51 protein-coding genes (2 of these 51 running past the window's edge) are annotated in these 57,375 nt (G+C 59.6%); 8 read left to right on the top strand and 43 right to left on the bottom strand.

Annotation, left to right across the window (positions count from 1 at the left end; all coding sequences use genetic code 11):
• Window positions 1–647, bottom strand: the 5' portion of a protein-coding gene (locus tag C7H10_RS19040; RefSeq protein WP_106696110.1) for an acyl-CoA dehydrogenase. The gene continues 1,858 nt to the left of window position 1, outside the view; the window shows 647 of its 2,505 coding nt (coding positions 1–647); it begins with the start codon at window positions 645–647; the stop codon falls past the left edge of the window.
• 206 nt (window positions 648–853) lie between these two features.
• On the opposite strand from C7H10_RS19040, the gene C7H10_RS19035 reads away from it, so the two are divergent.
• Window positions 854–2,497, top strand: a complete 1,644-nt coding sequence (locus C7H10_RS19035) for a methyl-accepting chemotaxis protein (RefSeq protein WP_106696109.1) — start codon at window positions 854–856, stop codon at window positions 2,495–2,497.
• Here the strand turns inward: C7H10_RS19035 and C7H10_RS19030 are convergent.
• Window positions 2,487–3,377, bottom strand: coding sequence for a prenyltransferase (locus C7H10_RS19030; RefSeq protein WP_106696108.1), 891 nt, complete (start codon window positions 3,375–3,377; stop codon window positions 2,487–2,489). The genes C7H10_RS19035 and C7H10_RS19030 overlap by 11 nt on opposite strands.
• Window positions 3,378–3,411: 34 nt before the next feature.
• Window positions 3,412–4,299, bottom strand: a complete 888-nt coding sequence (locus C7H10_RS19025) for an AEC family transporter (RefSeq protein WP_106696107.1) — start codon at window positions 4,297–4,299, stop codon at window positions 3,412–3,414.
• Between the two features lie 197 nt (window positions 4,300–4,496).
• Between C7H10_RS19025 and C7H10_RS19020 the strand changes: the two genes are divergently transcribed.
• On the top strand, window positions 4,497–5,678 hold the full coding sequence (locus tag C7H10_RS19020; protein WP_244178347.1) for a MalY/PatB family protein: 1,182 nt from the start codon (window positions 4,497–4,499) through the stop codon (window positions 5,676–5,678).
• Here the strand turns inward: C7H10_RS19020 and C7H10_RS19015 are convergent.
• Genes C7H10_RS19015 through C7H10_RS19005 form a run of 3 tightly spaced genes read right to left on the bottom strand, consistent with a single transcriptional unit; the run spans window position 5,673 to window position 8,630 of the window.
• A complete protein-coding gene (locus C7H10_RS19015; RefSeq protein ID WP_106696105.1) occupies window positions 5,673–6,200 on the bottom strand; it encodes a carbohydrate-binding protein in 528 nt (175 codons plus the stop codon). The two genes, C7H10_RS19020 and C7H10_RS19015, sit on opposite strands and share 6 nt — an antisense overlap.
• Window positions 6,197–7,165 carry a DMT family transporter gene (locus C7H10_RS19010; protein ID WP_106696104.1) on the bottom strand — a complete coding sequence of 323 codons (969 nt, stop codon included), beginning with the start codon at window positions 7,163–7,165 and terminating at the stop codon, window positions 6,197–6,199. Before C7H10_RS19010 ends, C7H10_RS19015 begins: the two co-directional genes overlap by 4 nt.
• A 46-nt stretch (window positions 7,166–7,211) precedes the next feature.
• Window positions 7,212–8,630: a succinylglutamate desuccinylase/aspartoacylase family protein gene (locus C7H10_RS19005; RefSeq protein ID WP_425269136.1), complete on the bottom strand. Its 1,419-nt coding sequence runs from the start codon at window positions 8,628–8,630 to the stop codon at window positions 7,212–7,214.
• A gap of 191 nt (window positions 8,631–8,821) precedes the next feature.
• Here C7H10_RS19005 and C7H10_RS19000 point away from each other — a divergent pair, with 191 nt between their 5' ends.
• Window positions 8,822–8,980, top strand: coding sequence for a YqaE/Pmp3 family membrane protein (locus tag C7H10_RS19000; RefSeq protein ID WP_068351496.1), 159 nt, complete (start codon window positions 8,822–8,824; stop codon window positions 8,978–8,980).
• A 13-nt stretch (window positions 8,981–8,993) separates the two neighbouring features.
• Here C7H10_RS19000 and C7H10_RS18995 read toward each other — a convergent pair whose 3' ends face one another.
• A complete protein-coding gene (locus C7H10_RS18995; protein WP_106696103.1) occupies window positions 8,994–10,622 on the bottom strand; it encodes an MBL fold metallo-hydrolase in 1,629 nt (542 codons plus the stop codon).
• 288 nt (window positions 10,623–10,910) lie between these two features.
• Between C7H10_RS18995 and C7H10_RS18990 the strand changes: the two genes are divergently transcribed.
• Window positions 10,911–11,339 (top strand): thioesterase family protein, encoded by a 429-nt coding sequence (locus tag C7H10_RS18990; RefSeq protein ID WP_106696102.1) that lies wholly within the window; start codon window positions 10,911–10,913, stop codon window positions 11,337–11,339.
• On the opposite strand, the gene C7H10_RS18985 is transcribed toward C7H10_RS18990, so the two are convergent.
• From C7H10_RS18985 to C7H10_RS18940, 10 genes are all read right to left on the bottom strand, one after another.
• Complete coding sequence (locus tag C7H10_RS18985; RefSeq protein WP_106696123.1) at window positions 11,336–11,665, bottom strand: Na+/H+ antiporter subunit G; 330 nt, start codon at window positions 11,663–11,665, stop codon at window positions 11,336–11,338. The genes C7H10_RS18990 and C7H10_RS18985 overlap by 4 nt on opposite strands.
• Before the next feature lie 11 nt (window positions 11,666–11,676).
• Window positions 11,677–11,946, bottom strand: a complete 270-nt coding sequence (locus C7H10_RS18980; RefSeq protein ID WP_058090815.1) for a K+/H+ antiporter subunit F — start codon at window positions 11,944–11,946, stop codon at window positions 11,677–11,679.
• On the bottom strand, window positions 11,939–12,433 hold the full coding sequence (locus C7H10_RS18975) for a Na+/H+ antiporter subunit E (protein ID WP_106696101.1): 495 nt from the start codon (window positions 12,431–12,433) through the stop codon (window positions 11,939–11,941). Before C7H10_RS18975 ends, C7H10_RS18980 begins: the two co-directional genes overlap by 8 nt.
• Entirely contained in the window at window positions 12,430–13,959 is a 1,530-nt protein-coding gene (locus C7H10_RS18970) for a monovalent cation/H+ antiporter subunit D (protein WP_106696100.1), read from the bottom strand. Before C7H10_RS18970 ends, C7H10_RS18975 begins: the two co-directional genes overlap by 4 nt.
• The gene (locus tag C7H10_RS18965) at window positions 13,956–14,294 is read right to left on the bottom strand and encodes a Na+/H+ antiporter subunit C (protein ID WP_106696099.1); all 339 of its coding nucleotides are present in this window, start codon (window positions 14,292–14,294) and stop codon (window positions 13,956–13,958) included. Before C7H10_RS18965 ends, C7H10_RS18970 begins: the two co-directional genes overlap by 4 nt.
• Complete coding sequence (locus C7H10_RS18960; RefSeq protein WP_106696098.1) at window positions 14,294–17,101, bottom strand: monovalent cation/H+ antiporter subunit A; 2,808 nt, start codon at window positions 17,099–17,101, stop codon at window positions 14,294–14,296. The genes C7H10_RS18965 and C7H10_RS18960 overlap by 1 nt, the downstream gene beginning before the upstream one ends.
• 123 nt (window positions 17,102–17,224) lie before the next feature.
• Window positions 17,225–18,508 carry an MATE family efflux transporter gene (locus C7H10_RS18955; protein WP_106696122.1) on the bottom strand — a complete coding sequence of 428 codons (1,284 nt, stop codon included), beginning with the start codon at window positions 18,506–18,508 and terminating at the stop codon, window positions 17,225–17,227.
• Window positions 18,509–18,809: 301 nt separating this feature from the next.
• The gene (gene tpx / locus C7H10_RS18950) at window positions 18,810–19,307 is read right to left on the bottom strand and encodes a thiol peroxidase (RefSeq protein ID WP_061331988.1); all 498 of its coding nucleotides are present in this window, start codon (window positions 19,305–19,307) and stop codon (window positions 18,810–18,812) included.
• Between the two features lie 285 nt (window positions 19,308–19,592).
• On the bottom strand, window positions 19,593–20,813 hold the full coding sequence (locus C7H10_RS18945) for a multidrug effflux MFS transporter (protein ID WP_106696097.1): 1,221 nt from the start codon (window positions 20,811–20,813) through the stop codon (window positions 19,593–19,595).
• A gap of 228 nt (window positions 20,814–21,041) precedes the next feature.
• A complete protein-coding gene (locus tag C7H10_RS18940; protein ID WP_106696121.1) occupies window positions 21,042–21,953 on the bottom strand; it encodes a LysR family transcriptional regulator in 912 nt (303 codons plus the stop codon).
• 140 nt (window positions 21,954–22,093) lie between these two features.
• On the opposite strand from C7H10_RS18940, the gene C7H10_RS18935 reads away from it, so the two are divergent.
• On the top strand, window positions 22,094–22,771 hold the full coding sequence (locus C7H10_RS18935; RefSeq protein ID WP_106696096.1) for a haloacid dehalogenase type II: 678 nt from the start codon (window positions 22,094–22,096) through the stop codon (window positions 22,769–22,771).
• A 136-nt stretch (window positions 22,772–22,907) separates the two neighbouring features.
• On the opposite strand, the gene C7H10_RS18930 is transcribed toward C7H10_RS18935, so the two are convergent.
• A complete protein-coding gene (locus tag C7H10_RS18930) occupies window positions 22,908–24,059 on the bottom strand; it encodes an alpha/beta fold hydrolase (RefSeq protein ID WP_106696095.1) in 1,152 nt (383 codons plus the stop codon).
• Between the two features lie 180 nt (window positions 24,060–24,239).
• Here C7H10_RS18930 and C7H10_RS18925 point away from each other — a divergent pair, with 180 nt between their 5' ends.
• Entirely contained in the window at window positions 24,240–25,139 is a 900-nt protein-coding gene (locus C7H10_RS18925; protein WP_106696094.1) for an acyltransferase, read from the top strand.
• Between the two features lie 10 nt (window positions 25,140–25,149).
• Here the strand turns inward: C7H10_RS18925 and C7H10_RS18920 are convergent, their stop codons facing one another.
• The 17 genes from C7H10_RS18920 to folE form a co-directional block, all read right to left on the bottom strand.
• On the bottom strand, window positions 25,150–25,353 hold the full coding sequence (locus C7H10_RS18920; protein ID WP_106696093.1) for a hypothetical protein: 204 nt from the start codon (window positions 25,351–25,353) through the stop codon (window positions 25,150–25,152).
• A 58-nt stretch (window positions 25,354–25,411) separates the two neighbouring features.
• Window positions 25,412–26,221, bottom strand: a complete 810-nt coding sequence (locus C7H10_RS18915) for a hypothetical protein (RefSeq protein WP_106696092.1) — start codon at window positions 26,219–26,221, stop codon at window positions 25,412–25,414.
• Window positions 26,221–26,667, bottom strand: a complete 447-nt coding sequence (locus C7H10_RS18910; protein ID WP_106696091.1) for a YcfL family putative periplasmic lipoprotein — start codon at window positions 26,665–26,667, stop codon at window positions 26,221–26,223. Before C7H10_RS18910 ends, C7H10_RS18915 begins: the two co-directional genes overlap by 1 nt.
• A 25-nt stretch (window positions 26,668–26,692) precedes the next feature.
• A complete protein-coding gene (locus C7H10_RS18905) occupies window positions 26,693–27,919 on the bottom strand; it encodes a COG3014 family protein (protein WP_106696090.1) in 1,227 nt (408 codons plus the stop codon).
• On the bottom strand, window positions 27,903–28,544 hold the full coding sequence (locus tag C7H10_RS18900; protein WP_106696089.1) for a CsgG/HfaB family protein: 642 nt from the start codon (window positions 28,542–28,544) through the stop codon (window positions 27,903–27,905). Before C7H10_RS18900 ends, C7H10_RS18905 begins: the two co-directional genes overlap by 17 nt.
• Window positions 28,545–28,557: 13 nt before the next feature.
• Window positions 28,558–30,129: a carboxyl-terminal protease-like protein gene (locus C7H10_RS18895; protein WP_106696088.1), complete on the bottom strand. Its 1,572-nt coding sequence runs from the start codon at window positions 30,127–30,129 to the stop codon at window positions 28,558–28,560.
• A gap of 69 nt (window positions 30,130–30,198) precedes the next feature.
• Window positions 30,199–31,758, bottom strand: a complete 1,560-nt coding sequence (locus C7H10_RS18890) for a carboxyl-terminal protease-like protein (protein ID WP_146136837.1) — start codon at window positions 31,756–31,758, stop codon at window positions 30,199–30,201.
• A 345-nt stretch (window positions 31,759–32,103) separates the two neighbouring features.
• Entirely contained in the window at window positions 32,104–34,089 is a 1,986-nt protein-coding gene (locus tag C7H10_RS18885; protein WP_058090798.1) for a ribonuclease R family protein, read from the bottom strand.
• 72 nt (window positions 34,090–34,161) lie between these two features.
• Window positions 34,162–35,880, bottom strand: a complete 1,719-nt coding sequence (locus C7H10_RS18880) for a sensor domain-containing diguanylate cyclase (protein ID WP_106696086.1) — start codon at window positions 35,878–35,880, stop codon at window positions 34,162–34,164.
• Window positions 35,881–36,037: 157 nt separating this feature from the next.
• On the bottom strand, window positions 36,038–36,487 hold the full coding sequence (locus C7H10_RS18875) for a DUF411 domain-containing protein (protein ID WP_106696085.1): 450 nt from the start codon (window positions 36,485–36,487) through the stop codon (window positions 36,038–36,040).
• Between the two features lie 132 nt (window positions 36,488–36,619).
• Window positions 36,620–39,208 carry a heavy metal translocating P-type ATPase gene (locus tag C7H10_RS18870; RefSeq protein WP_106696084.1) on the bottom strand — a complete coding sequence of 863 codons (2,589 nt, stop codon included), beginning with the start codon at window positions 39,206–39,208 and terminating at the stop codon, window positions 36,620–36,622.
• Window positions 39,201–39,644 (bottom strand): MerR family transcriptional regulator, encoded by a 444-nt coding sequence (locus tag C7H10_RS18865; protein ID WP_106696120.1) that lies wholly within the window; start codon window positions 39,642–39,644, stop codon window positions 39,201–39,203. Before C7H10_RS18865 ends, C7H10_RS18870 begins: the two co-directional genes overlap by 8 nt.
• Window positions 39,645–39,887: 243 nt before the next feature.
• A complete protein-coding gene (locus C7H10_RS18860; protein WP_106696083.1) occupies window positions 39,888–40,208 on the bottom strand; it encodes a hypothetical protein in 321 nt (106 codons plus the stop codon).
• A gap of 53 nt (window positions 40,209–40,261) precedes the next feature.
• Entirely contained in the window at window positions 40,262–42,484 is a 2,223-nt protein-coding gene (locus C7H10_RS18855) for a bifunctional diguanylate cyclase/phosphodiesterase (protein ID WP_106696119.1), read from the bottom strand.
• Between the two features lie 196 nt (window positions 42,485–42,680).
• Window positions 42,681–43,118 (bottom strand): CoA-binding protein, encoded by a 438-nt coding sequence (locus C7H10_RS18850; protein WP_106696082.1) that lies wholly within the window; start codon window positions 43,116–43,118, stop codon window positions 42,681–42,683.
• Window positions 43,119–43,137: 19 nt separating this feature from the next.
• Window positions 43,138–43,512, bottom strand: a complete 375-nt coding sequence (folX, locus tag C7H10_RS18845; RefSeq protein WP_072675972.1) for a dihydroneopterin triphosphate 2'-epimerase — start codon at window positions 43,510–43,512, stop codon at window positions 43,138–43,140.
• A gap of 25 nt (window positions 43,513–43,537) precedes the next feature.
• Window positions 43,538–44,107, bottom strand: coding sequence for a GTP cyclohydrolase I FolE (folE, locus tag C7H10_RS18840; RefSeq protein ID WP_058090792.1), 570 nt, complete (start codon window positions 44,105–44,107; stop codon window positions 43,538–43,540).
• A gap of 178 nt (window positions 44,108–44,285) precedes the next feature.
• Here folE and C7H10_RS18835 point away from each other — a divergent pair, with 178 nt between their 5' ends.
• Window positions 44,286–45,206: an alpha/beta fold hydrolase gene (locus tag C7H10_RS18835; RefSeq protein ID WP_106696081.1), complete on the top strand. Its 921-nt coding sequence runs from the start codon at window positions 44,286–44,288 to the stop codon at window positions 45,204–45,206.
• Between the two features lie 6 nt (window positions 45,207–45,212).
• On the opposite strand, the gene C7H10_RS18830 is transcribed toward C7H10_RS18835, so the two are convergent.
• Window positions 45,213–46,292 (bottom strand): GGDEF domain-containing protein, encoded by a 1,080-nt coding sequence (locus C7H10_RS18830; protein ID WP_244178344.1) that lies wholly within the window; start codon window positions 46,290–46,292, stop codon window positions 45,213–45,215.
• 139 nt (window positions 46,293–46,431) lie between these two features.
• Between C7H10_RS18830 and C7H10_RS18825 the strand changes: the two genes are divergently transcribed.
• Window positions 46,432–47,514, top strand: coding sequence for a patatin-like phospholipase family protein (locus C7H10_RS18825; protein ID WP_106696080.1), 1,083 nt, complete (start codon window positions 46,432–46,434; stop codon window positions 47,512–47,514).
• Here C7H10_RS18825 and C7H10_RS18820 read toward each other — a convergent pair.
• The 7 genes from C7H10_RS18820 to C7H10_RS18790 form a co-directional block, all read right to left on the bottom strand.
• Window positions 47,502–48,518 (bottom strand): PAS domain-containing protein, encoded by a 1,017-nt coding sequence (locus tag C7H10_RS18820; RefSeq protein WP_106696079.1) that lies wholly within the window; start codon window positions 48,516–48,518, stop codon window positions 47,502–47,504. The genes C7H10_RS18825 and C7H10_RS18820 overlap by 13 nt on opposite strands.
• Before the next feature lie 82 nt (window positions 48,519–48,600).
• Window positions 48,601–49,413 (bottom strand): iron chelate uptake ABC transporter family permease subunit, encoded by an 813-nt coding sequence (locus C7H10_RS18815; RefSeq protein WP_106696078.1) that lies wholly within the window; start codon window positions 49,411–49,413, stop codon window positions 48,601–48,603.
• Complete coding sequence (gene znuC / locus C7H10_RS18810) at window positions 49,400–50,173, bottom strand: zinc ABC transporter ATP-binding protein ZnuC (RefSeq protein WP_106696077.1); 774 nt, start codon at window positions 50,171–50,173, stop codon at window positions 49,400–49,402. The genes C7H10_RS18815 and znuC overlap by 14 nt, the downstream gene beginning before the upstream one ends.
• The gene (locus C7H10_RS18805) at window positions 50,166–50,657 is read right to left on the bottom strand and encodes a Fur family transcriptional regulator (RefSeq protein ID WP_106696076.1); all 492 of its coding nucleotides are present in this window, start codon (window positions 50,655–50,657) and stop codon (window positions 50,166–50,168) included. The genes znuC and C7H10_RS18805 overlap by 8 nt, the downstream gene beginning before the upstream one ends.
• A gap of 74 nt (window positions 50,658–50,731) precedes the next feature.
• Window positions 50,732–51,193 carry a chemotaxis protein CheW gene (locus tag C7H10_RS18800; RefSeq protein ID WP_061331970.1) on the bottom strand — a complete coding sequence of 154 codons (462 nt, stop codon included), beginning with the start codon at window positions 51,191–51,193 and terminating at the stop codon, window positions 50,732–50,734.
• Between the two features lie 11 nt (window positions 51,194–51,204).
• Window positions 51,205–52,257 (bottom strand): chemotaxis protein CheB, encoded by a 1,053-nt coding sequence (locus C7H10_RS18795; RefSeq protein ID WP_106696075.1) that lies wholly within the window; start codon window positions 52,255–52,257, stop codon window positions 51,205–51,207.
• Window positions 52,257–57,375: the 3' portion of an Hpt domain-containing protein gene (locus C7H10_RS18790; RefSeq protein ID WP_106696074.1), read on the bottom strand. It continues 2,480 nt past the right edge of the window; the window shows 5,119 of its 7,599 coding nt (coding positions 2,481–7,599); the start codon falls outside the window, past its right edge — the gene reads right to left on this strand; it ends in the stop codon at window positions 52,257–52,259. Before C7H10_RS18790 ends, C7H10_RS18795 begins: the two co-directional genes overlap by 1 nt.

The following is a 57,375-nucleotide window of genomic DNA, read 5'->3' as shown; positions in this document are numbered from 1 at the left end:
TGCATCAGCAGCTCACCCGGGCCCAGGGAATTGGGCACCATGACGGTCACCGCTGCCGATACGCTGCGGGTGGAGATTTTCATCACGATTTCGGAGTGGGCAGTGTTGGAGAAACCCAGGCCCCCGTCTTCCTTGGGAATCACCAGCCCGAAGAAGCCCTTGTCACGGATGAACTTCCATACCTTGTCCGGCAGGTCGTAGTGTTCGTGGGTGATCTGCCAGTCATCCAGCATCTTGCACAGTTCTTCCACCGGGCCGTCGAGAAACGCTTGCTCCTCGCTGGTCAGATGCGCCGGAGCGGCGTCCAGCAGCTTGTTCCATTCCGGTTTGCCGGAAAACAGTTCGCCATCCCAGTCTACGGAACCGGAGTTCAGGGCTTCCTGCTCGGTTGGCGAGAGCTTGGGCAGGCGGCTGCGGACCCAGCCCAGCAAGGGCCGGCTGAATTTGTCCAGGCGCAGGTCGCCGGGTAGGGTGATCAGTAACGCCAACGCTAACAGCAGGCCGCCGATGACAAAACTGAGAAGGTGCCAGCCGTCGTTGGCAACGCCGACGAGGGTGGCGACAGACATCACGATCGCAGCGGTTTTGCCGCCGATGCTGAAATAGATCAGCACCAGGGCACTGATAACCAGAAGCAGAACACTCATGGACAGACCTCCATATCATTACCAGATCAGGCAGATTTGCCTCTAACCATCGGCCAAAGTCCAGGCAGTTGCAAGGAAAACGGACGGTTCAATAGGGGGCTGAGTGGCAGACCGTTAAAGAATTTACAAAATCTTGCAAAAGCAATAAATCCATTCCTTTTTTTAATCGTAATTCTCTCCACTTAACCAATATGTGGAGTGCTTATATGACTGGCCAGCTCACGGTAGCAAAACGCCTGGCGTTGGGATTTGGTTTGATGGTAGCGCTGATGGTGCTGGTCAGCGTTGTAGGTAATCACCAGGTGGGATTCATTGACCGGACCCTGACCTCGGTTAATGAGGGCGCCTCACTCAAACAACGCTTCGCCATTAATTTCCGGGGCAGCGTGCACGACCGGGCCATCGCCATTCGGGATGTGGTGCTGGTGAACCGCGATGCTTCCTTGCGTGAGCATCTGCGCACCATTGATGACCTCGCGGCTATGTACCGGAAGAACGCCGAAGCCATGTCCCAGATGTTCCAGCGCCAGGGGGCCACGGATCAGGAGCGCCGTTTGCTGCGGGACATCGAAGCCACCGAGCAGCGAACCCTCGCCCTGACCGATGAGGTGGTGACTCTTCGAACCGCAGGCAATACCGAGCAGGCCCGGCGCCTGTTGCTGGATCAGGTTTCACCGGCTTACAGCGAGTGGCTGGCGCGGGTTAACGCGTTTATTGATTATCAGGAAGACACCGTTGCCGCTGACCTGGAAGAAGTGCGCGACGCCGCCAGTGGCTTCAACATCATGATTCTCTCCATCACCGGTTTTGCTGTGCTGGTCAGTGTACTGGTGGCGACGGTGATCATCCGCAAGCTCAAGCGCATTCTCGGCGCGGAGCCCGAGGAAGTGGCGGCGGCTATCCGGCAGCTGGCGGATGGCCAGTTGGAGCAAAATCTGGAAACCCGTTACCCGGACAGCGTGATGGGCGCTCTGGCGGATACCATTGACCGGCTAACGGGCATCATCCGTGAAGTGCGGTCTGCGGCCGAGGAGTTGTCCAACGCGTCTGGCGAGCTGGAAGATACTTCAGATAACAACAGCAAACAGATCCGTATGCAGGCCACTGAGGCCGAGCAGATGGCCACCGCGGTGAACCAGATGGCGGCCACGGTGAACGAGGTGGCGGGCTTTGCCGCTAACGCCGCGACAGCAACCCGCAAGGCTGACCAGGAAGTGGAAACCGGAAATCAGGTGGTCAAGGAGACGGCCAGCTCGATCACCGAGTTGGCGAACAAGCTGGAGGACGCGGCGGCTTCTGTAAGCCGGGTGTCTGAAGACAGCGGTAATATCGAGAAGATCATCGAAGTGATCAACGCCATCGCCGAGCAAACCAACCTGCTGGCGCTGAATGCGGCGATAGAAGCCGCCCGCGCTGGCGAACATGGCCGGGGCTTTGCGGTGGTGGCTGATGAAGTGCGTTCCCTGGCATCCCGTACCCAGGATTCCACCCGGGAGATTCAGGACATGATTGGCCGGTTGCAGGCCGGTGCTGGTGAGGCCTCCGGTGAAATGGAACGAAGCCGGGATCTGGCTCGGGTGACGGTTGAGAAGACCGCCGAGGCAGAAACCGCGCTTGGGCGCATCCGGGAAGAGGTGGCTTCCATCAACGACATGAATGCCCAGATTGCCAGCGCTGCAGAAGAACAGAGTTCAGTGGCGGAGGAAGTGAACCGCAACATCGCGAGAATTCACGATGCCACCATTGAAACCTCGGCCGGATCGGATCAGGTGGCCGGTGCCAGCCGGGATCTGGCCGTGCTGGCGGGTCAGTTGCGCTCACGGGTCAGCGTGTTCCGGTTCAGAGGCTGAGCCCGGCCATCAGCAATGCCAGGGTCGACAGCAGGGTGACCACATTGGCACCAAGCAACCGGTTAAGTTCGCCTGCTCTGTCCAGGACATGGGGCAGGCGCACGCTGATCCACAGGGCCAGTGGCAACGGCAGCAGGGCGATCAGTGCGGTGGTCGGCAGAATCCCGGCCAGAATGCCGGCTCCGATCAGCAGATAACTGCCGGCAAGCAGGCCTGCCACTACCGTACTGGCGGTTTCCGGCCCAAGGGTGATCACCAGGTGCCGGCGGCCAACCTGCCGGTCGGCATCCGCGTCGGGTATCTGGTTGATCAACAGCAGCTCGCAGACCAGAAGCAGGGCGACGGCTGCGCAGATAAGGGCGGCGGCGTCCAGCCGGGCACCCAGGGCCACCAGGGTGCCCAACACCATCACCGGGCCAAAGCCAATGCCCGGTGCCAGCAGGCATAACAGCGGCGACCGGGTGATCCAGCGGGTATAGGTCAGCACCAGTACCACCCCACCGGCACCCAGAACGAACATGGGCAAACCCCGAAGCCACAAAAAGTACACGCCGATGGCGACCACCAACCCCAGGGTGCCGAGCCCGGCCCACAATACCCGCCGCGCTGCGGAAGGTACTTCGGGTAGCGCGCCGCTGCCGCCGGAGAAAGGGGTGCGCCGGGTGATCAGGTCCAGTCCGGACCGGAAATCCTCATATTCATTGAGCAGGTTAACCGCCGCATGGGCCAGCACGGCACCCACAAACACCAGCAGGGTGTCGATCAGCGCCGGAGGCTGGCCCTGTTGCCAGGCAACGGCCAGGCCCAGTCCCACACACAGTGGCGCAAGCAACAGGAAGTTCGGGCGGGCAGCGCGCACCACCGCAACCGTTTCAGACATCCGCTTTATTCATCCATGTGAAGTGGTGAGCTGGTCAGACGTAGCCAGCGGCGAACACCAGGCCCAGGACAATGGGCATGACCACCAGACTGCCCAGGTTGCTCAATAATACCAACGATGCCACCGCGTGGGGTTCCTGCTGATACTGCTCCGCCACCATGTAGTTGAGCACCGCAGGCGGGAGCGCCGCAAACACCCACAGGCAGGCTACCTGAAGGCCCGGCAGGTCGAGCAGGGCAATCATCGGCCAGGCCAGCAGCAACCCGCTGACCGGGCAGGCAATGGCGCCAATCAGCCCCAGTTTCCAGTCCCGGAAATCCACATCCAGCATCCGCACCCCCAGGGCAAACAGCATCAAGGGGATACACACGCCACCCAGCATGTTCAGGGTTTCCAGCAGCCAGCCAGGCAGGGCAACACCGCTGAAGTTAACCGTTAGCCCGGCGATGCTGGCGAACACGATCGGCAGCCGCAATCGCCGGATGATGGAGGTGTGCGGGTCCAGCATGTACAGGCCAACGGAAAAGTGTAGCAGCATCTCGACGATGAACAGTACGATCGCCGCCGGCAGTGCCGCCTCACCGAACGCCAGTACCAGCAACGGAATGCCCATGTTGCCGGAATTATTGAACATCATCGGCGGCAGGAAGGTTTTCAGGTTCAGGTTCAGAACGCGGGCCACCGGGTACAGAATGATGCCAGAACCGAGCACCACCACTGTTGCCGCCAGGGCCAGCCAGCCATAGTCCTGCAGGGGCGCCTGCTGGTCGGCCAGTACGGCAAACACCAGCATGGGCACGAACAGTTCCATGTTGAGAACGTTCAGGCCTTGAATGTCTGGTGTGCGGTAGCGGCCATACAGGGCACCGCAACCTGCAATCAGGAATACCGGCAGCATGGTAGCTAGGATCTGGCCGATCATGGGGAGAACTCCGACAAACGTTCGGGACGACAACCATCAACAAACGGTTAGGTTCGCAAGTATCGGCTCGTTTCGGCAAGCAAAACTTGCCCATGTTCGACCAAAGCGGGAGGCGCCTGCCACGGTTGGTTGCGGTCGTTGGCCGGGGCTACCACAATAGCCCTCGGCAGCCTTTCAACCAGTTGGGGAGTTCGTTTGTGGCCAGTGCGTTTGATCAGCCTGTTCGACGAGAAAATACCTGCTCGGTCAAATTTGATGCCCGCCAGGCGGTGTTTGGCCGGGAGGATGTCATTCCCGTGTGGGTGGCGGATATGGACTTTGCCGCGCCCGAGGCGGTCACCCGCGCCCTGACTGAACGGGCTCGGCACCCGGTTTACGGCTATACCCTGTTTCCTGACAGCCTCTACCAGGCAATGATCGACTGGTTTGCGCAGCGCCATGGCTGGCACATTCGCCGGGAGTGGATATTGATGGCGCCGGGGGTGGTGCCATCTCTGAATGCCGCCTGTATGGCCTACGCCGAACCCGGCGAGGGCGTGATTATACAGCCGCCGGTGTATCCGCCTTTTTTCAGCTCGGTGCGCCAGAGCGGTCGTGAAGTGATCGAAAACCCCCTGGTTCAGGATCCGCAGACCGGGCAGTACCGGATGGATCTGGAGCATCTCGAGCAATGCGCTGCCCGGCCCGATGCCAGGGTGCTGTTGTTGTGCTCCCCCCACAACCCGGTCGGCCGGGTCTGGACGGACGCGGAGCTGAAAGAGCTGCTGGCCATTGCCCGGCGCCACAATCTGGTGTTGCTCTCAGACGAGATACATTGTGATCTGACTTATCCGGACGCGGCACCGCATACCGTCCTGGGTAGACTCGCCGGAGAAGAGGATGCTCTGGTGACGGCGGTGGCTCCGAGCAAGAGTTTCAACATGCCCGGTCTTGGTCTGTCGGCCCTGGTGATCACGGACCCGGATCGGCGCAAAGCCATGAAAGCGGTGTTTGAGTCCATGCACTTGCCCCAGTGCAACCCGTTCAGCATTGCCGGCTTTGAAGCGGGTTATCGCCACGGCGCCACTTGGCTGGATGAACTGCTCGGCTATCTGCAGGCCAATCGGGATTTTGTGGCCAGCGCGGTGTCCCGGCGATTGCCAGGCATTGACGTCGATGTGCCGGAAGGCACGTATCTGATGTGGCTCGACTGTCGGAGCCTGGAGCTGGATGACGCCGGCCTCAAACGATTTTTCGTGGAGGAGGCCGGCGTGGGCATGAACCCGGGTTTGTCCTTCGGGCAACCTGGCAGTGGCTTCATGCGCCTGAACATCGGCTGCCCGCGATCCGTGCTGGAGGAGGTGATAGCGCGGATCGAGGCAGCGTTGGCTGGCCTATAGTGCCGGTTGCGACTGAATGGCGCAGTGGTTTTCCACCAGTTTCCAGTGCGGTGGCTCCTGGATACCCGGCATGTCGCCCTTGGTATCCCGGATGGCTTCCCAGATCTTGCCACCATGGCTTACCTGGCTGCCGACGGAGTAACTCTCAGCAAACAGCCATTGTTCCGGGCGTTCGCAGAATTCGGTGTCGCTGTCAGTCTGGGTTACGCCTTCTTCCACATCAGACGGATCTATGGGGTCGGGCGGCGCGTTGTCACCACCGCACTCCGGCACGGAGAACAGACGTTTCCAGTCAAACGTAATGCCTGGCTCCTTGCCTTCGTGGATTTCACGGGACTCGTACCAGTTGTCGTTGTGAAACACCACGGACCCCGCCGGGTAATAGCGGCTGGGCACCCATTCATGGTCTTCCGGATCACAGGCCTCGGCAGACGCCAATGCAGGCATGCCAAGTGCCAGGATGATCAACAACAGACCATAAAGGGTGCGAGTTCGCCTGATGCTGGGGGTGGCTTTCATCATGTGTCTCTCCCGTTTTGTTCCTGACTCCGAAGTGAATACGCAGGCTGTTGGCGACCGGTTCGCGTGGCCAACACCAGGCCTGCGAGAATCAACAGGCCGCCAATCATGTGAAACACGCCAAGCGACTCACCCAGAAAAATGCCGGCCAGTATGGATGCGAATACCGGGGTCAGGTACATGAATATGGCGGCCCTGGCCGGGCCGATCGCATGCACGCCGTGATTCCAGAATGCGTAGGCTAGGATACCGGGGAATATGGCGAAATACAGTAGCGACATGGCCGTATTTCGGGTCAGCTCGAAGCCTCCGGCGAAGAAAAACAGGTCGACCAGGTAAAACGGCAGGATCACCAGCGTGCCCAGCAGAATCTGGGTAGTCAGGAAAGTAAGGGCTGGTAACGGCACCGCCTGCCGTCTGAGCAAGACTGAGAACAACCCCCAGCTGAAGACGGCCGCCACCATGATCAGGTCACCGGGTTGTGCCTGAAGGCCAGTCAGAACCGAGAGTTCACCCCGGGCGACCACGGTCAGGATGCCTCCGATAGCCAGGGCGATGCCCAATGCCTGAATTGGCCGGGTGCGGTCGCCCAGAAGCATCCACGCCAGCAGGGCCACGAAAATAGGAATGGTGGCATTGATCAGGGCAATGTTGGTGGCGGTGGTGGTGATGGCGGCGTAGTAGAGCAGTGAATTGAACGCCGCCACACTGAAGGTGGCCAGCGCCAGCATCGAACCCAGGCGGGCGCGGATCACCCCCCGATGATGCCACATGCCGGGGAACCCGAAAGGCAGTAAAATGGCGAGGGCGATTACCCAACGCCAGAAAGACATCGACAGGGGCGGGACATGCTCAACCGTGCCTCGCGCGACCACGGCATTGCCGGCCCAGAACAGCGGTGTAAGCACCAGGCCCACATAGGCCAGGCCGGGAATTCGGGATAATATGCCAGAGTTTGCCGAAGACACATGAACTCCTGTGGATCATAGGCTGTCGGGTAAAACCCCTAGCATACTACTCTCCTGGAACTTCTGCCTCCGTACCAATGTGGTAGGCGGCAAAGCCGGCCATCACCACCTGATCCACCGCCATGCCGATGATCCTGCCGTTGGAGGTGGAGCGTATCGGGTGTTGCTCATTGGTAATCGGATCAGCCACATAGCCCAGCACCTCGCCTTCGGAGACGTGGGCACCCAGGTTAATCTCGCTGAACAGAATGCCGCCGTGTTCGGCGCGCACCCAGGTGGAATCGTAGTAGACCGGTTCCGGATCGCCCCACACAAACATCCTGGAGATCATGCCGTGCTTTTCCAGCAGGCTGTTGAGGCTATTAACCCCCGCTTCAATCTGATGCTCCTGAATTCGCAGCGACTCCCCTGCTTCCATGGTCACGGCGCGGATGCCTGCCTGGACGGCTGCCGTGCGCAGCATGCCAGGGGAGCCGGAGCTGTGCACCACCGCCATGCGGTCAAACCCACGGGTGAATTCCGCCACATCCGGATTGTTCATGTCGGCCCGCAGCTGAGGCAGGTTGGTGCGCTTGAGGGAACCGGTGTGAATGTCCACCAGCATGTCGCAGTGCCGAATGACATTCTCGAACAACGAATAGGCCACCCGGTCGGCAAGGTTGCCGTCCTTGCGGCCCGGGAAAAAGCGGTTCAAATCCCTACGGTCCGGCAGGTACCGACTGCCCTGCTGGAAGCCGGTTAGATTGACAATGGGCACGCCGATCACCCGGCCGCTGAGTTTCTCCGGATTAAGGTCATACATGGTGCGGCGAATAATCTCGATGCCGTTAAGCTCATCGCCGTGCACGGCGCCAGTCAGGCACAGGGTTGGCCCGGCATTCACGCCGTTGACCACCAGTACAGGAGTAATCTGTGACAGGCCTGCAATCTGGATCTGGGGTGACCAGGCCAGCCGCGTGGAGGTGCCGGGCAGCACTTCCTTGCCCAGCAGGGTGAAACTTTCGGCCGGCAGGGGTTCTGCCTGCGCATCAGATTCGTCCTCGGCGGCGGGCGTTTCCCCTTGTGCGGTATCTTGCAGGGCCTGAACCTCCTCTTCAGACAGTTCCGCCCCCGGCAGAGATTCCGGTTCCGGCTCAGGTTCCGGCAGGGGTGCCACTTCTTTCAGGTCGATGTTGGGGGCAATCTTGCGGGTAACGGGTACCACCAAGGGTTTGACCGTTTGTATTTGCTGGCCGGTATCTGGTGCTGAGGATTCCTGCTCGTCGTCGCTGGCGTCGTCATCTTCGCCCGGACTGCGGCGGGGTTCAGAGCGCACCACATCCTCAACGTTTTCATCCTCTGCGAGTTGGGCGACCAGCACAGACGAATCGTTGGAGTCGGCCAAGGTGACCATTGGCAGGGCGGCCGCGAAAAGCCAGATCGGAAAGTGTCGGATTGTGGAGTGTCTGGGCCTTTGAAACAGCATAAGTCCTCGAGTACCTGTCCAGTGGCCCCAAGGATAGGGCCCTGTATGGTTCATGAATACCGCTGTGACAGAGGTTTAATGCCACTTTCATGATCACGGGCCCATCTGTGGTGGCCCAGTGTGGTTGAATGTAATAACACTGCTATCTTTCAGAGATATGACTGTTATACGTGCCACGAGGAGAGAACTAAATGGACCTTTTGCGAATTCTGGTTGCGATTCTGTTACCGCCATTAGGTGTTTTTTTACAGGTGGGCCTGGGCAAGCATTTCTGGATCAATATCCTGCTGACCATCCTGGGCTACATTCCTGGCATCGTGCACGCGGTGTGGATCATCGCCAAGAAGTAGCCCGGTACCCTGGCTAGTGGGCATGCCAGAGGTTGTCTGACTGGTATGCCCGGTGTTCTGCCTCAAGTTTGAGAAGGTGTGCCAGGGCTGATCGTGCTGCCAGGCCATGAATGGCTGCTGGCACATCGTCGTAGGCTTTCGCCGTCAGGTCTTTCAGGGACACCGGCGCCAGTGCTTCCAGTGCCCGGAAGATCTTGTGCTCCCGCGATAACCGGTGGGTGATCAGGTAATCAATCACTGCCTCCGGTTGCCCCATCAGAAAGCCGTGGGCGGGCGCGATAGAGCGCACAGGCTCCTCCAATAGCTCGTACAGGGATTCCACATAGGCCTTCATATCGCCGTCCGGCGGATTGATCACCACCGTGGAGCCCTGCATGATGTGGTCACCGGAGAACAGCAACTCCTGGTCCGTCAGCAGGAAACACAGGTGGTTGGAGGCATGCCCGGGGGTATGGATCACCTTCAGAATGCCCGCCTCGCTGACAATCAGGTCGCCATGCTCCGGCTCGTCGTCCGCCTTAAAGGACTGGTCCTGGCCTGCGCCCTCCGGGGCTGGCCAGCCAAACACCCGGCAACCGGTTCGTTCTTTCAGAACCGACACGGCCGGTGAATGATCCAGATGGGTATGGGTGACCAGCACCTGGTCCACCACCCCGCCGGTCACTTCCAGAATCTTTTCGATGTGGGCCTCGTTTGCGGGCCCGGGGTCAATCACTGTAAACCGCTCAAAACCCAGAATATAGGTATTGGTGCCGGGCCCGGTCATCATCCCCGGGTTCGGTGCCGTCAACCGTACTACACCGGCCGCCACCTCCACCGGCTCACCGGGCACAATCTCCGCCCGGGTGGTGCCTTCCCCCTCCGGGTCCAGCTTGACCGCCTCATCGTAAGCCGGCGCGTTGGGTTCCAGCATCACCGGCTTGCCCTTGCGAAGCGCCGGCCAGGGATCGGTCGGAAACGCCTCCGGTGGATTGGCATGGGCATAGCGCATCAGCTCGGCGGTGGTATTGAAATCACACAACACCCGCAGGGTACGGATCGTCGGCAACCCCAACAAACGCTGCCCCGCCCGATGCTCCTCTAACGCCTGCGCAGGCGACATCCACACATGATCAATCGTCTCCTGACCATCATGCCCGGCCCGTTGCCCTTCCGGCGCCACCGCCACAAAAAACCGCGTATCAAACCGCCGCGGCGGCCCTGGCGGTGTCACCCAATGGCTCAAATACGCCAACCGGTCCAGCGGCACCACCAGCCCATGCTTCTCACACAACTGCGCCAGCGACACCTCATCCCGAAACAATGCGTCACGCTCACCAAGCACCGGATGCTCCGCACCGATAAGCTGACCGCTGCCGTCCTGAGCCAGCAGAATCCCCGCCTCCTCAAAGCACTCCCGTACTGCAGCCAGCATATAGTCGGCACCGCCTTCGTCCAGACTCATGGTCTGACTGATATCCCCGTCTTCAACACCCACAACATGCGGCTGCGCCGCCGACTCCTGCTCGTTCACCGCTCCGCCGGGGAACACATAGTAACCGGGCAGGAAAATAGCCTCCCAGGTGCGTTGCAGCAGAAGCACTTCAATGCCGTTTTCGGTATCGCGGGTAAGAACCAGGGTGGCAGCCGGGCGAATATCCATAAGTAACTCTTATTATGACGTTTTATTGGGCGCTTGCAGGAAGTCTGGGCGGGGCTTGGGGCTGGGCTTACCAGAACTGTGCGGAGCCATGGATGGCGGAGCCCAAGCGTCACATGGATGTGCCGAAGGAGCGTGTTCTGGAAAGCCCAGTCCCAAGCGCCGCTTACTCCGAAACAAAAAGCGCAGGAACAAAAAGCAAGATACCCGATAGCACCATAAGATGAGAAGTCACAACCGGAAGCGTATGATTCAGCCCAATCCAATGTTGAACCAGATCAGGACACCCCCGTGGCAAGAATCAAACTCGAATTCCCCGACAACGCCTTCAGCTTCGAAACCCGAATGCCCGTCAGAATCACCGACATCAACGGCGCCAACCACCTGGGCAACGACGCCCTCATCTCCATGCTCTCCGAAGCCCGCGCCCAGTTCCTGGTCGAACACGGCATCGAAGAAGCCGACCAGAATGGCACTGGCATCATCGTCACCGACCTGGCCACCATGTACCAGGGCGAATCCTTCTACCCGGACATGCTGCGCTTCGAAGTCGGCCTGAGGGATTTCAATAAATACGGCGGGGATTTCGTGTTCCGGGTCACCAAAGCAGACACCGGCCAATCGGTGGCCATGGCCAAATACGGTTTTGTGTTCTTCAACTACAAAACCCGGGAAGTCACCCCCATGCCCGAGAGCTTCCGGGCCAGATTTGCCGGCTAACGGTCCGGGTAATTCCGGCTCGGGCCGCCCTTATCCACACCCCGGAACAGGGCGGCTTTGGCCATCATATGGGCGCTGACTGGCGCCGTCACAAACAGGAAAACGGTCACAATCGCCTCATGCACGGACAGCGCGCCGCGCTGGAAACTGAAAAACAGCAACGAGCCGATCAGCAAACACCCCAGGCCCAGTGTGCTGGCCTTGGTGGGCCCATGCAGACGCATGAAAAAATCCCGCAACCAGGCCAGGCCAATAGAGCCAATCAGCGCAAACAAGGCACCGGCCACCAGGAACAGCGAGATCACCAACTCAAGAACGAACGGCATGGATGACGCAGTCATTCGATCACATCCCCCCGCAACAGGTACTTGGTCATTGCCACGGTTCCGACAAACCCCATCAGCGCAATCAGCATGGCAGCTTCAAACAGGATGCCCAGCGACAACCGGATATCAAACAGCACAATCAACGCAATACTGTTGATCATCAGTGTGTCCAGCGCCAGGATCCGGTCCACGATGTCGGGCCCGATGGCCAGCCGGTAAAGGTTCAGCAGGATGGCAATCGCAAACACAGTGATCGCCAGGTTAACCGCCCATTCAATCATCAAAAATCTCCTGTAACGGTTTCTCGTAGTGCTCACGGATGTCCTGAATCAGCGCAGCCTCATCCTCCAGATGCAGACAGTGAATCAACAGGCACCGGCCCTCGCGATCGTAGTGGGCGCTCACCGTGCCCGGGGTCAGCGAAATGGTGCTGGCCAATATGGTCACGGCAAAATCGTCGGTCAGGGTCAGAGGGTAAGTGAAGAACCCTGGCTCCAGCTGCCGGGAATAGAACAGAATGCGCCGGGCGACAATCAGGTTGGATTTCAGGATGTCCATCAACAACCGGCCAAGGTAGCGCAGCAACCTACCCGGATGCTTGATCTTTGAACGCTCCGGCCAGAACGGCTGGGTGACCCGGGAAATCACCACCGCCAGCACCGCACCCAGCAACAGGTGGGCAAAGCTGAACTCATTCATCAGCAGCCATAACAGCAGCAGAAAGCCGGCGAACAGAGGGTGTGGCACCCAGCGCTGTAACCAGTTCATGGGGTGAGCCCTCCCGTTTTCGTGGCGGGCTCACCAAGCACCGCCTGAACGTAGGCGGACGGATGATAGAGCTGGCCTGCGGTCGCGGTCATATACTCCATCACCGGCGCAGCAAACAGGGCCAGGGTGCCACTGATGCCGATAAGCACTGATACTGTGGCCACCCGCGCCGGGTCCAGCTTGCGGCGCTGGCGGCCGGTGAACGGCTCCGGTTTCCAGAACCAGCCGGAGCCGGCACGGCTGAGTGCGGCAATCATGAATAACCCGGCTAACAGTGTGATACCCCAAAGCCAGAGATAATGCGGATGCCCGGTGGCGTTTTGCAGCAGCCAGGCTTTGCTGATAAACCCGGAGAACGGCGGCAGCCCCGCCATACTGACCGCCGCCACCAGAAACAGCGTACCCAAAATCCAGCGATGGGTCAGAGGCGCGGTCACCGAGAGCAAATCGTAGCCGTCGGACCGCTGCCGGCCGATGAGGTCGGCCAGCAGGAAGAACACCGCCGCCAGGCAGGTGCTGTGCAGCAGGTAGAACAGGCTGGCGGCCAATACGGTGGTTTCGGCCATGGCAAAACTGGCCATCAGCAAGCCGCTGGACATGATAACCAGGTAAGCCGCCATGGTGCGCAGGCTGGCGGCCCCCAGCACGCCAATGGCGCCGAGGCCCAGGGTGGCCAGCGCCAGAGGCCAGAGCCAGAGGAATACCCCGGCATTGAGGGGCTGCGCCGGGTCGAGCCCGAACACAATCAGAAGCACCCGAACCATGGCGTAAAAACCCACCTTGGTCATGATGGCAAACAGCGCGGCTACCGGTGCGCTGGAAGCCGAATAGGCCCTGGGTAGCCAGAACAGCAGTGGCAGGATTGCGGCCTTGATACCGAACACCACCATCAGCAGCAGGGCGGCACCTTTGAGCAGGGTCTGGTCATCGGGGCTGGCGGCGGCAATCCGCACCGCCAGGTCGGCCATGTTCAGGGTGCCGGTCAGGCCGTAAAGAATGCCAAGGGCCAGCAGGAACAGGGCAGAGCCGAGCAGGTTGATGATCACATAGTGCAAGCCCGCCCGGCTTCTGGCCCGGCCGCCGCCGTGCAGCAACAGGGCGTAGGAAGCCAGCAGCAGGATCTCGAAAAAAACGAACAGGTTGAACAGATCACCGGTCAGGAAGGCGCCGTTAATGCCCATCAGCTGGAACTGGAACAGGGCATGAAAGTGGGAACCCTCCCGGTCGCTGCCCCGGCTGGCATAGAGCACACAAAACAGGGCAAGCAGGGCCGCCAGCAACAGCATCATGGCACTCAGCCGGTCCAGCACTAGCACAATGCCGAACGGCGGCTGCCAGTTGCCCAGCCAGTAGGTGTGGTAATCGGTTTGCGCCGCGACAACCGCCCACACGCCCAGTGCCACCAGCACGCTGGTGGAAAAAATGCTCCACACCCGCTGCCGGCCGATACTGGCCCGATGGTTTACCAGCAACCAGGCGGCGGCCAACATGGGAATGACCACCGGCAGAATCATCAGGTGAGTCATAGCCGGTCCTCGTTCGGGTTTTCTCCGTCGACGTGATCGTTGCGCAACTCCACGGCGGCTTTCAGCGACAACACCACCACGAAGGCGGTCATGGCAAAACTGATCACAATGGCGGTCAGCACCAGTGCCTGGGGCAGTGGGTCTGCGCTGGATTCCGTCAGGCCGACAATGGCCGGGGCGCCGGTTGTCAGCCGGCCCATGCTGAACAGGAACAGGTTGACGGCATGGGATAACAAGGTCAGGCCAAGCACCACGGAAAAGGTGCGGGCACGCAGAATAAGAAATACCCCGCAGGTCGTGAGGATGCCCAGAGCGGCAGCGATCATAAGTTCCATCAGCCTACCTCCTTACCTGGGCCGGCAATGGTCATCAGTTTGCCAAGGTTCGCCAGAATCAACAGGGTTGCCCCGACCACGGTGGTGTAAACGCCCAGATCAAACAGCAGGGCACTGGCCAACTCGAACTCGCCGATCAATGGCCAGTGCAGATGAGCAAAGGTGGTGGTCAGGAACGGATACCCGAACAGCCAGCTGGCAACACCAGTCAACAGCGCAATCATTAGCCCGGCACCGATCAGTGAACGGAAGTGTGTGCGCATGCGTGCCTGCGCCCAAACCAGACCGCCGGCCATGTATTGCAGGGTCAGAGCAACGGCCGTGACCAATCCCGCAATGAAACCGCCCCCTGGCATGTTGTGGCCGCGCAGGAAAATATACGCGGACACCAGCAGGGCAATGGGCAAAGCCATGTGCGCCACCATCTGCAGGATGACCGGGTGGGGCTCTGCTACCCAATGGGCGTGGCCGGATTCCGCCACCCGTTTTTTCAGATTCAGGTTGCGGGTAAAGGCGAACACCGCCACGGCGGCAATGCCCAGTACCGTGATCTCACCGAGGGTATCGAAGCCCCGGAAATCCACCAGGATCACATTCACCACGTTGGTGCCGCCGCCTCCGGGCACACTGTTGGCGAGGAAGAAGTCGGAAATGGAGTTTACCGGGCGGGTTAGCACAGCAAAGGTAAACGCAGCCACACCGCCGCCGGCGGCCAGTGCCACGAACAGATCACGGGCAATTCTGGGAAAGCGGGATTCCTTGGGTGAGCTCTGGGGTAAGAACGACAGGGCCAGCATCATGATCACCACCGCCATGACTTCAACCGACAGTTGCGTCAGGGCGAGGTCCGGTGCGGAGAACCAGGCAAAGGTGAGGGTGACAAACAGGCCGGTGACCGACAGCAGCAACAGGGCGGGTAGGCGGTGACGATGAAACAGCACAACGCCGATGGCCGACAGGCACAGGATGCTGATGCCAAACACCACCAGCGGATTGAGACTGCTCAATGGCACCGGCCCGCGCCACCGTTCCAGCCCGAGCAAGCTCCAGGCCACAAGGGCGACGGTGGTTAAGAGGATCAGCGCCAGGTAGCGCTGGAGTGAGCCATTCTCCAGGCGATAAACCAGCGTTTGAGAGAACCGAATGGTGCGCTGCATGGCGGTTTCAAAAATGTCCTTGGCATCCACTTCCGGCAGTCGTGCATGGATAGCGAAAAGCGGCTTGCGGGCCGCGTAGACTGCCAGCCCGCCCAGCATGGCCACCAAACTCATCATGGCTGGGGTGTGGGCGTCGGACAGGGCACTGAAATCATACGCTGGTAAATGAGACACGGTGGTTTGTAGCACCGCCAGATGCACCAGGTGGTCATAAATCCATTGGGGCGCCAAACCAACCAGCAACGACAGGGTCGCCAGAATGGCCAGCGGTGACAACGCGGCTGCTGGTTTGTGCTTTGGCGGCCACACCGGCAGATCCCGAGGCTGGCCGTTAAAGAAAACGTTGTGGAAGATCCGCACTGAATAGGCCACCGAGAACAGCCCCGCCACGGTGACCCAGGCCGGGATCACCACATCCGCCCAGTGGGGTGCCGTCACCAGCAGGCTTTCGGAGAACAGCATCTTCTTGCTCAGGTAGCCGCTCATCAGTGGTAGCCCCGCCATGGCAGCAGCGGGTACCAGGGTGACGATCATCAGGGCAGGCATCCAACGCCACAGGCCATTGATCAGCTGCATGTCGCGACTGCCCGTGGCCTGATCCACATAGCCTGCCATCATGAACAGCGGGGCCTTGAACAGGGCATGGCAGACCAGATGGAACAGGGCCGCCGCCATGGCCATTTCACTGCCCATGCCAATCAGCAGGGTGATCAGGCCCAGATGGGATATGGTGGAATAGGCCAGCAGGCCTTTGATGTCGTGCATGAACATGGCCACAAAGGCGCCCACCATCAAGGTCACCATGCCGGTGACGGTGATCAGGGCAAACCAGAGCTCGGTATCGCCCAGGGCCGGGTGCAAACGCGCCATCAGGAACAGCCCGGCCTTGACCATGGTGGCTGAATGCAGGTACGCGGAGACCGGCGTGGGGGCGGCCATGGCGTGGGGCAACCACAGGTGGAACGGCGCCTGGGCGGATTTGGTGAATGCGCCCAGCAGCACCAGGCTCAGCATCAGCGGGTACAGGCTGTGCTGCTTGAGGGTCTCGCCCTGAGAGAGGATATCGGACAACTGGAAGCTGCCGGCCATGTTGCCCAGCAATAGAATGCCGGCCAGCAGGGCCAGGCCACCGCCACCGGTAATCACCAGCGACATCCGGGCACCCCGGCGGGCGCCCCTGTTGGACCAGTTGAAGCCGATCAGCAGGAACGACACCAGGCTGGTCAGCTCCCAGAACACCAGCATGAACAACAGGTTTTCAGATAGCACAATGCCCAGCATGGCGGTCATGAACAGCTGGATCAGGATAAAGAAGCGGGGCGCGGTGGCTTTGCCGTCAAAGTAATAGCGGGCATACAGGATGATCAGGCAGCCAATGCCGGTGATCAGGGTGGCGAACAGCCAGCTCAGGCCGTCCAGCCGGAACGACAGGTCCAGCCCTAGTTGAGGAATCCACTGCACAGTGGTAATCAGCGCGTTCTGGTCTGAAGCCTGCGGCCAATGGCTTGCCAGCAAAAGGACGCCGGTAAAAGGTGCAACGGCAGCCAGAAGTGCATGAGCACGGATGCTGGTGCCGTCAGAGCGGCGGCTCAGTAACCAGGAAGCAAACGCTCCCAGCACCGGCAGCAAAATGATGAGTCCTGGTACCATAGCAAGGCCGGTAGCCCGGAAGGAGTATTGGGGTTAATTGTTCATCCGCCGGCAGCAATCAGGCTTGGGCGTGATAGTTAAAAGAGATTACCGAAGACTAGCACATAAATTCATTGTTAACCGTCAAGTGGCCGGGTACTTTTGTCGCAAACGGGTCATTCCTTGGCGGTACAGACTGTACGCCATCAGTCCGGCTGCCAGGTTGCCGACCAGGGCCCCAGTCATCAACCCGGTGAGACCGGACACCTGAGCGCCCAGCCAAAGCAGGGGCAGGTAGCAGGCGAATAGCCGCAGGGTTGAGATCAGTAGCGCCCGCATGGGTAATCCCAGGGCGTTGTTGATCGAGACCATCAGCATACAGACCCCCAGGCCGCTATAACTCAGCGGCACCCGCAGCAGATAGCTCAGCAGGATGTCCTGGACATCACCATCACGGCTGAACAGGGTGGAGACCAGCCCGGAGGCCGCCAGCCAAACCAGCCCCAGCACCAGTTGCCAGACCACCACAAAGCGCACGGCAATGCGCACCAGTTTGCGGATGTTGTCCAGCTCGCCGGCCCCGAGCATGCGGCCGATCATTGGCGGCATGGACATGGTCAGTGCCAGTACCACCACGATGGAGAAAAACTCTAGCCGGGTGCCTAGCCCCCAGGCGGCGACGGCGGCGGAGCCAAACCCGGCCACCAGCGAGGTGGCCAGCATGGCGGACAGGGGCGGCATCAGTTGGCTGACCATCGCCGGTGCCATGATGCCGCCGAGCTGCTTGATGGCTTTGGCCAGTTGCAGTTGCAGCAGGTCAAAGCGCAGCCATTGGCGCTTTACCAATGCCGGGAAAACCACCAGGGCACCGATCCCGAAGGCGGTGATGGTGGCCCAGGCGGCCCCGGGCAGGCCCCAGCCGAAGACAAAAATATACAGCGGGTCCAGGGCAATGTTGAGCAGGCTGGTGGCGATCATCATGTAGCCGGGTAACTTGGTGTCGCCGTTGGCACGGCAGACGGCGTAGCCGAAGTAGAGCAAGGCGCCAAGCCAGGCGGACATGAGCCACGGCACCCAGTATTCCCGGATGGCGGGCCGGAGTTGGTCTTCAGCGCCGAGGAAGTTGAGTATGCCGGTTTGTAATAGCCAGACTGAGAGGCACAGGATCAGCGCGAGGCTGGCGCCGATGGTGACGACGAGGCCGCCAAGGCGTTGGGCGCGGAGGTTGTCGCCCTGGCCCAGGGTTCTGGAAATAATGGCGGTGGTGGCGATGCCGAGGCCTACGTACATGCCGCTGACCAGTTGTTGCATGGGGACGGTGAAGCCCAGGGCGGCGAGTGGGTCGCGGCCAAGCTGGCCGACGAAGGCGCTGTCGGTGAGCTGGAAGGTCATCAGGGAGAGCACGCCGAACAGCATGGGCCAGGTCATGTGGTAGAGCTGGCGGGCCAGGCTTGGGCTTTTCGGTTGGTTCTGCACTTGGGGGTCGGTGCCTTGGGTTTTGGATTCTGGGCGTGGATTCTAACAGGTCTGGCTTTTGGTGGGTGCTAAGTGTGCGGGCAGGTCTTTCTCAAACACGCTGTGAATACGTCCCTGTACGCTCTGCTCCGCCATCCATGGCTCCGCAAGGTTTGAGAAAGACCTGCCCGCACACTCAGCCCAAGCTCGGAACGGGTAGTCCAAAACAATATCAACGCTGCGTAAATGCTCTGACCACCCGGTTGGGGATGTTTTACAGAACCTTCAGCGCCGCTTCGTAATCCGGCTCGTTTTTGATTTCGTTGACCAGTTCGCTGTGCAGGACTTTGTTGTTCTCGTCGAGGACCACAACCGCACGGGCGCACAGGCCGGCCAGGGGGCCGTCCTGGATGGCGACGCCGTAGTCTTGTTGGAAGCTGTAGTTGCGGAAGGTGGAGAGGGTTTCAACGTTGTTCAGGCCTTCGGCTCCGCAGAAGCGGGCGGCGGCGAAGGGGAGGTCGGCGGAGATGACGAGGACGACGGTGTTGTCCAGGCTGCCGGCTTTTTCGTTGAATTTGCGGGTGCTGGCGGCGCAGACGCCGGTATCGATGCTGGGGATGATGTTGAGGATTTTGCGTTTGCCGGGCCAGCTGTCGAGTTTTACTTCTTCGAGGCCGCTGTTGGTTAGGGTGAATGGGGCAGCGTTTTCGCCGGGCTGGGGGAATTTGCCGCTGACGTCGATGGGGTTGCCGTCCAGGGTGACGTTGCTCATGGTGTGCTCCTTGTCTTGTGGTTTTGGATCTCTGCAATCTACTCTGTGTAGTCTACTTTGGATGACTTTTCATCCTTCTGCACGTAAACCAATGCTTTAACACCGGTGCAGGTCCGGGTAGGGGACTGCTTTCCAAAACACGCTGTGAATACATCCATGTACGCTCTGCTCCGCCATCCATGGCTCCGCAAGGTTTTGGAAAGCAGTCCCCTACCCGAACCCTCGGCTCTTCTGCTGGTTTTCACCAAATTGAAGTTACGGGATTACCTTGTCCAAAAGACGGTATCAGTTTGAACCAGCTCCCTGCGCCTCAAATCCCGGTGCAGGGTATCGCTGCACTAGAAACAGGTAACCAATCAGGCCGAGCCCTGCGCAGATAGCAATAATCGTGGCCATGACCAGTGGGGTGCCGTCGTGGAGGAAGCCTACCAGGGCTCCGGCGGCGGCAGCCGCGGCCATTTGGACAAAGCCGAGGAGGGCGGAGGCGGAGCCGGCCATGGCGGGGTGGTTGGCTAATGCGCCGGCCATGGTTTGGGGCAGGACCATGCCTGTGCCGGCCATGAACAGGGCTTGCGGTAGGACCACGGCCCAGGGGCTGTAGATGTTGTGGTAGGCAAGCAATGTCATGGTGGCGCCGGCGGTGAGGGTGGTGGCCAGGCCGTAGAGTAGGATTTGGTCTGGGAGGTAGCGCCCGGCGAGGCGGATGGAGGCCATGTTGCCGAGCAGGTAGCCGCCGGCGGTGATGGCGGTGTACAGGCCGAAGTGTTCCGGTGCAACGCCCAGGACGTCGATCAGTACGAAGGCGGAGCCAGACAGGAAGGCGAACAGGCCGCCGTAGATGGCGGCGCTGGTAAAGGTGTAGCCGATGAAGGTCATGTCGGTGCTGATTCGGCGGTAGTTGCTCATGAGCTGGCAAAATCGGAACGGTTGGCGGTGTTCCGGGCGCAGGGGTTCGGGGATGCCGAAAGCGATGACGGCCACCATGATCAAGGCGTAGCCCGCCATGACGATGAAGATCCAGTGCCAGTCCATGGTGGCTACGATAAACCCGCCGAGCGTGGGCGCCACTGCCGGTGCTAGCGCCATCATGCCGGCAAGCAGGGCTAGAATTTTTGCCGCTTCCCGGGGCGTATAAACGTCCCGCACCACGGCTCTGCCGAGGACTGGTCCTGCGGAACCGCCGAGTGCTTGCAGGAACCGGAACAGTTGCAGGGTTTCAATGTTACTGGCCAGGGCGCAGCCGATGCTTGCAAGGGTAAACAGCAGCATGCCGCCGATCATCACAGGCTTTCGGCCAAAACGATCAGCCAACGGCCCACAAACTAGCTGGGCAAGGGCAAAACCAATCAGATAGATGCTTAGAGTGAACTGAACCTGATCGGTACCGGCGTTAAAGTCAGCCCCAATCTGCGGCAGCGCAGGCAGGTACATATCAATGGCCATCGGCCCGAGGGCGACCGCGGCGGCGAGTAAAATGGTGGTCCAGATGCTGGTGAGTGCGAGCACGGTTATTCCTGACCCTGGAGTTGGGTGAGAGTGGGGTAGTGCCTCCCAAAACACGCTCCTTGCGGCACATCCATGTGACGCTTGGGCTCCGCCATCCCTGGCTCCGCACAGTTTTGGGAGGCACTACCCCACTCTCACCAGCGAACATATGGAGGGGGAGTCTAGGACGGCCGGCCCAGAAAAATAACGGCTTAACCTTTCATGCAATACATGAACAATATTGATTGATTAATCGTGCAAGCCGTTCATGGTGGCCGCCACCGAGTTCACCTGATTGCGAACCCAGCGGTGGGCGGGGTCTGTCTGGTGGCGTCGGTGCCAGAGCATGAGCAGAGTGAAGGGGTTGTATTCAAAGGGTAAAGGCACGTAGGCGAAGTCCCGCATCAGTTGATTGCTCATTCGTTCGGGTGCGGAGGCCAAAAGGTCAGTGCCGCGCAGAAACTCCGGCAGGCCGGAGAAGTTGGAGACCGTCACCACGCTGCGCCGTTTCAGACCTCTTGCTTCCATGGTGCTATCCAGCCCGGGCTTTTCGCCGGTGGCGAACAGCACGGTGATATGGTCGGCGTTCATGTAATCCTTCAGATCGGCCGGTGCATCGCGTTCGTTTTGGTCGTAAAACACCACCATCCGGTCCGCCATCAAGCCCCGCTGCATGATGTCTGTCGTCTCCGGGGCAAACGGGCTGATCACCAGATCGCAGGCCTCTTTGCGCAGAAGATCGGCATTGGGAATGCCGGAGGGAATCACCTGCAGGTGAATACCCGGCGCCTGTTCCCTGAGTGTCTTCACCAACCCTGGTAGCAACAGATCCCGCTGGTAGTCGTTGGCCGCAATGGTAAACGTAAACTCCGCCGTGGCCGGCTCAAACGGTGGCCCCGAGGGCAGGGTGCGCAGGTCGTCCAGTAGCTGACGGATGTGCGGCCCGGTGCGCAGGGCATAGTCGGTCGGCACAATGCCCCGTCCGGATTTCACAAACAGGGGATCGCCGAAGGCCTGGCGCAAACGCTCCAGGGTATGGCTTACCGCCGATTGGGTCACCCCCAACCGAACGGCCGCACGCGACACCCCGCCCTCGTCCAATACGGCAACGAAGGTGGCGAGGGATCTCAGGTCCAGATTCAACATATCAACAGGCTTCATGGTTGGCAGTTTAGGCGAGCGCAAGGGCCAAGTCATCAGGAAGCCGGGCCTGGTTGATCGGTTTTTGCCACTAAAGTCCGGTTGGTCTAAATTGAGTAATCGTTCAATATTGAGGCACACTCCCCGGAACAGGAGCAAACATGAAAACCACTCTGGCGTTTGATGTTTACGGAACCCTGGTAGACCCGATGGGCATGTCCCGGCTGCTTGAGCAGGATGCGGGCGAGCAGGCAGCGGCGGTTGCCGCGCTCTGGCGGGAAAAACAGCTGGAGTTTTCGTTCCGGAAGGGCCTGATGCGAGTCTACGAAGACTTCGGCGTATGCACCCGCCAGGCCCTGCGCTATGCCATGGTCGTGCACCAGTTGGAGCTGAGCAAGGCGCGGGAAGACCAACTCATGGCCGCCTACCTGTCCCTCCCCGCGTTTGACGATGCCTTACCAGCCCTGCAGGCACTGAAAGGCCAATACCCCCTGTTCGCCTTCTCCAATGGCAGTTACCCCGCCCTGGAAAAAGTCCTCGGCCACAACAACCTGCTGGAGCAGTTCGATGGCCTGGTGTCGGTGGACGACATCAAAAGCTTCAAGCCAGACCCCGCCGTCTACACCTACGCCCGCCGCGCGACCGGCGCCTGGGACAACCCTCTATGCCTGGTGTCCAGCAACGCCTGGGACGTGATTGGGGCCAGAGCGGCCGGGTTGTCAGCGATTTGGGTGAAGCGGGATGAAAACAGGGTTTTCGAAGACTGGGGCATAGAGCCAACGGCGGTAATACAAAGTCTTTCTCAACTTCCCGAGAGTCTCAAGGCTCTCAGTACCTGAAAGCAGCTTTCAATAGGCATATCAAACAGTCAGCGAAGGCAGGGGTTGGGGAGGGGGTGCCAAAACCATCAGGAAAACCACGTTTTCCGTTTTGGCACCCCCTCCCCAACCCCTGCCGACATACTCCGATAAAAAGTCAGTCAGACCGAGCCGCCAGCCACTCCGCCAGCTCAAGCCAAGAGGCCTTGGGCGCCTTGCTCCCCGCAAGAATCCCCATATGCCCGCCCGGCGCCACCCGAAAGGTTTTGTCAGTAGAGCTGACATGATCCATCACCCGCTTCGCCGCCCCCGGCGTGGCCAGAGTGTCTTCCTGGCCGGCAATCGCCAGTAAGTTGGCATTCACATTCTCCAGCCGCGCAAAATCCTCACCGATCTGGATTTGCCCCTTGGCCAGCTGATTATCAATCCACACCCGCACCACCGTATCCTGAATCACCCCGCCAGGATAAGCCACCATCCGGTCCAGAAACGCCGACGTGGTGGCGTGATTGGTGACAAACTCCCGGTCACCCAGGCGCACAATCAGCTCCCAGTAGCCCATCACACTGCCAATCGGGTTGGTCAGTTTGAAACCGATGGTATTGGCCCAGCCTGGGGTGTGAAACCAGTGTGGCTTCATACTGTGCAATTGAAACCCCGTGCGTTTGCGCACCACCCCTGCAACATCCGCGATGCGCTGGTACATCCAGCCAATGGCACCGGACGCATGGCTGTCGATCGGCAGGCCCAGCACAATGGCGTTGCGAATGTGCTGGTCCTTGCTCAGGGCAGAGTAAAACAGCGTGAACATGCCGCCCATACTCCAGCCATGCAGCGACAGCTCCTGTTCGCCGCTGTGCTCCCGCACCCGGTTGAGATAGGCCGGCAGTAACTCCGCCACATAGGTGTGCATGTTGTAGTGGGTGTGCTCCCGCTTGGGAGTGCCCCAGTCGATCAAATAAACTTCAAACCCCTTCGCCCGAAGGAATCGCACCAGACTGCGCTGCGGGAACAGGTCGTAGATCAGCATGTTCACCGCCAGGGGCGGGATGATCACAATGGGTGTGCGATGGGTTGTCCGCTCCACCGGAATCACCAGATCGTCCAGCTCGATGAAATCCTCTTTCAGGGGCGGGTAATAGCGCAGGCTGACCAAGCCGTCAGAAAACAGGGTTTCAAATGGGGTCTGGCCCGCCTGCACCAGGCTGGCGGCGCGAAACACCCGGTCAAAGGCGTTGCCGGCATAAAGGGTGCCCTGGCGGGCCAGGTCAGAGGTCAGGTTGAGGGCAGTTCTCACGGGGTTAAGCATGTGGGTTTCCGTTGGTACATCAGTCACTGGTCCTGACAGGATAGGCGGGCGGTTGCTCAGGTACCATGGCAAAACCGTCACATCTGGCCGGCACAATGGTCACTTCAGGCCACTGCCCAATCCTGTATCTCATTGTTATGATATCGACCCTTTGTTCAAACAATGAAAACAGGTTTCTCAATGCTCAGTTTCTTGCCCGCCCCCGTCGTCGGAATACTCAACTCCATCTTGCTGGGCCTCAACACCCTGTTCTGGTGCCTGCTGCTTTATATTCCGGCAGTGCTGAAACTGATTATCCCGCACAAGGGGTTCCGGGTGCTGTGCACCAAGGTCATCATCTGGATCTCGGAATCCTGGGTGGCTTGCAACACGGGCTGGATGAAACTGACCCACAGCACCCGCTGGCAGGTAACCGGCGCAGACAACCTGAAACGGGAAAGCTGGTACCTGGTACTCAGCAACCATCAGAGCTGGGTGGATATCTTTGCCATGCAGCGGGTGTTTAACCGCCGGGCGCCGTTTCTGAAGTTTTTCCTGAAACAGCAGCTGATCTGGGTGCCGGTGATTGGCCTTGCCTGGTGGGGCCTGGATTTCCCGTTTATGAAACGCTACACCCGGGAGTACCTGATCAAGCACCCGGAGAAACGCGGTGAAGACCTGAAAGCCACCCGCAAGGCCTGTGAAAAATTCCGCTACACCCCGGTAAGCGTCATGAACTTTGTCGAAGGCACCCGCTTCACCAAAGCCAAACACGACAAGCAGAAATCCCCCTACCAGAATCTGTTGCTGCCGAAAGCCGGTGGTGTCGCCTTTGTGCTGGATGCCATGGGCGATTCCATCGACACCCTGGTGGACGTCACCATTGCCTACCCCAACGGAGCACCCACCTTCTGGGATTTCATGTGTGGCCGTGTGCCGGAGGTACAGCTGGATATCAGCACCCAGCTGATTCCGGAGCACTTGAAAGGTCGGGACTATTCCAGCGATGCCGAACATCGCCGGAATGTGAAGGAATGGCTGGGAGAGTTATGGCAAAGCAAGGATCAGCGCCTGACTCAGGCGCTGACTGCGGGCAAGTGAACGAGACGGGTCAGGACTCGTCTTCGTCTTCCACCTCATCCGGATGTTCGCGCTTGTAGCGCTCCCACTCCTCCCAATCATGGGGTGTCCCGGCATGGGGGCGCCTCAGGTGTTTGGCGTGATCCAGCGCGTTTTCACGTAAACTGTGATCGCGCTCTTCGTCTTCTTTGTCGAAGCCGTATTTTTTCAGAAATTCCTGGGGGCTGATGGCCATGATGCACCTCCCTTATTCAATTCTCCCTATTGTGTACGTGGTGCCAACGCCCCCGGTTTTAAAGTTCTGCCAGGGTTTGCAGCGCCAGTTCCTGGCCCACATCCCTCAGGGAAACCTGTCGCTCCCGTTTCTCAAAGCCCCGGTCTGTGGCAATCCAACGGCGATCGGCGTCGGTAGCTGGCGGCACGCCATTAGAGCTGACCATGGCCTGGATAGCGCCGTTGGTGACGTTGAGAACGCGAATCGTGAATTCATTGCCGGCAACCTGGCTGAGCTCCATCAGGTAGTCAGCATGTTGGCTGAGGGCCCGCATTTCCAGCCGCGCCTGGTCAGGAGACAGGCGTGAGAAATCGCCGTTCTCCAGGGCATTATCGGTGATCCGCATGATGGCGTCGCGGTCGACGATGGTGACACCGGCGCGGGTAAGCTGAGAAACCAGTCCGGCTTGCAGATCAAAGGCTGGAGCCACCGGGGCAGAGCGCCGCTGGGCCCGGGTTTCCACCTGAGCTGCTCCCCGGGCGTTGCCGTCCAGACTAACGTTGCCCTCCGGAATGCTGCCGTGCAGACTGCCTTGCTCTGAGACCACCACCCGGCGCTGGCTGGCCCAGTCGCTGACCTGATCGTTAAAGGCCCGGTTCCAGAAAACAGCGATCCTCGGATTGGAATTGCCCAGACCTGCCCGGAAGCGCTCAATAATCGCCTCGGCCGATTCGGAGCGTTGCGAAGCGTTGGCCTCGGCCCGCAGATCCTGCTCGGTAAGAGGCTTCTGATGTGGCGCTTTCATGGGCGCAGCCGGATGATCGTTGGCGGCCAGCACCACCGTCGGCATCGCTCCAAGCAACAAGCCGGCGACCAGTGAACGGTTCATCAGTTGATCTCCCGGACTTCAATGCGATATTTCAGTGGCTGGGTCGTGGTGGACAAGGTTTTGTAGGCGCTGACGCTGTTGGCCGGAATGGTTGAGCGCTGCCACGTCGGGCGGGCATCCACCGGTACGCCATAGTCGTCAAAGAACTGTGTGCGAACCTCGATCTGGTAGTCGAAGTCGGTGTGGTTACGCAACACGGCGAACACCTCGGTAGTCCCTGTTTCGGTAGGGCGTTGGCCGTGGTTTTCAACCGACAAACGGTAAACGCGCCCGGCGTCCCGGATACCGTCGTCCCAGGTGCGGCTGAGGTTGTAATCGGTGAACACCACGGTGTTGTATTCCAGCGGTGCCGTACGTTCCGCGATATCGGTTGAATCCGCGGGTAAGGTATTGCAGCCTGCGACGATCAAGCCGGCGGCGGCCACAGCAAACAAGTTTCGAAACATGTTCTCTCTCCTTTTGGCGGCCAGGTTATGGCCGTTGGGACGTCGCAAGGGCCAGTCCTCGCCCCCGTCCGTCGAATCTGAATTCGGTGGTATCAGTCATGCCTGGAATGGCGTTGCCATTGGCATCCAGGAAACGCACGGTCACTTTCTGGCCGGGCTCCGCCGATACCGGGATGATGTGCAGGGTGTCCGGCAGCGACTGCCAGTAACGGATATCGGCCCGCACGTTGGCGGCAGCCGACATACCCTGTGCCGCCACACTGACCAAACTGATGGCGGCAAAGCCTGCGCCCAATACGCCCCCGGCGGAGGCACCGGCGCCGGCCAACAGGCTGTTCTGGCTAATATCGCTCAGATTGGTACCAATGTCGCGGGTGGTTTCTTTGTACTGCACCTGGCCTTCGACGATGCGATCAATGGCACGGCCGCCCCGGGTGGATGCCTGGAAGTAAATGTCTTCCATCGGGTACACCGTTTCCCACTGATCGCCGTGCTGCCACTGCGCGCCTACGTCACTGAAGTTCCGACCGCGGCGGTACACCAGTTGATAGTGACCAACGCCATCACCCAGCTTGCGGGGTGAGGTGCCGGTTTCGACAATCAGCAGCGCATTGTGCTCGCCATTGGGGACAGGCGCATCCGGGCGGAAGGCCTGCAGTTCGGTGAAGTGTTGCTGCGCCAGTTGTTGGCTGTCCATCTGCAGGGCTGCCCAGCCGGCCAGGTAAATCAGCGCTGCAAAATCAGAGCTGAACTGCTCTTCCTCGGCAAAGGCATCCTGCAGCAGGCCACCGATGAAACTGGCCCGGGCGTTGCCGTAATCCCCCTGTTCCAGGAAGATCAGCCCCAGGTACAGATACACCATGGCCCGCTCGTAAGGTTCGCCCTTGAAGTCTTTTTCTGCCTCTTCGTACCAGATACTGCGGGCTTTACGGGCGGATTCATCGTCGGCGTACACGCTCTCGATGATCACGCGGGCACGGTCCAGGCTCCGCCGGGCTTCGTCCAGATCACCGGCCCGGTACGCCTTCAGGCCGATCTCCATCAGGTTGAGCACCTCGTTACGGCGCCCTTCCTCATACAGATTCTGGTAATCCTGTCGGATGACCGTCGGCTTGCTGGCCACGATCGCGGCCTGCTCGCTGGTCAGGCCGGCGCGGTCGAAGGTTTTTGGCCCGGTGGCGCAGCCGGCCAGGCTGACCGACAGCACCGCCGTGGCCAGTATTGCCGGTTTCATCTTAGCGATAAACCACATCGTCCCGGCCCGCCTTGCGCATTTCATACAGGCCACTCCAGACGATGGTGCCCAGCTCCATATCCACCATCTCGAAACTGATCTGGCTGTAGCGGGATTGGGTGCCGTCGCTGCGATCGGAGGCGTCCAGTGAAGTGATGCGGCCTGCCAGGCGATAATCCGCACCGGCCTGGGCGGCGGTAGAGCGAATGGTGCCGCCATCAACGGCGCCGTCGCGCTTCAGGTCACGTTCCTGCTGCACCATGCCGGCGTATTCCCGGCCAACGAAGATCATCCGGCCATTGGAGGCGCGGTTCAGCTCAATGCGCAGCCGATCGGTCAGCATGTTGGTGTTGACCACCGAAGAGCTCTCGTTACGCATGTATTCATTGTCGATGATGATGCGGGGCGGAATGTCGCGCCCGGCGAGCATGCGGTTGGCCAGCATGTCACGCATCATCTGATCGGTAATGGCGACAATGTCCTGGCTTTCAATGCCCACGCCACCCACTCGACCGGTGGTTGAGGCATCTTCATAAACCGTGGCTTTACCGCGGGTGTTATCAATCTGGCCCGCGCAGCCAACCAGCAACAGAGATGCCGCTGCCATGCCGGTGATCAGTGCCTTGGTGGTTCCCTTCATCATAAAACGTCTCCGGTTAATTGGTGGAAGCCAGTACGGAACTGAACTCCGGGTAAATCTGCGTGGCGGCGCGCATCGCATCCGTAAAGTTTGCGGTGGTGCCGTATTTCTGTCTCAGGTAACGGGCCATATTGGGTAGGGAATCGAAGCTCTGGTCTGAGGCTGACTTGATGGCTTCCCAGCCGCCGGACGCTGAAATTGCTGCCTCTCTGCCGCCACTCTTGCCCAGTTCAGAGCCTACGGCGCCACCCACCAGGCCGCCCAGGCCGAATGGCACGAAGTCCAGTGCCTTGTTAGCGGCATAGGCCCCGGCCATGGCTCCGGCTGCGGACCCGGCGGTAGCGCCCATGCTTGCATTGTTAGCCAGGTTCACCCATTCGGCAAGCACGCCGTCACTGGTGTAGGGGCTCATGAACTGACCGTTGTTATCATGGCGTACCAGGCGTTCGATCAATTCCTCTTCGGTCAGGGCTTTACCGTCGGAACTTCTCATCGAGCCGCCACGAGCAACAGTGATCATCAGATCCGAGGGTGGTTGGTCGGTCATGTACTTGACAAGATCTTCAGGTAAACCGCCCTCAAGCAGGTGTTGGCGGTGAGTTTGTTTTAAACCCGAGAAGGGAGGTGCGTGGTTGGCATTGACGTAAACCTCCGCCATGGCTTGTGCAATCTCGGAGTTGGCCGCCCACCCTGAACCCCCTGCTGCCGCCAAATAGTTATCAATAGCCTGTTGTCGGGCATCTGGATGAGCAAGGATCAGTTGCCTGGTCAGGTCATCTTCGGAGATGCCCCCAGCCAGTGCAGCTTTAAGTTGCCAGCCCTTCAGACCATCCGGGCCGATCAGCCAGGCCTGCAGGTTTTCCGGCAGCAGTCCGGTGTAACCGGGCAGGTTGGCGTATTGTGCGTGAAATTCAAGGGCATTCGTTTGAGGGGCCAGCGCAATCAGCTGAGCGGTGGCCTTTGGGCGAATCAACGTTGCTTCGTTGGAGCCAAGTAATCTGGCCAAAGCATCCGGGCGTTTTGTATCAATGGCAGCATAGCGTTGAGTCTGAGCCCGGGTTTCGTCTGCCAGCGCCATCAAGTGGGCTTTGGCGGCGGCTTCGTTGGCGGCTTTGAGGGCCGCCTCTTCGCTTCCGCCACCGGGCATCAGGAAGGGTGTCGGAAAAAACATACTGGTCCAGGTTTTTGCCGAGACGTTGGCCTGGTGGCGCCAAAGAATCTGATCCTGCCAGGCCACAGTTGCGCTGCTGACAGAGGTACTTTTGCCATGGATCGGAATCAGGCTCAGGGTTAACACCGCAGGAAGATTGGCCACGAAAGACTCTTCATAGCCGTACCACGTGGGAGCCGGTTGGTGAATGTAGTCAACGTGGGGGGCATTGCTTTCAGGTATCACCCACCGGGCAGCCTCAGAATCATTAATCTTGAACGGTGCGGTTACCTGATAGGGCGTCGCGTTGGGAACGGAGCTTTGATCAAACTGATGCACGGAGCAACCACTGAGCCAGAGTGTTGACGCGACCAGGGCACCGAGAGCGCTCTTTCCCGGTGCAGGGAAGAAACGACAAAAGCTTTTTGGGTAGGTCATCTTTTTAATCCATTCAGGGTGCATCGTGGAACGAACGCTTTGGGATCCGAGTACGCCATGAGTGCCCGATCAGTAAGTGGAGTCCAGCACCGAACTGAACTCCGGGTAAATTTGCGTGGCGGCCCGCACGGCATCGGCGAAGTTGGCAGTGCTGCCATACTTCTGCTTGAGGTAACGGGCCATGTCGTTCAGCGAATTGAAACTCTGATCCGAGGAGGCCCTGATGGCTTCCCAGCCACCGGACGCCGAGATGGCGGTTTCCCTACCTACCTCCTTGCCAACCTTGGCGCCGGCTGCGCCGCCGACCATACCGCCGAGTCCAAAAGGAACGAAGTCCAGCGCCTTATTAGCAGCATAGGCCCCGGCTACTGCACCAACAGCGGAGCCGGCGGTTGCGCCCATGTTGGCGTTATTAGCCAGGTTGACCCATTCGGCCAGTACGCCGTCGCTGGTGAACGGGCTCATGAAACGGCCGTTGTTGTCGTTGCGTACCAGGCGCTCCAGAAGCTGTTCTTCGGTGAGCGTACGCCCCTGATCATCCTGCAATGAGCCGGTTTTCGCTGCCGCAACCAGTTCTGCAGAGCGCTCCGCATTGGTCATGTAGGCCACGATGTTGGCTGGAATACCGTTTTCGACGAGCACCCGATGGTGCTCCTCTGTCATGTTGGGGTAATAAGGCCATGCAGCTTGCGCACTAGCCTGCCTTTCCTGCAGGTTCGAGACGATGGAGGGATAGCTTTGACCGTATAATTCGCGAAACCTGGCCTCATTCTGCCGGGCTGCTTGGTGCCAGGCGGTCAACGATTCGGGGTAGCTGCTGACCACTCTGCGCAACACCTCAGCTTCTTCTTCACCACTATCCAGCGCAGCTTTAATCTGCCAGCCCTTGAGTCCGTCGGGCCCGATCAGCCAGGCTTGTGATTCCACCGGTAACAGGTTGATGTAGCCTTTGACGTTCAGGTATCGCTGGTGATATTCGAGTGAATTTTCTGGAGGCGCTAACGTTGCCAGGTGCGCGGTTGCCTGCGGTTTGAATAGCGGCGCTTGATCCGATGTGACAAAAGCGACCAAGGCATCGGGATCGTTTCTGGGTATTTTTTCAAACGCGGGCTGCTGGCGAGCAATGGCGTCGGCGATGTTGCGAGCGTGGATGATGTTGACCGTATCCTGCGTCTCCTGCATATCCTGTGAATCTAATTCATAGAGAGAACCCATGAATAGCAGTGGCGTGGGGAAGTACAGGCTCCAAGCGTTCTTGATGGTATAGCTTGCCGAACTCTCGGCTAGCGTTTCGCCTTCCCAGATGATTGATAAGTTGTCTGTGTAACGGGTGGTTTCATAAAAAGGAATGAGACTCAGTGTCAGAATGCTGGGAATTGCATTCATGCTGTTGTACTCAACAGACGGAGATTGAACAACCTCTATTGACGGCAGCACTTCTGATTGTGGTGTAAGCCAGGTGGCCAGGACCGGCGAGTCGGTTTTGAACGGTGCCGTTTGATGGTAGGCCCTGGCGCTTTGGTCAAGCTCGCTTCGGTCAATCTGATACACCATGCACCCTGGCAATGCGATTGTTGCCAGCGTGAGAGTCACTGTGGTGAGCCACCACCGATATAGACGGTTGTTCATTGGTTGCATACCTGGCTGTAATGGCCCGACCACCCGGTGGCGCGCCTGATCTATCGACTATCGCCGGATGTGACCTGATCGATATTTGTGATTACCAATACTTCATGATGCGAACTATTGGAATAGGGCTTTTCAGGCCAACAGGGAGATGCCGGGCAAAACGGAAGGCGGTGGTGGATTATTGCTTTGAATTAATGACGAAAATCAAGAATGGGGATCTTTGTAAAATATCGTAAATTTTTGAATCGGGCGCTGCTTTTCCCTGCTTTTCAGCGCTTTTCCAGAACGAAATCGCCGTGCGTCGGCATAATCTGCAACGCACGGCGCGGTCGCTGATGGGATGGATCAGTCGCCTGTGGTTTCCTGGGCGCCAGCGATTTCTTCGGCCTTGATCAGCTTGAAATTGATCTGCCGGCGCTCGTCGTCCACCCCGGCGAAGCTGACGGTAACCCGCTGCTCCAGCTGGAAGATACGGCCATTCTTGTTGTGCACCAGGCGCAGGGTGACCGGATCAAAGCCGTACTTGCCCTCCAGGTCCTTGCAGCTGACAAAGCCTTCCAGCCCGTTGCTGTCCAGGCGCACGAAGAAACCGGAGGGCATGGTGCGGCTGATGGTGCCTTCCATGGGGTCTTCCGGCAGGGTCTTGGCGTAGTCGGCCTTGAGCCAGGTTTCCAGAGTGTTGGCGGCCTGGCGGGCGCGGAACTGGGTGGCTTGCAGGGCTTCCAGTTGCTGGCTGTTCAGGGGTTTGATCGGGGTGTTCCAGAGCGCCGCTTTGATCAACCGGTGCACGTAAAAGTCCGAGAATTTGCGCAGCGGTGAGGTGAAGGTGGTGTAGGCGTCCAGCCCCATGCCCTGATGGGGCGCGGCATCAAAGCCCAGCTCCGCCCGGGCCAGCTGGCGGGACAGTATGGCTTTCACCGGCACTTCGGCTTGCAGCTGGTCACTGTGTTTCATCAGTGCCTTGAAGCCTTCAGCCGTGTTGGCGTCGTGCCCGGCCAGGTGCGGCGCATGGCTTTCCAGCAATTTTCGGATGTTGTCAGCGCGGTCGTCCCGCAGGCCCGGGTGCTGGATAAACAGGCCTTTGCCCTGCCGGGTCAGGAAGTCTGCGGCACAGCGGTTTGCGGCCACCATGCATTCCTCCACCAGCCGGTGTGCTTCGTTCTGTACCGAGGGCTCAATCACCCGGATACGCTTGTTCTCGTCCAGGCGCAGCCGGAATTCCGGACGGTCCTGGCTCAGCAGCGCGTGTTCGGCACGCCATTTACGCAGAGCGGTGGCGGCCTGGTGCAGCTGATCCAGGCTGTTGGCGACCTCGTCTGGTAAAGCCTTGATCTCGTCGTCTTCCCGGCCTTCAATCAGATGGGAAACCAGCTCGTAGCTCAGCTTGCCCTTGGAGCGGATCATGGCCTGATGGAAACTGTAATCGCCCAGGCTGCCGTCGTTATTCACCTGCAGGTCACACACCAGAGCCAGCCTGGGCACATCCGGCATGAGCGAGCACAACCGTGTGCTGATGCTGTCAGGCAGCATGGGCAGCGGCTCGCCCGGGAAATAGATAGCGGTGGCCCGGTTGAAGGCTTCTTCCTCAGCCGGGCTGCCCGGTTCGATCATCGCCGTCGGGTCGGCAATGGCAATGGACAGCGTCCAGCCAGTGGCGTTGGGCGTGGCCATCAGGGCATCGTCCATGTCCTGGGTGCCTGGGCTGTCGATGGTCACATAGGGTTGCTCGGTACGGTCTTCCCGGCCGTCGGTATGGGTCGCGACGGATTCTTCGCTCAGGGCATCGGCTTGTTTCTGAACCTCGTCCGGCCAGGCATCGGCGAGGTCGAAATTGGCCAGGGTGAACGCCCGTTCGATGCCCGGTTGGCCTGCCTTGCCAATGACTCGCAGGACTTTTGCCTGGCCTTTTCCATCCTTGAACGGGTGGCGATGGATCTGGCAGTAGATAAAGTCGTCAGGCTGGGCGCCCATGCGCTCTTTCGGTGGAATGAAGATCCAGCGGTTGATGCCCGGGGTTTCCGGTGCCACAAAATGACCCTTGCCCTTGATCAGGTAGCGACCCACGAAGGTGGTCAGGTGCGATTCCAGCAGCTCGTCTACCACGCCCTGGGTTTTGCCTTTTTCCACTTCCTGCTCGGTGACGTTCACCCGATCCCCGGGTAGCACCTTCTGCATTTCTTCCGGTGGCAGGAACACATCCCGCCCCTCATCCAGGGCCACAAAGCCGAAGCGCCCGTTGGTAGGTTTGACCGTGCCCGGGAAGACCACCTTGTTCTGCTTGATATCGGTTTTCAGCTGGCGCAACTGATTGAGAGCGTCGGCATTGAGCATGGAGAAAAGACCTGGCTGTAAAATGGATGATGCAGCGGAGTATAACGGTTATGCAGGTGGGAGTCAGATCTGTCAGGCCGGGTGTGTCTCCTCGCCGGGAGCAGCGTGGATGCAAACCCGGTTACGCCCTCCCCGCTTGGCCTGGTACAGGGCCTGATCGGCGTTACGTAGCAGGGTATCCATGTCATCGCCTGGCTGGCTGAAATAGCCGCCCACGCTGATGGTGACCGATGTACCCGTGCGCTGGCTTTCCTGCTCCACGCTGGCTCGCACCCGGTTGGCAATCTGTTCCAGGGTGTCTTTGTCGCAGGGGGACAGCAGCACCACAAATTCGTCGCCACCCCAGCGGCCCGGGTGGTCATAGGGACGAACCGTAGCTTTCAGCCAGAGCGCTACCCGGCACAGAATGTCGTCACCGGCCTGATGGCCACGGGTGTCGTTGATGGTTTTGAAGTGGTCGATGTCCAACCAGATCAGCCCGAATCCCTTGCCTTCACGTTCGGCCCGCTGGATTTCCTGTTCGATGACTTCATCCAGGCCACGGCGGTTCTTCAGGCCGGTGAGGGCATCCACCCGGGCCAGCCGGTGCAGTTCTTCCGTGCGTTTCGCGACCTTGTGCTCCAACTCGGCGGTGGTATCCCGCATCGTGCTGGTCATTTTTTCAAAGTGGTCCACCAACCGGCCGATTTCGTTATCTGGTTTGGGCAGGTAGGGCAGGTCAAACCGACCCTCCCGCAACCGCATCACCGCAGCCTCCAGGCTCAATACCGGTTTGAGAATGCGTGATTGAATGATCAGGTGAAAAGCGATCAGCGAGACCAGCAGCGACATAAGGAAGACGGCCACTAGCGGCCACAGGTAGCTGGTTGGCACCAGGGCGTTCAGGTCGAGCAAGGTGATTTCGAACCAGCCTATGGCCGGCAGGAAGGCCACTCCTGCCAGGTGCTTGCGGCCATCAATGGTGACAAACCCGCTTTCCACTGCGCCGTCCTCGCCGTTGCGCTGTTTGAGCATCTGCAACATGCCTAGGATCTGCTGTTTGTCCTGGCGATCCTCAAACAGCAGGTCCACCGTGTTCTTCTGGCCTTCGGGTTTGATAATACTGGCGAAGTCGATGTAATTGCGGTCGCGGTACAGTTGAATGGCGCCGTTGTAGTCCACGAACAGCGTGGTTATGCCTTCCTGGCCTATGTCGACAATGTCCTGCAGGAAGGTGTCGAGATTGAGACCGGTGCCGACCATGCCGAGAATCTCGTTGCGCTCATCACGCATCAGCACATCAATCCACAACTTGGTGACGCCCAGTTCCTGGTCCGGGTTTACGTTCAGGTGGAAGTCCCGGCCCTCCTCAATCAGCTGGAAAAACCAGGCATCATCCGGCTTTTCCGGATCCAGTACGTAACGGAACTGGTCATTGGCATACTGATTGTCGGAATTGTTGTAGTAATAGTGGCCATTCTCCCGCAGGGCAACAAAGTAACTGTTATCCCGAAAGTTATTGCGGAAGCTCTCCATCTGGCGGATGGCGGCGGAGGTCAGCTCGGGATTGTCCGGGCTGGCGGCCCATTGCAGCAGGGTAGAGGATTGCGCCATTTGCCGGGCCAGGCCGATTTCCCGTTCCAGGGACTGCAACAGTCGGGCGCTGTCGTAGCGCACCTGAATTTCAGTAACCTGCTTGCCCCAGCGTTCGATGATGTCTTCTGACAGCTCCCGGTAGGCCAGCCAGGAGGCAGACGCCGCGAGAATGATCAGTATTGATGCGAGGCCGAGAAGGCGGGTTTTAAGGCTCAAGCTAAGTCCCTGCGAGTATGTGTTTTGTTTCCAACACTGAGGTTCATAATAGAACAGCCCGGAACGACAGTGTAGAAAAAACAGACAGACCCGCAAACTTCGTGAGCGCGCAGCCTGGCCGGCTGCACGCGGAAATCCTGACCTGAGTGCAAAACGGTCAGTTGTGCTCGGCAAACACCCGGGTCTGACCTTCCTTGTTAAACAGGATGACCTTGTAGTGGTCCTTGCGATCACCCATCTCCATGCCGGGCGAGCCTATGGGCATACCCGGAACACTGATGCCGGTGGCTTTCGGGGCCTCGCTCAACAGGCGTTTGATATCATCCGCCGGCACATGGCCTTCCACCACATAGTCACCCACAAAGGCGGTGTGGCAGCTGCCCAGGCCTGGAATCAGGCCGGCGTCGGCCTTGATCTTGCCCATGTCATCGGTGTCGGTGGCGGTGACGTCGAACCCGTTTTCTTCCAGGTGGTCGATCCAGTCGCCACAGCAACCGCAGGTGGGCGATTTATACACGTGAATGCTATGGGCGGCTCCGCCGGCGACGGCCGTGGTGCTGAACCCCAGGGCGGCCACCAGGCCAAGGGCTAAGGTGTGTTTTTTCATGGCGGTTACCTCGGTAATGCGTGTGTGAACAGGATCATTGGTTCTGCCCGGATTTGTTGCCGGATAACCAGAACCACCAAACCACGGCGGCCATCAGGGCCAGCCCTGCTGCGTTGACCAGAATCGTCTCCATCAGTTCCGCTCCTCTTGCCTTGCCGGGGTGTGGCTGCTTTTGAACAGGCGCAGCCGGTTGGCATTGGATACCACCGTCACCGACGACAACGACATGGCGGCACCCGCCAGAATCGGACTCATCAGGATGCCCCACACAGGGTAGAGCAGGCCGGCGGCCACGGGAATACCCATTGTGTTGTATACAAACGCTCCGAACAGGTTCTGTTTGATGTTGGTGACGGTTGCCCGGGAAATCTCGATGGCATCCGGCACCCCGTGCAGGGAGCCGCGCATCAGGGTTATGGCTGCGCTTTCAATGGCGACATCGGTGCCGGTGCCAATGGCAAAACCGACATCCGCGGCTGCCAGGGCCGGGGCGTCGTTGATGCCATCGCCCACCATGGCCACGGTGTAGCCTTTACCGCGCATTTCGCTGACCACTTCGGCCTTGTTTTCGGGCAGTACCTCGGCCCGGTAGTCATCAATGCCGGCTTTCAAGGCGATGGCCCTGGCGGTGGCATCAACGTCCCCTGTGACCATCATCACCTTGATACCCGCGTCATGCAGGCGGCGGATGGCGGCTTCGGAATCCGGCTTGATGGCATCGGCCACCCCGATAACGCCCAGCACCTTGGCGCCCAGTGCCAGAAACAACGGCGTGCCGGCTTCCTCGGTAATGGTGTTGGCGGCCGAATCCAGATGTGTCACGTTGATGCCTTCGGCCTCCAGCCAGCGCCGGTTGCCGAGGCGCACCGTCTGGCCATCGAACTGGCCTTGCACGCCCTTGCCATTGAGCGCTTCAAAGTCCGTCACTGTTTCAGGCTCTACGCCATCTTCGTTGGCCCGGCTCAATATGGCCTCTGCCAGGGGGTGCTCGGAGTGGCGCTCCAGCCCGGCTGCCAGTGCCAACAAGGTGGTCTCGTTATTATCAACGGCGGTCATCCGCGTGACGGCCGGGTGGCCTTCGGTGATGGTGCCGGTCTTGTCCAGAATCACCAGATCGATCTTGCCGGCGGTCTGCAACGCATCCCCTTGGCGAATCAGCGCGCCATACTCGGCAGCCTTGCCGACGCCCACCATCACCGACATCGGCGTGGCCAGGCCCAAAGCACAGGGGCAGGCAATGATCAGCACGGTGGTGGCCGCTATCATCATGTGAACCACCGCCGGCTCTGGCCCCACGTTGTACCAGACCAGTGCCGCGCCGATGGCAACCAGCATGACCGTGGGCACGAACACCGAGGAAATCTTGTCGGCCAACCGGCCAATGGCCGGTTTCGAGCCCTGGGCTTTTTTCACCAGCTTGATGATCTGCGCCAGCGCCGTCTCGCTGCCGACACGGGTGGCTTCGTAAATGATCGAACCGTGGGTGTTCAGAGTGCCGGCCGACACCTCATCATCCTTCGCCTTGCTCACCGGCATGGGTTCGCCAGTCAGCATGCTTTCGTCGATGCGGGTGCTGCCTTCCACGATCACCCCGTCTACCGGCAACTTCTCTCCGGGCCGAACCCGTATGTGGTCGCCCTTGCGAACCTGCTCAACGGGAAGGTCCTGTTCTTCGCCGTTGCGAATCACCCGGGCGGTCTTGGCCCGCAGATCCAGCAACCGCCGCACCGCCTCAGAGGTTTTGCCCTTGGCCCGCAGCTCCAATGCCTGGCCCAGGTTGATCAGGCCGATGATCATGGCGGAAGCTTCAAAATACACATGCCGCGCCATCTCCGGCAGCAGCTCCGGCACGCTCGACACCACCATGGAATACAGCCAGGCGGTACCAGTGCCCAAAGCAATCAGGGTGTCCATGTTGGCGTTATGGTGTTTGAAGGCCTTCCAGGCCCCGGTGAAGAAATGCCCACCGGTGGCGATCATCACGCCCAGGGTCAGAATGCCGAAATTGATCCAGGTAAGCTGATTGGCCTCGGTCACCATCATGGTGTCAAAACCCATGCCCCAGACCATCAACACCAAGCCGAGGCCCAGACTGATGGCCATCTTCACCAGCAGCACCTTGTACTGCTTTTTATCCTCCGCTTGCCGGCGATCATCAGCCGCGTCGGCATCCTCAATTACGCTGGCACCATAGCCGGCACTTTCCACCGCTTTAATCAGCGCATCCGGTTCCGCCTTGCCGCTGGCCGTGGCTGTGTTATCCGCCAGATTCATATGAGCATGGGTCACCCCCGGCACCGACAGCAACGCCTTCTCGATACTGGCAACACAGGACGCACAAGTAGCCCCGGAAACCGACAGCACAACCTGGTCATCGTCTGCTGCTTCGTATGCTTGTGCGTGTTCTTTGGCCGACTTGGCTGGTGCACCGGTATTGTCGGATTGGCTATTGCAGGACGAAGCCTTCTTCGAAGCACAACACGATGCCGGCTCTGACGTCGCCACAGGCTCCGCCGGATACCCTGCCTCGGTTACCACCCGCGCCGCCTCGGCCAGATCCACCCCGTCAGGCAAAGCCACCGTTTGCGCCTCGATATCCACCCCAACCAGCTCGGTACTGCCGGTCAACGGCTCCAGAGCATTGCGAATCTTCTTCGCACAGCCCTGACACGAGGCTCCGGAAATCGACAACGCCGGTTTAAGCTCAGGTGCATCACTCATGCTTTGGCTCCTCGCAACAAGACTCGGCCGAGGGATCGTCCCAGTGCTCAATTAACCGACAAATCGTATGCCCATCCGGCGTCCCGTCCGGCATCTCCTGCCAGGCAGCCAGCGCCGAAATCATCCGCTTGCGCAACTGCTGCAACTCCGCAATTTCCCGTTCAACCACCACCAACCGCTGCTGAAACACGTCCCGAACCATCGGGCACGGCGAATGATGATCATCCGCCCGGGCCAGAATTTGCCGAATCTCCGGCAACGAAAACCCCAACTGCCGCGCCTTACGGGCAAACCGCAACCGGCGCAGATCCTCGGCATCGTATTGCTGGTAGTTGTTGTCCGGGTTGCGGGTGGGCTGTAACAAACCTTCCCGGGTGTAGAACCGGACGGTATCGGGGTTAACCCCGGCGGCGGTGGCCAGCTCTTTAACTTTCATGACGGCGTACTCACCAATGTTCACGGATGTACAAAGAATCCACGACTAAAGTTGGCGGAGTGACGGGGCTGGGGTAGCTTCCGAAAATGCTTGTAGCCACGGATGGCGGAAAGCAAGCGTACACGGACGTACTTGCAGCGGTTTTCGGAAGCTACCCCAGCCACGGCACGTCCATCTCCAAAAAACAGAGATCAGAGTAAAACCTGTGACCAACTCACAGGTCAAAGGTTTTCAGGCAGGATATCAGGAAGAAGAATTCTTAGAGCGAAGAAACACACCACAAGACTTGCACTGATCAGGCGCCATCAGCTTAGCCTGCCAGCCAATCTTCACCCCACAGGCGGGACACTGCAGCCGCAACTGCAACACAATAATCGGTACCACCAGCAAAGCCAGCAGCACCCCCAGAGACCCCCACTCATCACCACTGGAAATCCCCAACTGACTACTGAACACCAACACCACCGTCAGCGCCACAAACGCAAACATGAAATAATTCCGGTTCCAGCGCTCCCAGCGGCGCAGCCTGGCATCCTGCTCCGGAGTCAGATATCTGGCAGACATAAACATCACTCAACGAAAAAGTTACAGAGAAGTTTGGGGATCAGAAACCGCCATTACAAACCCGAATTGATCGATTGACCGGTAAACAGGATGCCTTCCGCCAACGCTGTCTCCAGGTCTTCCGCTGGAATCGGCCGGCTGATCAGATAACCCTGGGCCAGATTGCAACGGTGCGCTTTCAGGAAATTCAGTTGCTCCTCGGTTTCCACGCCCTCGGCCACCACCTGAATGCCGAGGTTGTGGGCAAGATTGATCACGGCCCGAGTGATGACCGCGTCGTCATGGCGCTCGGTCACATCGGTGATAAACGACCGGTCAATTTTCAGCAGATCTACCGGGAAATCCCGCAAATAGCCGAGAGACGAATAGCCCACGCCGAAATCATCAATGGCCAGGTGAACCCCCAGCTGATGCAGACGCGACAACTGATTCAGGTTGTGTTCAATGTTCTGGATGAAGATCTCTTCCGTCAGCTCCACTTCCAGCATGCTCGGGTCCACTTCTTCCGATAGCAGGGCATCCCGTACATGTTCCACCAATGATTCATCATCCAGCTCCCGGCCCGAAAGATTCACCGCGATCCTGAGTTGCTCGCAAGCCGTGCCGCGCCAATTGGCGAGCTGGCGACAGGCGGCAAGCACCACCCATCGGCCGATCTCGGTAATCCGACCGCTCTCTTCCGCCAGGGGGATGAATTCGATGGGTGCCAAAAGCCCGCGGCGGGGGTGCTGCCAGCGGATCAGGGCTTCCACACTGTTGATCTCACCGGTTTGCAGGTTCAGCTGGGGTTGATAAAACAGCACAAACTCGTCGTTGGCCAGGGCCTGGCTCAGATCCTTGTCCAGCTCCAGGCGCATCACCTCACGGTCCTGCATGCCTTCGGTGTAGAACTGGTAAGTATTGCGGCCCTGCTCCTTGGCACGGTAAAGGGCAATATCGGCATTCCGGAGCAGGGTGTCGGCGTCCAGTCCGCTCTGGGGATACACGGCGACACCCATGGTGGCGGTAACGCTGTGGGCATCGCCCTGAACCTCGAATGGTTCGGCAAAGCACTGCTTGATCTGGCCAAGCAGGTGAATCACATCATCAATGTCGTCGACGTGTTGCTGGCAGATCATGAACTCGTCGCCGCCTGAGTAGGCCACCAGAATCCGCTCATTACTCAGGCTGTTCAGCCGCTCGGAGACCTTGATCAACAATTCGTCGCCAAACTGATGGCCGAGGGAATCGTTGAGCATCTGGAACCGGTCCAGGTCAATCATGACCAGCCCCACCTGGCGCATTTGCCGGTCGGCGATGTTCAGGGTGTGAGCCAGGTCTTCCATGAAGAACCGGCGATTGGCCAGGCCAGTGAGGGTATCGGTGGATTCCAGTCGCTCCAGGTCCACCTGCATGGCGATACGCTGATCAATCTCCCGCTCCAGCTCCCGGCGGGTTTTCAAAAGCGCCTGGTTACGCTTGAGGATCAACTGGACAAGCAAAGTGGTCAGGCTGGTAAGCAGGCCCATAAAGACCAGGCTTGCGAAAGTAAGCATCGGCCAGGAACTGCGTTGGCTGTCGACCCAGGATTGATTGGGGCGTAACGTCAGGGTCCAATCCAGAGTGGGGAACTGCACGGGCACAGTGAAGCTGAAGTTCCTGGCAATCTCGGTGTCTGAGTTGAGAACGTAGGCAGGCTCTCCGGAGTCCCGGATTTCAATCTGAAAGTGTTCCAGTACCCGGCTGGTCAGTAACTGCTCGGCCAGAACTTCCATCCTGAACACACCGGCCATGTAGCCGTTATTGGTGTCTCCGGCGCCCACGGGGTAATAAATCACCATGCCCTTGCCGCCCTGGCGAAGATCGATGATACCGGACAGATCATAATCACCGGTGGCTGCTGCTTTATCCAGTGCTTCGCGGCGCTGGTCGTTGAACGCCACGTTATAACCCACCACGTCCTGATTGCCAGCCAGCGGTTCCAGCCATCGGATGATGTAGTTGGAATCAATCCACTCGATGGCCTGGTAAACACCAAAATCTTCCAGGTAGTTGCGTGCGTCCACACGCCATTGCGATTCCGGGGTGTCGGGCTGGGTATACAGTCGATAGGCCATGCGCCCGATGGCCTGAACGTGCACCAGGAATTCCCGCTCCAGGTTATCCGTCAGCGCCCTGGCTTCATTACGGAGGTTGGCTTCGATCTGACGGTTATCCTGCTGGATAAGCCCTTCCCGGAGGCCGGCGGCAATGGCAAGAAAAACCAGAAAAATGACCAGTACAAACACCGGGCTCATAAGCCATCGGACAACAAGGCTGGTACCGGTTTCGGGTTTTGCCACAGTGTACTCCAGATCGTTAAAAGACAGGCTGAACAGGTTTAACGGCCAATCGCGCTTGATTATGAGCCATAGTTATCCTGTTTGGCCATGCCCCATTGGGTCTGGTACGCCGGAAGCGGGTTGGAGCAGTGATGGTTGCAGGTACACGGAGTCAGGCCTGTTCAACGATGGGCCCAATACCGAGCTTCGGGATCTCCTGTTTCGGACAGTGGTCCATGACCACCTTCAGCCCGGCGGCTTCGGCGCGGGCGGCACCGGGCTCGTTAATCACGCCGATCTGCAGCCAGAGTACCGGAATCTTCTGTTCAATAGCCTGGTCGATCACAGCATCGGTCCGTTCCGGGGCCAGGAACAGCTCAGCCATGTCTACGGGTTCCGGGAGTGATGCCAGGTCAGCATACACTGTCTCACCGAGCACTTGCTGGCCGGCCAGGCGCGGATTTACCGGGATCACACGGTAGCCCTGGCGCTGCAGGTATTCCATCACTTCGTGGGAGGGGCGGTTGGTTTTCTCGCTGGCACCAACCAACGCAATGGTACGCACAGATTCTAGAATATCCCGGATCTGGTCAGGGGCATTGCTGGGCATCGGGGCAGACCTCGAAGAATTAACGGTGGGCCTCAAGACAGACAGAGACCGATTCCGCATAGCGTAACGCGTGCGGCTTGTCGATTTCTACCTGTGCCCACTGCACGGCCTGATGTTCCATCACAATTTCGAGAACTTCGTGGGTCAGCCGTTCCAGTAGAGCAAAACTGTTGCCGTCCACATGCCCGATGATTTGCTTGGTGATGGTGCGGTAATTCAGGGCAGCGGAGATTTCGTTCTGGTCAATGGCGGCGGAGGCATCGTAGCGAAGGGTGACGTTGATCACCACATCCTGCTGGTTGTTGATCTCTTCTTCCTTGATGCCAATGTAGGCACGCAGCAGAAGGTTCTTGATCCTGACACGGGCCAGGTGATCACCAGTCATGGTTGTCATGATGCCTCCGTTTTCGGCGTCTGGTTCAGCGATTGTTGCCAATCAGGGTAAGAAATTCGGTACGTGTGGCCTGTGATTTCCGGAACTGTCCCAGCATCATCGAGGTTTTCATCCGGGAGTTCTGTTTCTCCACGCCCCGCATCATCATGCACATGTGCTGGGCCTCGATAACCACGGCGACACCTTTGGCATTGGTAACGCTTTCCACCGCTTCCGCGATCTGGCGGGTCAGGTTCTCCTGAATCTGCAGGCGGCGAGCATACATGTCCACAATGCGAGCAAACTTGGACAGGCCCAGTACCCTGCCCTGGGGCAGATAGGCGATGTGGCATTTTCCGATGAAGGGCAGCATGTGATGTTCACACATGCTGTACAGCTCGATGTCCTGGACCACCACCATTTCATCCATGGCGGATTCAAACACAGCATTATTGACCAGGTCGGCAAGATCCTGCTGGTAACCCCGGGTCAGGAACTGCATGGCCTTGGCGGCCCGCATCGGAGTGTCCTGAAGACCTTCGCGGTCGGCATTTTCGCCGAGGCCTTCAATGATGGCGCGGTAGTGACCAGCAAGGTCGTCCAGAGGTAAGGTCATAATCGTTTCCGGTTTGTATCTGATAAAGGGCGCAAGCTTAAGGGAATTTTCAGGCCATCTCCACGGTTTACGCCGGTTTGCCCATTATGGACCAGTTCACGGGCAGCGTTTAGTGATATGGCAGCCTGTACGGCTTTGGACTAAAGTGGAGGTTCCGCAGGTATGTCGGGACGAACAAATGGAGCAGGTAATACCCGGTTCACAAATCAGGGCAGACAGCCGCCAGGATACCTATACCCTCGAGGCCTGGCAGCAGGCCGGTAAATGGTTCAGCTACGATGGCCACGCCATCTTCAGTCGCATGGCCGGCAAAGGCTCGCCGCTGGTGCTTCTGCACGGGTTTCCGACCGCCAGCTGGGACTGGAGCCGGTTATGGCCGATGCTGGCGTCCGGCCACCAACTACTGGCTGTCGATATGCTCGGCTTCGGGTTTTCTGACAAGCCCCGCAACTATGTTTACAGCATTGAGGACCAGGCGGATCTGATCCAGGGCTGGATCGAAGGTCTGGGGTTGGATTCGGTGCACTTGTTCGCCCACGACTACGGCTCTTCGGTTGCCCAGGAGCTGTTGGCCAGGGACCAGGAAGGGTCTTTGTCTTTCGACATCACCAGTGTGTGTTTGCTGAACGGTGGCCTGTTTCCCGAGGTGCACAGCCCGCTGTTTATCCAGAAAGTTCTGAAGAGTCCCCTTGGTGGACTGATCAGCCGGGGGCTTACCCGGGGTAGTTTCGAACGGAATTTCCGCCGGTTGTTTGGTGACCGGAATCCTCCTGCCCAGCAGGATCTGGAGGACTTCTGGCATCTTCTCACTTACAACAATGGCCGTGGGATCCTGCATGAACTGATCCAGTTTATGGAGGAACGCCGTTGCCATCGTAATCGCTGGGTGGGGGCCTTGCAGAATGCCCAACAGCCGATGCGCCTGATCTCCGGCGCTGCGGATCCGGTCTCGGGCGCGGCCACGGCACGGCGCTACCGGGAATTGATCCGGAACCCGGACGTCATCAGCCTCCGGAACATCGGCCACTACCCGCACTTCGAATCGCCCTGGGATGTATTCAGTGCTTACCGGGATTTCCGCGCCGGGCTTGAGTCCTGATCTTGTTCAAATCGCCGCGCTGGTATCACTGGCCGGAGTTGATGGCCCCGCGGTGTGCGCTGGTTCATTGGATGGTCGAGCCGCATTGACCACCTGATTGCGGCCCTTTGCCTTGGCGTCGTACAGCGCCTGATCTGCACGGTTCAGCCAAACCGACCAGGTCTCGCCGCGGCACACTTCCGCCACGCTGGCACTGGCGGTCAGCTTTATGTCATCCAGGAACGGCCTGGCACTGATGCTGGTCAGTAACTGATGGGCGAGGGTGTCGGCATCTTTCTGGCGGGTTTCCGGCAACACGACCATGAACTCTTCGCCGCCAATACGGAACAGCTGATCACTTTCCCGCAGTCGCTTGCGCAGCCGGATGGTCATTTCTTTAAGCACCCGGTCGCCGGCCAGGTGCCCCCAGCGGTCATTGATGGTCTTGAAATAATCCAGATCAATCAGCACCAGGCTGGACACCCTCTCATAGCGCTCCCGCAGCTGAATCTGGCTGTTCAGAATGTCGGCCAGCTGAGACCGGTTCAGGCAGCCGGTGAGCGGGTCAGTCGTGGCCAGCCGGGTCAGCTCCTGTTGGAGCCGGCCCACCAGCCAGGCGAAGATCATGGCAAACAGGCAACTCAGCCCCAGGGAGAAGGTGATCCGCCAGAAATCGGCTTCGGGAAACTGAAGGAATGACACCACGGCCATGACGCAGACAAAAATGATGTTGCAGACAATGGCTTCTTTCAGCGGTAACAGGAAAAACAGTGCGATAGCCGCTGGATAGGCCCAGTAAAGACCGGCGTGACCGTTAATGGATGTCGAGTAGGCCGCGCAGACCACGGCCAGAATCGGAAACAGGCGCCCTTTCAGGAAATAGACACTGCGCAACCGCAGGAACAGGATTACCAGGGCTGCGTTGACACAGAACAGAATCAAAAGGGCAGACAGCAGAAAGTTACCGTGTTGCCATTGCACCATCACCAGAGGTGCCACGGCGATAAAGGCCCAGATATGCAGGTGGTACACCAGCTGACGTTTGAAACCCAATACTGCAAGGGTTGGATTGGTCGCCATGGTATCCGGCGAGGCAAAAAGGTTCACAGCCTACTCCTGCAGCTCATGGCTGGCATACTTCCCTGAAACACTGATGGCTCAAGTCTAGCACGGAGTTATTGGCTGGCCACTGCAGGTTTCGATAAACTCCCGGGACTTTGACCAGAACCGTAAGCAGGAACACGTGATGACCGCAATCCAGATCCGAACACCGGCGCTGACCATCCGGGCTGGGCGACGGGCCCTTCAGCGCCTGAGGGACAAGCCGTTAACACCGGCGGACGTCCACGTGATACCTGGCGCCGCCGGTGGCCCGAAAGCCTTGGGAATCAGCGGTCTGGACAAGGCCATCTTCGGTGACTGGTTGCCCCGGGCACCGCAAGAGCGGGTGCTGATCGGCTCGTCCATCGGCAGCTGGCGGTTCGCGGCGATTGCCTCATCCAACGATCCGAAAGGCCAACTGGCCAAGCTGGCTGAACTCTATACCAGCCAGCGTTTTGCCAAGGGGGTAAGTGCCGCCGAGGTGTCCCGCAAGAGTGTTCTGTTTCTGGAAGAACTTTTGGGTGGGCGGGAGGAGTATATCCTCAATCACCCCTGGTACCGTTTGAATGTGGTGGTTGTGCGCAGCCTGGGCTTGCTGGAACACGACGCCCGGGGCCGCCTGGGTCTGGGCCTGATGAGTGCAATCAGCGCCAATATGGTCAGTCGTCGCCACCTTGGCCGATTCATGGAGCGGGGTATCGTGCATGATGCCCGCATCAGGACGCCGGTGTCCAAACTGGTGGATTTTCCCAGCCATGAAGTGGCGCTGTCTGTGGACAATCTGCTGCCGGCGCTACTGGCCTCCGCTTCGATTCCGCTGGTGATGTCCGGTGTTCGGAATATTCCCGGAGCCCCGGATGGCGTCTACCGGGATGGCGGGCTGCTGGACTACCACCTGGATCTGCCCTACGAGCAACCGGGCATCATCCTGTACCCGCACTTTACCGATAAGGTAGTGCCGGGTTGGTTTGACAAGACCTTGCCGTGGCGCCGGGGCGATGCCACCCGATTACAGGATGTGCTGCTGGTCTCCCCGTCCCGGGCGTATCTGGACAGCCTGCCGGACCGCAAACTGCCAGACCGGAAAGACTTCGAGAAGTACCTTGGCGACGACTCAGGCCGTGAACGATCCTGGCGCGCATCCATTGCCGAGAGTGACCGGCTGGGGGACGAGTTCCTCGAACTTGTGGAGAGCGGGCGGCTGCTGGATCAGGTTCAGCCATTGTAGCCATTGGCAATCTTGAGTGCGCTCAGTCTGAAGCCTGTGACTCCGTGGATCGGGTCCTTCAGTACCATCACCCGCACCACCGCCGGGACCGTCCGCTCGGCGCTGCGGTGCAACAGATTCACATCTACCCTGGCCAGGGTGGCCTCTTGCCGGGCTGCGGCCAGGCACTGGTCGAAGCGTTCACGGTCGGGCTCGGCGACCAGTTCGCTGAACGGCCGGTTGACAAGGTCTGACGGCGCCAGTCCCAGCACATCCGCTACCTGTGCCGATACGAATCCTATCTGCCCCTGTTCATCCAGTTCGCTGACAATGGCTCCCGACAGCGCGACCAGGTCCCGACTGCGGGATTCGCTGTCATTCAGTGCCTGGCGCAGCACGTTCTTCTCGACCTGCAAGTTGGTGATCCGTTGGTCAGCGATCCTGTTCAGCCTGGCCAACCGATGGCCGTTGTCGTCTTTCCGGGCAGCCTGCCGGCAGAGGGCGAGGGCGAGCAGCGTTGCCACGGCGCTAATCAGCCCGCCACTGGCGCCAACGAGCCACCCCACACGCCGGGCCGGCGACGCCAGCAACCGGGTATCCGGCAAGGTGGTCACCATCCAGTGCCGGCCGTTGGTCTGCAATTCGGTTCTCAGGGCGTCATTACCCGACGGATGTCGGGCGCTGCCCAGCTGTATCAGTGGTTTTTTGGTGTGGCGCTCCAGGGTATCGATTCTGAGACTGATGCCGTCATGAAGTGCGATTGCCAGGGTATCCCGGAGCTCTTGAAGCTGTTCGTCTTCCTGCGATAGCCGGGCAAGATGGATGACAACCTGGCTGACCAGGGATTGGTGCAGAGCCTGATAATGCTGGTGGGCGAGCTGATGAGCCATGTCTGAGGCAAGGCGGGCCGTCAGGAGGCTCAGAAGAACGCCGCAGACCAGAATGACGGCCGGACCCCAGAGCCCCGGCCAGAGGCCTGGCCGGCGCGGGCCCGGATAAGGGATGTCAGAGAGGTCGCTATCCATGCTGAAAGCCTCTGGAGCTGTTACGGAAAGTGTGTCCAGATTACTCTAGACCAGCTCCGGCACTTTCGAAAGACGGAAGCAGTTATCGGCTGGCGTTCCGGGCGGTACCGTACACCAGCAGAAAAGCCAGGAAGGCGGTCACTACCACCGACGGCCCGGCTGGAGAATCGAGGTGCCAGGACAGCGTCAGGCCGCCGGTCACGGCGATAAAGCCGAACACCACCGCCAGTGCCATCATGTGTTCCGGGTTTCTGGCCAGGCGCCTGGCGGTGGCCGCAGGAATGATCAACAGGGCGGTAATAAGCAGGACCCCGACAATCTTCATCGCCACGGCAATCACCAGGGAGAACATCAGCATCAGCGCCAACCGCAAACGCTCCACAGGTATTCCCTCCACCCGGGCCAGCTCCTCGTGGATGGTGCTCATCAACAGCCCGCGCCAGAGTATTGCCAGCAGGGTCAACACGAAAGCCGCGCCCCCGTAAATCCACAGCAGGTCCTGGCGGCTCATGGCCAGCAGGTCACCGAACAGCAGGCCAGTCAGGTCAACCCGCACATCCGGCATGAAGCTCAGGGAGACCAGGCCGATGGCCAGGGCGCTGTGGGCGAGAATGCCCAGCAAGGTGTCGGTGGCCAAAGCCCGGGTGCGCGAGAGCAACACCAGAGCGACGGCGATGGTGACGCAGGTGATGACGACGCCCAGGTTCATTGGAACGCTGATCAGGAAACTCAGGGTGATGCCAAGTAACGCGGAATGGGCCAGGGTGTCGCCAAAATACGCCATTCGCCGCCAGACTACGAAGCAGCCCAGGGGGCCGGCCACCAGGGCAACCCCCAGTCCACCCAGCAGTGCCCGCCAGAAAAAATCCCCGAGCACAGAATCAATGATGCTCATGGTCACAGGCTCCCTGAACGTCCGTGCTGGTCACAACGTCACCGTGCAGGTTATGGCGGTGGTTGTGATTGTGGTGATAGACCGCCAGAGATTCGGCCACCTGGTGGCCAAAGGTCTCGATAAACGCGGGGTCGTGAGAAATGTCGGCCGGGTAACCGCTGCAACACACGTGCTGGTTCAGGCAGATGACCTTGTCAGTGGCCGCCATGACCAAGTGTAAATCATGGGAAATCATGATCACGCCGCAATTCAGCTCATCCCGGAGTTGGCGGATCAGGTCATACAGGGCTGCCTGGCCGTTGATATCCACACCCTGGGCGGGCTCGTCCAGCACCAGAAGGTCCGGTCGTCTGGCCAGTGCCCGAGCCAGCAACAAGCGCTGTTTTTCGCCGCCGGACAGGTGATGCACCGAGGCATCCAGCAGATGCCGGACACCCGTGCGCTCCAGTGCGGCTTCGCATTCTGCGTCGGAGCGGCCGCTCAACAGCATGAACCGGCGTACGCTCAGGGGCAGCGTCGCCTCCAGGGACAGGTGCTGGGGCACATAGCCAATGACCAGGCTGTTGGCCAGCGAGACCTTGCCAGAGCTGGGCTTCTGGATACCCAGAACGGCTTTGATCAGGGTGGTCTTCCCGGCACCATTGGGACCGATAATGGTGATGATGTCGCCCCTGCGAACCGCCATCTCAACACGGTCCACCACCGGGCGGTCGTCGAACTGTACGGTCAGCTGATGCAGGCGCACCAGGGCATCAGGCATGGCCGGGTTCTCCCTGGCACCGGGGGCAACGACCGGCCACTTCCATGGTGATTTCTTCGGGCCGGAAGGCTACGTCAGCCGCTGCGGCTTCTACCGCGCGAGTGACGTCCGGTGCGTCCAGCTCAAGTACGTTTCCGCATTCTCGGCAGATCAGGAAAGTGCCCCGGTGGTGTTCACCGGCATGGGTGCAGCCGGTAAATGCGTTCAGGGAGGCAATCCGGTGCACCAGACCGTGTTGCAACAGGAAATCCAGGGCCCGGTACACGGTGGGTGGGGCGGCGTTATGGCCCTCGGTGCCCAGCATGGCGAGAATGTCGTAGGCCCCGAGGGGCTTGTGAGATTGCCAGATCAATTCCAGAACCCGTTCACGGATGGGGGTGAGGCGGGCATTCTGTTGTCGGCAAATGGCCCTGGCATCCGCCAGGGCCTGGCTGACACAGGCCTCGTGGTTGTGCGGGCGATAAGGAAGCGCGCGTTCGGGCATAGTCTGGATCCTGCAAAGTTTGCAACATTATAACATTTGCAGGCAGTACTGCTACGGCTGTGACCGGGTGGTCATCAGTGCCTGGCGGTTATCGCCAGTGACTCCAGGTACTCGAGGTTGGGAATCCAGGCGGCTTCGCCGTCGACTTCCACCTGCATGAGATCGGCCGGTCCGGCTTCGCCGTCCAGTTTCCGGATCTGCTCTTCCACCAGTCGGGCCTGGCTGGGAATGCCCTGGGTGACCAGCGCCATGAACGGGGCCTGCTGATGGCTGTCACCGATGGTGTTGAGCACAATGATTCTGCCCCGGTTGTCTCCGGGTACGGTCAGTGTTCCGCCGTTGGCTGCGTCATAGGAGATGACTGGCAGTGTCAGGCCGCGCCAGTCCAGGAAGCCCACCAGCCATTCCGGGGTACTGGCGCCGGCGTCGGTACTGTTAAAATCCACCACTTCCGCGATCGACACGTTGGGTAGCAATAGTTGCCGGTCGCTGACCGGAATCATGACACAGGAGAGGGACTGGCTGTTCTCTTTCATGACGTGTTACCTCAGGCGGAATCCCGTTTCTGCCGGTTTTTGAGCAGGCAGTTGTTCTCAATGGTTTTCACCAGTTCCTTCGCCAGTTGCTCCGGTGTGCCGCAGAAGCTGCTGCAGCCGGTAGCGGCGACCGAATCCGGCATCGAACTGTTACCGCAACTCTTGCTTTCCTGCACCCAGATGCGGCTGCCGTAGGCTTTCAGCATGGGCGCTGCGATGGCGCCATCATTGCCCATGCCGGAAAACAGGATGGCATGGCAACGCTTGCCGTAGTAATCGGCGACGTTAAGCAAGACCTGGTCAATGGACGGGCCATAGGGACCAGGCCAGGGAGTGTTGCGTTCTGTCAGTTGGCCCTGGGTGTCGAACGTCCATTCCCGCTCAACCGGCATCAGCACCACATCACCGTTTCGTACCCGGTAGCCTTCTTCCGCTCGTTTGAGCTGGTAGTGGGCATGTCGGCCAAGAACCCGGGTCAGTACCTCGGTGAAGTTGCCATCAATATGCTGCGCGTACACAAAGCCCACCGGCAATCCCGGTGGCAGATTGTCCAGAAACGTTTTGACGGCAGCGGGTCCGCCCAGGGAAGCGCCCAGCACCCAGACGTCCTCTGCCAATGAGCCTGGCGCTGCCGGGGCAATCCAACGAGGCAGTTCCGGTGCCGAATGAAGCGCCGGTGTGGTCTCCACCAATTCTTCCAGATCGCTGGCGGTGTCCAGGGCCTCCAGGTGGCCAAGTTGCTGCTCCAGCTTGTCCACAAGCCGTCGTTCCCAACGGAAATAGTCTGTACTGCCGGGTTTGGGCGCCTGATCAACCCCGAAAAGTACCGGGGCGTCGGTATTTTCCAGCAAATGATCAAACAGCGCTGGATGGTCAGCCTCATCTTCCAGGGTGACCAGCCACAGGCATGCATCCGGGAATTCCGGATAGTCCATCAGTCGGGACGGATCGCCTGAAAACGACACTTCCAGGCCGAATTTACCGGTGGCGGCCTGCAACCGGTGGCGTTGCAGGACCACATCGGAAACAATCCCGACCCCGGGCCGGCCAGATTGGCCGGCCATCACTGATTCCCGGTCAACCGCTTGATGGTGTCAAGCAGCTCGGCTTCCTGGAACGGTTTGCCCAGATACTCGTTGACCCCGATCGACAGTGCCCGTTCCCGGTGTTTCTCGCCGGTCCGGGAGGTGATCATGCAGATCGGTGTTTCCTTCAGGTTGTCGTCGTGGCGCACGAAACTGGCCACCTCGAAACCGTCCATCCGGGGCATTTCGATGTCCAGCAAAATGATGTCCGGACGATGATCCTGAAGCTGGGCCACGGCATCCAGACCGTCCTTCGCGGTGATGACTTCCATGCCGTTTCGTTCCAGCAAGCGGGAGGTAACCTTGCGCACGGTTACCGAGTCGTCCACCACCATAACTGTGGTGATCTTCTCCTCGTAGCGGCTGGTTTCCCGGGCTTTCTCGAGGTTGGCCAGGCGCTGCCGTTCAGACAGAATGTCGGAACGGATCATCGCTGGCAGGTCAAGAATCACCACCACGTTACCATCACCGAGAATGGTGGCACCGGAGACACCGCGCACTGTACTGAACTGAGGCCCCAGGGATTTAACAACGATTTCCCGGCTGCCCATCAGGTGGTCCACCTGCAGGGCCATGGGCTGTTCGGCACCGCGCACCAGAATTACCGGTAATGGCAATGCCTGACCCTGCAGTTTCGGATGATGGTCACTGTTCAGCAGGCTGCCCAGATACTGCAGGCGGTATTGCTGGCCGGCGTATTCGTACATGGGGGCATCCGGCTTGTAATACTCTTCCAGCTCGTAGGTGCTGACCCGCACGATACCTTCAATGGTGTTAAGCGGGATGGCATAGAAGTCTTCGCCGGTAGCCACCATCAGGGCGCGGTTCACCGACACGGTAAACGGCAGACGTACCGTAAAGGTGGTGCCGCGGCCCAGGGCCGAGTCGATATCAAGACTGCCGCCCAGCTGCTTGATCTCACTGCCGACCACATCCATACCCACACCACGGCCAGAGATCTGGGTGACCTGTTGGGCGGTGGAGAATCCGGGCTGCAGGATAAACTGCAGGATTTCCCGCTCTGACAGCTCTTCATCGGCCCGCATCAGCCCCTGACGGACGGCTTTGTCGCGGATCACGTCGGCAGGAATGCCCTTGCCGTCGTCCATCATACGCAGTACCACATCGCCGCCTTCACGGGTCAGCGACAGGACAACTTCACCGGTGGCGGGCTTGCCGGCTTTCTTGCGTTCTTCCGGAGTTTCAATGCCGTGGTCCAGGGCGTTACGCAGCATGTGTTCCAGGGGCGCGATCATGCGCTCCAGAATATTGCGGTCCATTTCGCCTTCGGCGTTGCGAACATCAAAGTCCACTTTCTTGCCCAGCTCGCCGCTGATCTGGCGCACGATACGGCGCAGGCGTGGCACCATAGAGGCGAACGGAATCATCCGGGTCTTCATCAGACCCTCCTGGAGTTCCGTGTTGATCCGGGACTGCTGTACCAGCAGAGTTTCGGTATCCCGTACCCGGTCGGCCAGGGTTTCCCTCAGGTCGGCAAGGTCAGAGGATGACTCGGAAAGTGCCCGGGACAGCTGCTGGATGGATGAGTAACGGTCCATCTCCAGCGGATCGAAGTCGTCGCCGTAGTCTGGGCCGTGTTCCTGTTCCGCCCGGAACAGAATCTGGGCCTCTGTCTCGATATCCATCCGGCGCAGCTGTTCTCGCAAACGTTCGATGGTGGCGGCCATTTCGTCCAGGGTGTGGCTGAAATCGCTGGTTTGCTGCTCCAGGCGGCCCCGGGTAATACTGGTCTCACCGGCCAGGTTGACCAGTTCATCCAACAATGGCGCAGAAACCCGGATGGTTTCCTGAGCCGCACGCTGGGCTTCGGCCGCCTTGTTGCGGATCTTGGCCGGTGCTTTTGCTGGCTTGGGCTGTTCCGGGGCTGGTTTGGCCGGCGCTTCTGCTTGCGGGGCCGGTACCTCGGCTGGCTGCTCAGCCGCCGGCTCTGGCTGCGTTGAATCAGACGGTGTTTGTGACGGTGCGATCACCGGTGCTCCCGACTCAAAGCGAGTGCGGATAGCCGACACCAAACCAATAATGGCGTCGTGGTCCTCGGTAATCGCCTGCCACTGGCTGTCGTCCGGAGCGTTTCCACCCAAATCAATCAAGCGGGTTTCAAAGGCGTGGGCTTTGTCACCCAGTTCGCTAAGTTGCGACAACCGTGCGCCACCCTTGAGGGTGTGCAGGGCCCGTTGGGCCTCCTGGTTGAAATGATGGTTGGCTGGCTCTTTGCGCCAGTCATCCAGCAGCTGCTCGAGCTGGTCCATGATCTCGCCGGCTTCCTCCAGGAAGATCTCCAGCACTTCTGGATCGACCACATCCGAGTCGGCCCCGGCGGATGCCTCCGGGGCCTCCGCCAGGTCGTCGGACACCTGGCCGGTGGCCTGGAAGTCGGCAATCAGGTCGCTGGCAGGCTTCGGTTTCTGGCCGGCTTCAATGGTATCGAGCATGGACTTGAGGCTAGCCAGGGCCCGGTCGCTGAGCGTTAGCAGACCTTCCTGATCGTTACCGCCGGAGACCAGTGTATCCAGTGCATCCGACCAGGCCTCGGCAAGGTCGGCAATCGGGTCGACATCGGACAGGCGGGCGCCACCCTTAAGGGTATGCAGTTCCTGCTGCAATCGGGTGATGCCGGCCAGTTCGTCCGGTTCTTCACGCCACTGGTTCAGGCATTCGGTGATGGCTTCGTGGATCTCCAGGCCTTCGTCCAGGAAGATGCCAATCAGGTCGTCCTCGGAGGCCGCTGCCAGAGTCCCGGTTGGTTCTTCATGGACATCAGTGCCGGCCTCGGCGATGGTCTCCGGGCTCTGATCCTCGGCGCCTGGCTCTCCCGCCTCCTCCACCTCTGCCGCAGGCAAGGTTTGCACTGGCGCCGGGGTCTCGCCCCGCAGAATCGCTTCCACCTGCTGAACCAATTCATCGGCCGGCGGGCAGGGCTTCTGGGTGGCGACCTGTTCAACCATCTGAGCTAGACGATCGTGGCAGGCAAACAGCAGGTCAGTCATTTCGCCGCTGGCGTCGAGCTGGCCTTCCGCCACTTTCTCGAAAAGGTCTTCCAGCACGTGAGTCAGGTCGCCGATGGCGTCGACACCGGCCATGCGGGCGCCACCCTTGAGGGTGTGTACTTCCCGCTGCAGGACAGCTGCAACCTCACGATCCGATGGATCTTCGCTCCAGGCATGTAACGAGCTGCCGGTGGAGTTGATCAGGTCATAGGCTTCCTCGAGGAAAATGCCTACCAATTCAGGATCAAGGTGTGAAAGGTCCGTGGCCTGTAATTCGTCTTCCGCAGTGGTCTCTTCTGGTGCCTCGTCAGTCTCGGGCAGCGGCAGCTCCTGGTCTTCGGACACGTCTACGGTGTCAGAGAGGCTGACGTCGGTGACCGGCCGTGAGCCCCGAGCGGTATCGATGTAGGCGTGGATTTCGGCTATCAAATCCGGTGCCGGCCTGGGGAGCTCCTGGGTTTCCAGGGCGTCTACCATACCTGCCAGGCGGTCATGGCAGCGGAACAGCAGATCAGACAGGGTGTCGGTGACGGCAAACTTCTGCTCGGTCAGTCCCTCGAACAGGTTTTCAAGTTCATGGGACAGGTCGCCAACCGAGGGGATGTCGGCAAGCCGTGCACCGCCCTTAAGTGTATGCAGGTCACGCTGCAGCAGGCGCAGGATGTCCAGGTTGCCGGTGTCATCGCTCCAGCTCTGCAAGGCATCGGCGGTGCTGTTGATCAGGTCGCGGGCTTCCTCGAGGAAGATTTCTGCCAGTTCCTCGTCAATATCGCTGTCATCCGAGGACAGTTCCGGCAGCGGTGGCTGCTCGCTCTCGGTGGATTCGGGCGCGCCCTGGTCCAGCTCCTCCAGCTCGAGACTCAGGTCGATTTCTTCCAGATCCTCGGTGAACTGCTGGTCGAACTCGCTCGGTTCCTCACTGGCTTGCGATGGTGCGCTGGCCAGTTCGTCGAGCTCTTCGATCAAGCCGTCGCTGGGTTCGGTGGCGAGACCGGCAGCCACTTGATCCATCAGGTTGATCAGTTGTTCCTGGGCTGGGCGAACGGTGGCGAAGAAGTCGTCGCCCGGTGTCAGCTGGTTTTCTGCGACCGCCGTGTAGGTGCGGGTCAGGGCAGCGGCCAGGTTGGCCACATCCGTCAGGCCGGCATCAGATGCTCCCTGAGTCAGTTGTTCCAGTTCCTCACGCAAGGTGGCCAGTGAGTCGGTGCGCTCCGGGTGCTGTGCCCAGTCGTCGAGGATCGATTCAGCGTCCAGAACAATGTCCAGACCTTCACCGAGGAACAGCTGAACGAGTTGCGTTGGAGCCTGCTCAGACTGCTGCTGGTCGTCAGACATGGCATGTGAAAGCAGTGTCTGCTGGCTGATCTGTTGCAGTCTTGCCAGATATTCATCGGTGCCCTCGAGTGACCCTTGCGGGTTGCTTCTGAGTTGGGCCAGGCCTTCGGTCAGGTAGCGGCTGGCCTGTTCGATCAGTTCCAGAACGTCCCGGTCCGCACGTTTGTTCTGGGCCCTGGACTCTTTAACAAAGCGTTCAAGCGGCGTAATAACCTCGGCAATCGGGCCGATACCGGCGGTATGGGCGCTGCCCTTGAGGGTGTGGAGGGCCCGGGAAAGGTCATCGGTGTAGGCGGCCGAGGTCTTGTCACCGGCTGCGGCCAGATAATCCTTGAGGGTTTGCAGGTGGGTTTCGGTCTCGTTCTCGAAAATCTCGAGCAGAACGGGATCAACATCCTGATCGGCCTCACTGGCCACCGCATCGAATTCTGGCTCGGCACTTTCCTGATCCGCATCCTGGGCGGTCTGGCCTTCATCGCCTATCTCGGCTTCCGCCGGGGGCATGGAGGTGGCGTCCGGAATCTCGCCGTTGGCCAGGGCGGTTGCCCGGGCCTGCATGACCGAGGTATCGACGCTGGCAGGGCGGCGCTGCTCGAAATCAGACACCAGGGCAGGGACGGCGTCGGTCACGTCCTGAACCAGTTGTGCCACGTCGTCGTTCATGAAAATGCTGCCGTCGATAACCCGGTTGAGCATGTTTTCCACAGACCAGGCCAGTTCGCCGATCACCTCGGCACCCACCATCCGGCCACTG

Source organism: Marinobacter shengliensis, from assembly GCF_003007715.1.
Classification (GTDB): Bacteria; Pseudomonadota; Gammaproteobacteria; order Pseudomonadales; family Oleiphilaceae; genus Marinobacter; species Marinobacter shengliensis.
Note: the sequence above shows the minus strand (reverse complement) of the source record. Positions and strands in the feature narration are given on the sequence as shown.

What these genes read in the sequence shown, in the direction of transcription:
- C7H10_RS19035 (WP_106696109.1), top strand. Translation starts at nt 854, where the DNA reads ATGACTGGCCAGCTCACGGTAGCAAAACGCCTGGCGTTGGGATTTGGT.
- C7H10_RS19030 (WP_106696108.1), bottom strand. Translation starts at nt 3,377, where the DNA reads ATGTCTGAAACGGTTGCGGTGGTGCGCGCTGCCCGCCCGAACTTCCTG.
- C7H10_RS19025 (WP_106696107.1), bottom strand. Translation starts at nt 4,299, where the DNA reads ATGATCGGCCAGATCCTAGCTACCATGCTGCCGGTATTCCTGATTGCA.
- C7H10_RS19015 (WP_106696105.1), bottom strand. Translation starts at nt 6,200, where the DNA reads ATGATGAAAGCCACCCCCAGCATCAGGCGAACTCGCACCCTTTATGGT.
- C7H10_RS19005 (WP_425269136.1), bottom strand. Translation starts at nt 8,630, where the DNA reads ATGCTGTTTCAAAGGCCCAGACACTCCACAATCCGACACTTTCCGATC.
- C7H10_RS19000 (WP_068351496.1), top strand. Translation starts at nt 8,822, where the DNA reads ATGGACCTTTTGCGAATTCTGGTTGCGATTCTGTTACCGCCATTAGGT.
- C7H10_RS18995 (WP_106696103.1), bottom strand. Translation starts at nt 10,622, where the DNA reads ATGGATATTCGCCCGGCTGCCACCCTGGTTCTTACCCGCGATACCGAA.
- C7H10_RS18985 (WP_106696123.1), bottom strand. Translation starts at nt 11,665, where the DNA reads ATGCCGTTCGTTCTTGAGTTGGTGATCTCGCTGTTCCTGGTGGCCGGT.
- C7H10_RS18980 (WP_058090815.1), bottom strand. Translation starts at nt 11,946, where the DNA reads ATGATTGAATGGGCGGTTAACCTGGCGATCACTGTGTTTGCGATTGCC.
- C7H10_RS18975 (WP_106696101.1), bottom strand. Translation starts at nt 12,433, where the DNA reads ATGAACTGGTTACAGCGCTGGGTGCCACACCCTCTGTTCGCCGGCTTT.
- C7H10_RS18970 (WP_106696100.1), bottom strand. Translation starts at nt 13,959, where the DNA reads ATGACTCACCTGATGATTCTGCCGGTGGTCATTCCCATGTTGGCCGCC.
- C7H10_RS18965 (WP_106696099.1), bottom strand. Translation starts at nt 14,294, where the DNA reads ATGGAACTTATGATCGCTGCCGCTCTGGGCATCCTCACGACCTGCGGG.
- C7H10_RS18960 (WP_106696098.1), bottom strand. Translation starts at nt 17,101, where the DNA reads ATGGTACCAGGACTCATCATTTTGCTGCCGGTGCTGGGAGCGTTTGCT.
- C7H10_RS18955 (WP_106696122.1), bottom strand. Translation starts at nt 18,508, where the DNA reads ATGACCTGGCCCATGCTGTTCGGCGTGCTCTCCCTGATGACCTTCCAG.
- tpx (WP_061331988.1), bottom strand. Translation starts at nt 19,307, where the DNA reads ATGAGCAACGTCACCCTGGACGGCAACCCCATCGACGTCAGCGGCAAA.
- C7H10_RS18940 (WP_106696121.1), bottom strand. Translation starts at nt 21,953, where the DNA reads ATGAAGCCTGTTGATATGTTGAATCTGGACCTGAGATCCCTCGCCACC.
- C7H10_RS18935 (WP_106696096.1), top strand. Translation starts at nt 22,094, where the DNA reads ATGAAAACCACTCTGGCGTTTGATGTTTACGGAACCCTGGTAGACCCG.
- C7H10_RS18930 (WP_106696095.1), bottom strand. Translation starts at nt 24,059, where the DNA reads ATGCTTAACCCCGTGAGAACTGCCCTCAACCTGACCTCTGACCTGGCC.
- C7H10_RS18925 (WP_106696094.1), top strand. Translation starts at nt 24,240, where the DNA reads ATGCTCAGTTTCTTGCCCGCCCCCGTCGTCGGAATACTCAACTCCATC.
- C7H10_RS18920 (WP_106696093.1), bottom strand. Translation starts at nt 25,353, where the DNA reads ATGGCCATCAGCCCCCAGGAATTTCTGAAAAAATACGGCTTCGACAAA.
- C7H10_RS18915 (WP_106696092.1), bottom strand. Translation starts at nt 26,221, where the DNA reads ATGAACCGTTCACTGGTCGCCGGCTTGTTGCTTGGAGCGATGCCGACG.
- C7H10_RS18910 (WP_106696091.1), bottom strand. Translation starts at nt 26,667, where the DNA reads ATGTTTCGAAACTTGTTTGCTGTGGCCGCCGCCGGCTTGATCGTCGCA.
- C7H10_RS18905 (WP_106696090.1), bottom strand. Translation starts at nt 27,919, where the DNA reads ATGTGGTTTATCGCTAAGATGAAACCGGCAATACTGGCCACGGCGGTG.
- C7H10_RS18900 (WP_106696089.1), bottom strand. Translation starts at nt 28,544, where the DNA reads ATGATGAAGGGAACCACCAAGGCACTGATCACCGGCATGGCAGCGGCA.
- C7H10_RS18895 (WP_106696088.1), bottom strand. Translation starts at nt 30,129, where the DNA reads ATGACCTACCCAAAAAGCTTTTGTCGTTTCTTCCCTGCACCGGGAAAG.
- C7H10_RS18890 (WP_146136837.1), bottom strand. Translation starts at nt 31,758, where the DNA reads ATGAACAACCGTCTATATCGGTGGTGGCTCACCACAGTGACTCTCACG.
- C7H10_RS18885 (WP_058090798.1), bottom strand. Translation starts at nt 34,089, where the DNA reads ATGCTCAATGCCGACGCTCTCAATCAGTTGCGCCAGCTGAAAACCGAT.
- C7H10_RS18875 (WP_106696085.1), bottom strand. Translation starts at nt 36,487, where the DNA reads ATGAAAAAACACACCTTAGCCCTTGGCCTGGTGGCCGCCCTGGGGTTC.
- C7H10_RS18870 (WP_106696084.1), bottom strand. Translation starts at nt 39,208, where the DNA reads ATGAGTGATGCACCTGAGCTTAAACCGGCGTTGTCGATTTCCGGAGCC.
- C7H10_RS18865 (WP_106696120.1), bottom strand. Translation starts at nt 39,644, where the DNA reads ATGAAAGTTAAAGAGCTGGCCACCGCCGCCGGGGTTAACCCCGATACC.
- C7H10_RS18860 (WP_106696083.1), bottom strand. Translation starts at nt 40,208, where the DNA reads ATGTCTGCCAGATATCTGACTCCGGAGCAGGATGCCAGGCTGCGCCGC.
- C7H10_RS18855 (WP_106696119.1), bottom strand. Translation starts at nt 42,484, where the DNA reads ATGAGCCCGGTGTTTGTACTGGTCATTTTTCTGGTTTTTCTTGCCATT.
- C7H10_RS18850 (WP_106696082.1), bottom strand. Translation starts at nt 43,118, where the DNA reads ATGCCCAGCAATGCCCCTGACCAGATCCGGGATATTCTAGAATCTGTG.
- folX (WP_072675972.1), bottom strand. Translation starts at nt 43,512, where the DNA reads ATGACAACCATGACTGGTGATCACCTGGCCCGTGTCAGGATCAAGAAC.
- folE (WP_058090792.1), bottom strand. Translation starts at nt 44,107, where the DNA reads ATGACCTTACCTCTGGACGACCTTGCTGGTCACTACCGCGCCATCATT.
- C7H10_RS18835 (WP_106696081.1), top strand. Translation starts at nt 44,286, where the DNA reads ATGGAGCAGGTAATACCCGGTTCACAAATCAGGGCAGACAGCCGCCAG.
- C7H10_RS18825 (WP_106696080.1), top strand. Translation starts at nt 46,432, where the DNA reads ATGACCGCAATCCAGATCCGAACACCGGCGCTGACCATCCGGGCTGGG.
- C7H10_RS18820 (WP_106696079.1), bottom strand. Translation starts at nt 48,518, where the DNA reads ATGGATAGCGACCTCTCTGACATCCCTTATCCGGGCCCGCGCCGGCCA.
- C7H10_RS18815 (WP_106696078.1), bottom strand. Translation starts at nt 49,413, where the DNA reads ATGAGCATCATTGATTCTGTGCTCGGGGATTTTTTCTGGCGGGCACTG.
- znuC (WP_106696077.1), bottom strand. Translation starts at nt 50,173, where the DNA reads ATGCCTGATGCCCTGGTGCGCCTGCATCAGCTGACCGTACAGTTCGAC.
- C7H10_RS18805 (WP_106696076.1), bottom strand. Translation starts at nt 50,657, where the DNA reads ATGCCCGAACGCGCGCTTCCTTATCGCCCGCACAACCACGAGGCCTGT.
- C7H10_RS18800 (WP_061331970.1), bottom strand. Translation starts at nt 51,193, where the DNA reads ATGAAAGAGAACAGCCAGTCCCTCTCCTGTGTCATGATTCCGGTCAGC.
- C7H10_RS18795 (WP_106696075.1), bottom strand. Translation starts at nt 52,257, where the DNA reads ATGGCCGGCCAATCTGGCCGGCCCGGGGTCGGGATTGTTTCCGATGTG.